The organism is Bradyrhizobium sp. Mp19, from assembly GCF_029952935.1.
Taxonomy (GTDB): Bacteria; Pseudomonadota; Alphaproteobacteria; order Rhizobiales; family Xanthobacteraceae; genus Bradyrhizobium; species Bradyrhizobium elkanii.
The window spans coordinates 1-55,924 of record NZ_JASAUT010000001.1; the positions used below are offsets into that span (position 1 = coordinate 1).

53 protein-coding genes (1 of these 53 cut by a window edge) are annotated in these 55,924 nt (G+C 65.6%); 21 read left to right on the forward strand and 32 right to left on the reverse strand.

Annotated features, from left to right (window positions below; all coding sequences use genetic code 11):
* Positions 1–744: 744 nt before the first annotated feature.
* The gene (locus QJT82_RS00005) at positions 745–1,032 is read right to left on the reverse strand and encodes a hypothetical protein (protein ID WP_028345379.1); all 288 of its coding nucleotides are present in this window, start codon (positions 1,030–1,032) and stop codon (positions 745–747) included.
* 122 nt (positions 1,033–1,154) lie between these two features.
* On the opposite strand from QJT82_RS00005, the gene QJT82_RS00010 reads away from it, so the two are divergent.
* The 3 genes from QJT82_RS00010 to QJT82_RS00020 all read left to right on the forward strand — a co-directional run bounded on the left by QJT82_RS00010 (position 1,155) and on the right by QJT82_RS00020 (position 7,204).
* Entirely contained in the window at positions 1,155–2,561 is a 1,407-nt protein-coding gene (locus tag QJT82_RS00010; protein ID WP_028345378.1) for a CoA transferase, read from the forward strand.
* Positions 2,562–2,712: 151 nt separating this feature from the next.
* Positions 2,713–3,960 (forward strand): efflux RND transporter periplasmic adaptor subunit, encoded by a 1,248-nt coding sequence (locus tag QJT82_RS00015; protein WP_028345377.1) that lies wholly within the window; start codon positions 2,713–2,715, stop codon positions 3,958–3,960.
* Between the two features lie 115 nt (positions 3,961–4,075).
* A complete protein-coding gene (locus tag QJT82_RS00020) occupies positions 4,076–7,204 on the forward strand; it encodes a CusA/CzcA family heavy metal efflux RND transporter (protein WP_264641917.1) in 3,129 nt (1,042 codons plus the stop codon).
* An 11-nt stretch (positions 7,205–7,215) separates the two neighbouring features.
* On the opposite strand, the gene QJT82_RS00025 is transcribed toward QJT82_RS00020, so the two are convergent.
* Together QJT82_RS00025 and QJT82_RS00030 are read right to left on the reverse strand one after the other, a co-directional pair.
* A complete protein-coding gene (locus QJT82_RS00025) occupies positions 7,216–8,184 on the reverse strand; it encodes an amidohydrolase family protein (protein WP_028345375.1) in 969 nt (322 codons plus the stop codon).
* A gap of 138 nt (positions 8,185–8,322) precedes the next feature.
* On the reverse strand, positions 8,323–9,735 hold the full coding sequence (locus QJT82_RS00030; protein WP_028345374.1) for a TolC family outer membrane protein: 1,413 nt from the start codon (positions 9,733–9,735) through the stop codon (positions 8,323–8,325).
* Positions 9,736–9,978: 243 nt separating this feature from the next.
* Here QJT82_RS00030 and QJT82_RS00035 point away from each other — a divergent pair, with 243 nt between their 5' ends.
* Positions 9,979–11,850 carry an acetyl-CoA hydrolase/transferase C-terminal domain-containing protein gene (locus tag QJT82_RS00035; protein WP_028345373.1) on the forward strand — a complete coding sequence of 624 codons (1,872 nt, stop codon included), beginning with the start codon at positions 9,979–9,981 and terminating at the stop codon, positions 11,848–11,850.
* Between the two features lie 75 nt (positions 11,851–11,925).
* On the opposite strand, the gene QJT82_RS00040 is transcribed toward QJT82_RS00035, so the two are convergent.
* The gene (locus QJT82_RS00040; RefSeq protein ID WP_016843234.1) at positions 11,926–12,705 is read right to left on the reverse strand and encodes an enoyl-CoA hydratase; all 780 of its coding nucleotides are present in this window, start codon (positions 12,703–12,705) and stop codon (positions 11,926–11,928) included.
* A gap of 124 nt (positions 12,706–12,829) precedes the next feature.
* The gene (locus tag QJT82_RS00045) at positions 12,830–13,498 is read right to left on the reverse strand and encodes a hypothetical protein (RefSeq protein ID WP_035634317.1); all 669 of its coding nucleotides are present in this window, start codon (positions 13,496–13,498) and stop codon (positions 12,830–12,832) included.
* Between the two features lie 324 nt (positions 13,499–13,822).
* On the opposite strand from QJT82_RS00045, the gene QJT82_RS00050 reads away from it, so the two are divergent.
* Together QJT82_RS00050 and QJT82_RS00055 are read left to right on the forward strand one after the other, a co-directional pair.
* Positions 13,823–14,368, forward strand: a complete 546-nt coding sequence (locus QJT82_RS00050; protein WP_264641916.1) for a sigma-70 family RNA polymerase sigma factor — start codon at positions 13,823–13,825, stop codon at positions 14,366–14,368.
* Positions 14,369–14,370: 2 nt separating this feature from the next.
* Positions 14,371–15,009 (forward strand): DUF1109 domain-containing protein, encoded by a 639-nt coding sequence (locus tag QJT82_RS00055; protein WP_028345370.1) that lies wholly within the window; start codon positions 14,371–14,373, stop codon positions 15,007–15,009.
* 107 nt (positions 15,010–15,116) lie between these two features.
* Here QJT82_RS00055 and QJT82_RS00060 read toward each other — a convergent pair whose 3' ends face one another.
* A complete protein-coding gene (locus tag QJT82_RS00060) occupies positions 15,117–16,223 on the reverse strand; it encodes a DUF2336 domain-containing protein (protein WP_028345369.1) in 1,107 nt (368 codons plus the stop codon).
* A 59-nt stretch (positions 16,224–16,282) separates the two neighbouring features.
* Positions 16,283–17,431, reverse strand: a complete 1,149-nt coding sequence (locus QJT82_RS00065; protein WP_028345368.1) for a GGDEF domain-containing protein — start codon at positions 17,429–17,431, stop codon at positions 16,283–16,285.
* Between the two features lie 417 nt (positions 17,432–17,848).
* Between QJT82_RS00065 and QJT82_RS00070 the strand changes: the two genes are divergently transcribed.
* The 4 genes from QJT82_RS00070 to QJT82_RS00085 all read left to right on the forward strand — a co-directional run bounded on the left by QJT82_RS00070 (position 17,849) and on the right by QJT82_RS00085 (position 21,904).
* Positions 17,849–18,418 carry a sigma-70 family RNA polymerase sigma factor gene (locus QJT82_RS00070; RefSeq protein WP_016843228.1) on the forward strand — a complete coding sequence of 190 codons (570 nt, stop codon included), beginning with the start codon at positions 17,849–17,851 and terminating at the stop codon, positions 18,416–18,418.
* On the forward strand, positions 18,415–19,143 hold the full coding sequence (locus tag QJT82_RS00075; protein WP_028345367.1) for a hypothetical protein: 729 nt from the start codon (positions 18,415–18,417) through the stop codon (positions 19,141–19,143). Before QJT82_RS00070 ends, QJT82_RS00075 begins: the two co-directional genes overlap by 4 nt.
* 37 nt (positions 19,144–19,180) lie before the next feature.
* Positions 19,181–20,854 carry a S8 family serine peptidase gene (locus QJT82_RS00080; protein WP_028345366.1) on the forward strand — a complete coding sequence of 558 codons (1,674 nt, stop codon included), beginning with the start codon at positions 19,181–19,183 and terminating at the stop codon, positions 20,852–20,854.
* A gap of 555 nt (positions 20,855–21,409) precedes the next feature.
* The gene (locus QJT82_RS00085) at positions 21,410–21,904 is read left to right on the forward strand and encodes a TIGR03809 family protein (protein ID WP_028345365.1); all 495 of its coding nucleotides are present in this window, start codon (positions 21,410–21,412) and stop codon (positions 21,902–21,904) included.
* A gap of 98 nt (positions 21,905–22,002) precedes the next feature.
* Here QJT82_RS00085 and QJT82_RS00090 read toward each other — a convergent pair whose 3' ends face one another.
* The 14 genes from QJT82_RS00090 to QJT82_RS00155 all read right to left on the reverse strand — a co-directional run bounded on the left by QJT82_RS00090 (position 22,003) and on the right by QJT82_RS00155 (position 34,334).
* Complete coding sequence (locus QJT82_RS00090; protein WP_028345364.1) at positions 22,003–23,376, reverse strand: TIGR03808 family TAT-translocated repetitive protein; 1,374 nt, start codon at positions 23,374–23,376, stop codon at positions 22,003–22,005.
* A gap of 521 nt (positions 23,377–23,897) precedes the next feature.
* Positions 23,898–24,545, reverse strand: coding sequence for a pyroglutamyl-peptidase I (locus QJT82_RS00095; protein ID WP_028345363.1), 648 nt, complete (start codon positions 24,543–24,545; stop codon positions 23,898–23,900).
* Positions 24,542–25,534, reverse strand: a complete 993-nt coding sequence (meaB, locus tag QJT82_RS00100; protein ID WP_028345362.1) for a methylmalonyl Co-A mutase-associated GTPase MeaB — start codon at positions 25,532–25,534, stop codon at positions 24,542–24,544. The genes QJT82_RS00095 and meaB overlap by 4 nt, the downstream gene beginning before the upstream one ends.
* Positions 25,535–25,611: 77 nt before the next feature.
* Positions 25,612–26,397 carry an RsiV family protein gene (locus tag QJT82_RS00105; RefSeq protein ID WP_245288971.1) on the reverse strand — a complete coding sequence of 262 codons (786 nt, stop codon included), beginning with the start codon at positions 26,395–26,397 and terminating at the stop codon, positions 25,612–25,614.
* A gap of 57 nt (positions 26,398–26,454) precedes the next feature.
* A complete protein-coding gene (locus QJT82_RS00110; protein ID WP_245288970.1) occupies positions 26,455–26,712 on the reverse strand; it encodes a HepT-like ribonuclease domain-containing protein in 258 nt (85 codons plus the stop codon).
* Between the two features lie 25 nt (positions 26,713–26,737).
* Positions 26,738–27,034 carry a nucleotidyltransferase domain-containing protein gene (locus QJT82_RS00115; RefSeq protein ID WP_028345360.1) on the reverse strand — a complete coding sequence of 99 codons (297 nt, stop codon included), beginning with the start codon at positions 27,032–27,034 and terminating at the stop codon, positions 26,738–26,740.
* A gap of 34 nt (positions 27,035–27,068) precedes the next feature.
* On the reverse strand, positions 27,069–29,225 hold the full coding sequence (scpA, locus tag QJT82_RS00120) for a methylmalonyl-CoA mutase (RefSeq protein WP_028345359.1): 2,157 nt from the start codon (positions 29,223–29,225) through the stop codon (positions 27,069–27,071).
* 12 nt (positions 29,226–29,237) lie between these two features.
* Positions 29,238–29,708, reverse strand: coding sequence for a GFA family protein (locus QJT82_RS00125; RefSeq protein WP_028345358.1), 471 nt, complete (start codon positions 29,706–29,708; stop codon positions 29,238–29,240).
* Positions 29,705–31,579: a methylmalonyl-CoA mutase family protein gene (locus tag QJT82_RS00130; protein WP_028345357.1), complete on the reverse strand. Its 1,875-nt coding sequence runs from the start codon at positions 31,577–31,579 to the stop codon at positions 29,705–29,707. Before QJT82_RS00130 ends, QJT82_RS00125 begins: the two co-directional genes overlap by 4 nt.
* A 105-nt stretch (positions 31,580–31,684) precedes the next feature.
* Complete coding sequence (gene folK / locus QJT82_RS00135; protein ID WP_028345356.1) at positions 31,685–32,176, reverse strand: 2-amino-4-hydroxy-6-hydroxymethyldihydropteridine diphosphokinase; 492 nt, start codon at positions 32,174–32,176, stop codon at positions 31,685–31,687.
* 6 nt (positions 32,177–32,182) lie between these two features.
* Entirely contained in the window at positions 32,183–32,563 is a 381-nt protein-coding gene (folB, locus tag QJT82_RS00140) for a dihydroneopterin aldolase (protein ID WP_016842351.1), read from the reverse strand.
* A complete protein-coding gene (gene folP / locus QJT82_RS00145; RefSeq protein ID WP_028345355.1) occupies positions 32,560–33,414 on the reverse strand; it encodes a dihydropteroate synthase in 855 nt (284 codons plus the stop codon). The genes folB and folP overlap by 4 nt, the downstream gene beginning before the upstream one ends.
* Positions 33,415–33,504: 90 nt before the next feature.
* Positions 33,505–33,912, reverse strand: coding sequence for a DUF4332 domain-containing protein (locus QJT82_RS00150; RefSeq protein ID WP_018270650.1), 408 nt, complete (start codon positions 33,910–33,912; stop codon positions 33,505–33,507).
* A 56-nt stretch (positions 33,913–33,968) separates the two neighbouring features.
* Positions 33,969–34,334 (reverse strand): hypothetical protein, encoded by a 366-nt coding sequence (locus tag QJT82_RS00155; RefSeq protein WP_016841849.1) that lies wholly within the window; start codon positions 34,332–34,334, stop codon positions 33,969–33,971.
* A 339-nt stretch (positions 34,335–34,673) separates the two neighbouring features.
* Here QJT82_RS00155 and QJT82_RS00160 point away from each other — a divergent pair, with 339 nt between their 5' ends.
* From QJT82_RS00160 to QJT82_RS00170, 3 genes are all read left to right on the forward strand, one after another.
* Positions 34,674–36,296 carry a helicase HerA-like domain-containing protein gene (locus QJT82_RS00160; protein ID WP_028345354.1) on the forward strand — a complete coding sequence of 541 codons (1,623 nt, stop codon included), beginning with the start codon at positions 34,674–34,676 and terminating at the stop codon, positions 36,294–36,296.
* Positions 36,297–36,391: 95 nt separating this feature from the next.
* On the forward strand, positions 36,392–37,792 hold the full coding sequence (locus QJT82_RS00165; protein ID WP_028345353.1) for a M20/M25/M40 family metallo-hydrolase: 1,401 nt from the start codon (positions 36,392–36,394) through the stop codon (positions 37,790–37,792).
* A 110-nt stretch (positions 37,793–37,902) separates the two neighbouring features.
* Positions 37,903–38,439 (forward strand): transposase, encoded by a 537-nt coding sequence (locus QJT82_RS00170; RefSeq protein ID WP_028345352.1) that lies wholly within the window; start codon positions 37,903–37,905, stop codon positions 38,437–38,439.
* 153 nt (positions 38,440–38,592) lie between these two features.
* On the opposite strand, the gene QJT82_RS00175 is transcribed toward QJT82_RS00170, so the two are convergent.
* Positions 38,593–39,372 carry a class II aldolase/adducin family protein gene (locus QJT82_RS00175; protein ID WP_028345351.1) on the reverse strand — a complete coding sequence of 260 codons (780 nt, stop codon included), beginning with the start codon at positions 39,370–39,372 and terminating at the stop codon, positions 38,593–38,595.
* 146 nt (positions 39,373–39,518) lie between these two features.
* Positions 39,519–41,168, reverse strand: coding sequence for a glycosyltransferase family 39 protein (locus tag QJT82_RS00180; protein ID WP_028345350.1), 1,650 nt, complete (start codon positions 41,166–41,168; stop codon positions 39,519–39,521).
* Positions 41,169–41,506: 338 nt separating this feature from the next.
* On the opposite strand from QJT82_RS00180, the gene QJT82_RS00185 reads away from it, so the two are divergent.
* Both QJT82_RS00185 and QJT82_RS00190 read left to right on the forward strand, forming a co-directional pair.
* Positions 41,507–42,391 carry a hypothetical protein gene (locus QJT82_RS00185; RefSeq protein ID WP_028345349.1) on the forward strand — a complete coding sequence of 295 codons (885 nt, stop codon included), beginning with the start codon at positions 41,507–41,509 and terminating at the stop codon, positions 42,389–42,391.
* Positions 42,392–42,568: 177 nt separating this feature from the next.
* Positions 42,569–42,982 carry a MucR family transcriptional regulator gene (locus QJT82_RS00190; RefSeq protein ID WP_028345348.1) on the forward strand — a complete coding sequence of 138 codons (414 nt, stop codon included), beginning with the start codon at positions 42,569–42,571 and terminating at the stop codon, positions 42,980–42,982.
* A 4-nt stretch (positions 42,983–42,986) separates the two neighbouring features.
* Here the strand turns inward: QJT82_RS00190 and QJT82_RS00195 are convergent, their stop codons facing one another.
* Positions 42,987–43,418, reverse strand: a complete 432-nt coding sequence (locus QJT82_RS00195) for a SufE family protein (RefSeq protein ID WP_028345347.1) — start codon at positions 43,416–43,418, stop codon at positions 42,987–42,989.
* A 143-nt stretch (positions 43,419–43,561) separates the two neighbouring features.
* Complete coding sequence (locus tag QJT82_RS00200; protein WP_028345346.1) at positions 43,562–43,942, reverse strand: DUF5330 domain-containing protein; 381 nt, start codon at positions 43,940–43,942, stop codon at positions 43,562–43,564.
* Between the two features lie 422 nt (positions 43,943–44,364).
* Here QJT82_RS00200 and QJT82_RS00205 point away from each other — a divergent pair, with 422 nt between their 5' ends.
* Positions 44,365–46,176 (forward strand): ATP-binding protein, encoded by a 1,812-nt coding sequence (locus tag QJT82_RS00205; protein WP_035634313.1) that lies wholly within the window; start codon positions 44,365–44,367, stop codon positions 46,174–46,176.
* Positions 46,169–46,909, forward strand: a complete 741-nt coding sequence (locus QJT82_RS00210) for a peptidoglycan-binding domain-containing protein (RefSeq protein ID WP_028345344.1) — start codon at positions 46,169–46,171, stop codon at positions 46,907–46,909. The genes QJT82_RS00205 and QJT82_RS00210 overlap by 8 nt, the downstream gene beginning before the upstream one ends.
* 119 nt (positions 46,910–47,028) lie before the next feature.
* Here QJT82_RS00210 and QJT82_RS00215 read toward each other — a convergent pair whose 3' ends face one another.
* Both QJT82_RS00215 and QJT82_RS00220 read right to left on the reverse strand, forming a co-directional pair.
* Positions 47,029–47,952: an ankyrin repeat domain-containing protein gene (locus tag QJT82_RS00215; protein WP_281446613.1), complete on the reverse strand. Its 924-nt coding sequence runs from the start codon at positions 47,950–47,952 to the stop codon at positions 47,029–47,031.
* 67 nt (positions 47,953–48,019) lie between these two features.
* Entirely contained in the window at positions 48,020–48,568 is a 549-nt protein-coding gene (locus QJT82_RS00220) for a hypothetical protein (protein ID WP_281446614.1), read from the reverse strand.
* Between the two features lie 225 nt (positions 48,569–48,793).
* On the opposite strand from QJT82_RS00220, the gene QJT82_RS00225 reads away from it, so the two are divergent.
* Positions 48,794–49,138 (forward strand): DUF1491 family protein, encoded by a 345-nt coding sequence (locus QJT82_RS00225; protein ID WP_028345342.1) that lies wholly within the window; start codon positions 48,794–48,796, stop codon positions 49,136–49,138.
* On the opposite strand, the gene QJT82_RS00230 is transcribed toward QJT82_RS00225, so the two are convergent.
* Positions 49,135–50,067 carry a DUF2336 domain-containing protein gene (locus QJT82_RS00230; RefSeq protein WP_155258889.1) on the reverse strand — a complete coding sequence of 311 codons (933 nt, stop codon included), beginning with the start codon at positions 50,065–50,067 and terminating at the stop codon, positions 49,135–49,137. The two genes, QJT82_RS00225 and QJT82_RS00230, sit on opposite strands and share 4 nt — an antisense overlap.
* 295 nt (positions 50,068–50,362) lie before the next feature.
* Here QJT82_RS00230 and QJT82_RS00235 point away from each other — a divergent pair, with 295 nt between their 5' ends.
* Both QJT82_RS00235 and QJT82_RS00240 read left to right on the forward strand, forming a co-directional pair.
* On the forward strand, positions 50,363–50,557 hold the full coding sequence (locus QJT82_RS00235) for a hypothetical protein (protein WP_026192521.1): 195 nt from the start codon (positions 50,363–50,365) through the stop codon (positions 50,555–50,557).
* Positions 50,558–50,573: 16 nt separating this feature from the next.
* Positions 50,574–51,341 carry a hypothetical protein gene (locus QJT82_RS00240; RefSeq protein ID WP_028345340.1) on the forward strand — a complete coding sequence of 256 codons (768 nt, stop codon included), beginning with the start codon at positions 50,574–50,576 and terminating at the stop codon, positions 51,339–51,341.
* On the opposite strand, the gene QJT82_RS00245 is transcribed toward QJT82_RS00240, so the two are convergent.
* A complete protein-coding gene (locus tag QJT82_RS00245) occupies positions 51,338–52,198 on the reverse strand; it encodes a LysR family transcriptional regulator (RefSeq protein ID WP_028345339.1) in 861 nt (286 codons plus the stop codon). The genes QJT82_RS00240 and QJT82_RS00245 overlap by 4 nt on opposite strands.
* A gap of 91 nt (positions 52,199–52,289) precedes the next feature.
* On the opposite strand from QJT82_RS00245, the gene QJT82_RS00250 reads away from it, so the two are divergent.
* Entirely contained in the window at positions 52,290–53,132 is an 843-nt protein-coding gene (locus tag QJT82_RS00250; protein ID WP_028345338.1) for an MBL fold metallo-hydrolase, read from the forward strand.
* Here the strand turns inward: QJT82_RS00250 and QJT82_RS00255 are convergent.
* The 3 genes in view from QJT82_RS00255 to QJT82_RS00265 are tightly spaced (at most 1 nt apart) and all read right to left on the reverse strand, a layout consistent with a single transcriptional unit that may run on beyond the window.
* The gene (locus QJT82_RS00255; protein WP_028345337.1) at positions 53,129–53,749 is read right to left on the reverse strand and encodes a DUF1254 domain-containing protein; all 621 of its coding nucleotides are present in this window, start codon (positions 53,747–53,749) and stop codon (positions 53,129–53,131) included. The two genes, QJT82_RS00250 and QJT82_RS00255, sit on opposite strands and share 4 nt — an antisense overlap.
* A complete protein-coding gene (locus tag QJT82_RS00260) occupies positions 53,746–54,324 on the reverse strand; it encodes a DUF1214 domain-containing protein (protein WP_028345336.1) in 579 nt (192 codons plus the stop codon). Before QJT82_RS00260 ends, QJT82_RS00255 begins: the two co-directional genes overlap by 4 nt.
* A gap of 1 nt (position 54,325) precedes the next feature.
* Positions 54,326–55,924 carry the 3' portion of a PBP1A family penicillin-binding protein gene (locus tag QJT82_RS00265; RefSeq protein ID WP_264641915.1) on the reverse strand. Its footprint extends 675 nt past the window's final position, so only the last 1,599 of its 2,274 coding nucleotides appear in the window; its start codon lies off the right edge, out of view; it ends in the stop codon at positions 54,326–54,328.

Sequence of the window (55,924 nt, forward strand, 5' to 3'; positions counted from 1 at the left end):
ACACCTGTGGTCCTACCCCCGTGCTTTCTACCTTTTGCACGGGGCCCATGGGTGCGATCGGCACCCGGCTTTCCCTGTGCCCTCTGCTAACGGAGAGGGCGAGACGAAGAGCAAGACTCGGGCAGATCATGTCGCGAGAATGCGGAAGTGTGTCACAGACGACGCCTCACATTCGGTGTCGTCCCTGCGAAAGCAGGGACCCATAACCACCGATGGTCATTGTTGAGCCGTGCTGCAACGACGAGTCCCCTCCACAACACCCGCTGCGGCGTATGGGTCCCTGCTCCCGTGCGCAATTGCGCACTAGGCAGGGACGACAGCGGAGGACGCGCCCTCTCGGCTCAAGCACGACCGTCTCTGGAATACTGGATCGCCCGCTTTCGCATTCGCATGTGATGACACCCGTGTGTTTGTCACCATGAATCGGGGACCATCCACCGCCGTCGTCCTGGCCCCTCCTGCGCAATTGCGCACTAGGCCAAGACGACGATTGAGGAGACCGTCAGCCCATGTCCGTCACCGTCATGCTGAGGAAGCCGCGCAGCGGCCGTCTCGAAGCAGCAAGCGGGATGTTGGATGCGGCGCGAACGCGCCATTGTCCATCCGCTCAGTTCATCGACTTATGTCGCGAGAATGCGAGCGTGCAGCCTACACGCGAATGCTGACACGCAGCTTACAACTGGCCGCTATCGGACGGGTCTCACCGTCGCATCGATGACGGATGACTTCCTCAGCCGCTGCATGCTACTCCACCGCGGCACCGACCGGCGGTCCGCCGGGCGGGCGGTGCAGGAAGGTGATCGATGCATAGGCGCCGACCCACGAGCCGAGGGCGGCGAAGGCGACGTAGAGCCAGTTTTCGGTGTAGCTGATCACCGCATAGGAGGAGAGCACATACCAGACGCTGCTCCAGGTCGCCGCCGGCACGCGCTTGCGTGCCACGACCGCCGAGGTGAACATGACATAGACCGCGTCGGTCGCTGCGGTCGCGAGGAAGACACCGCCGGCGGTGAGAGGATCGATGGCAGCCATTGCAACTCCTGTGTGGGTCGGGCAGAGCTAGATATAGGCAGGGCCGGAAATGACGGTTGGGATCGGGCACCGCCTTTTTGTCATCATGCTCGGGCATAGAATAATCGCAAACGGGTATGCGCATGCAGGACATTCGTGAAATCCTTTCCGATGTCTGGACCGGCGCCGGCGGCGCGCCGGCCGCGCTCGATGCGGTCGCGCTGACCGGCAGCGAGCCGCAGCTGCCGTCGTCGTTTCGGGTCGCAGCGGCAGCGCAGGCGCCGATCGCAGCAGCCGGCCTCGCGGCGGCCGAGATCTGGAAGGCCCGCAGCGGCGAGCAGCAAGAGGTCGCGGTCGACATCCGCCATGCCGTCGTCGAATGCCGCAGCGAGCGCTATTTGCGCGTCGACGACAAGCCGCCGCCGCCGGCCTGGGACAAGATCGCCGGCGTCTATCGTGTCAAAGACAATCGCTTCGTCCGCCTGCACACCAATTTCCCGCATCATCGCGATGCCGTCTGCAAGGTGCTGGGCTGCAACGCCGAACGTGACGAGGTTCAGGCCGCACTGCTGCAATGGGACGGCGAGGCGTTCGAGACCGCGGCCTACGCCGCCGGCGGCGTCGTCGCCTTGATGCGCTCGCAGGACGAGTGGTCGGCGACGCCGCATGCCAAAGAACTGGCAAAGCTGCCGCTGATCTCGATCGAGAAGATCGGCGAGGCTGCGCCGAAGCCGTGGCCCGCCGGCAATCGGCCGCTGGCCGGCATCCGTGTGCTCGATCTGTCGCGCGTGATCGCCGGTCCCGTCGCCGGCCGCACGCTCGCGGCGCATGGCGCCGACGTGCTGCTGATCTCCGGTCCCGATCTGCCGGCGATCCCCTGGCTCACCATCGACACCGGCCGCGGCAAGCTCACGAGCTTCCTTGAGCTGCGGAGCGAGCAGGGGCGGGGCGTGATGCAGGGTCTGGTGGCGCAGGCCGATATTCTCTCGCAGGGCTATCGTCCGCAGGCGATTGCACGGCTCGGCTTCTCGCCGGAGGAAGCGGCGCGGATCAATCCCGGGATCGTCTATGTGACGCTGTCGGCCTACGGCCATGCCGGACCATGGGCCGGGCGCCGCGGCTTCGACTCGCTGGTGCAGACCACGACCGGCTTCAATCATGCCGAAGGACAGGCGGCGGGCACCGATGGGCCGAAGGAATTGCCGGCCCAGATGCTCGACCACGCGACCGGATATTTCATGGCGTTCGGTGCCATGATGGCGAAGGCCCGCCAGGCCCGCGAGGGCGGCAGCTGGCACGTCCGGGTATCGCTGGCGCAGACCGGGCGCTGGCTGTGGAATCTCGGCCGCCTCGAGGGAGGTCTTGCGACCGAGGACCTGAAGGCGGATGCGGTGCAGCCCTTCATCGAACGGGTGCCGTCCGGTTTCGGCACGCTGAGCTCGGTCCGCCATGCGGCGGTGCTGTCGCGGACCCCGGCGCATTGGTCCCGTCCGGCCATGCCGCTCGGCAGCCATCCTCCGGAGTTTCCTCCCCCGGAGTTTCCCGGATGAGACATTCAGCTGCCGTTCAGGCTATGCAAACTTTAACGACTGGCATCGCCGAAGGGCGATTTTTAGGTTGTTTGAAACGCCAATTCAGCACTATTAGCGCACCGCTGGGGCTGTCCCGCCGGACGCTGCAACGATCGACCCCGCGGACCGCATGGTGAAAGAGTTTACCAAGAGAATGCAGAGCTTTAGCCGCCCGCGCCTGGTCGTGGCCGCGGTGCTGCTGGCGGTTGCCTGCGCGGGTGCCTATGGCTACACGCGTTTCGGCACGGAAAAGCAGACATCTTCGGAAGTCTCCAGCCAGTCCCGCAAGGGCGGCGCGCGTTATGCGCCGTCGGCGGCCGAGTGGGCCAGCCTGACCTTCCAGACAGTGAGCGAGCGAACCTTCCGCTCCGAGCTGGTGACCGAGGGCAAGATCGGCATCGATGAGGACCGCTCCACCCCGGTCTATTCGCCCTACACCGGGCGCGTCACCCGCCTCATGGTGCGGCCGGGCGATGCCGTGGTGAAGGGCCAGCCGCTGTTCGTGATCGAGGCGGCCGACACCGTGCAGGCGCAGAACGATTACGTCGCAGCGATGACCGGCCTCAACAAGGCGCAGTCGGCGCTCGACCTAGCGCAGATCCAGGAGAAGCGCGCCAAGGATCTGTCCGAGGGCAAGGCGATCCCGCTGAAGGATTATCAGCAGGCGCAGGCGGCGCTGGTGCAAGCGCAGAACGATGCGCGCTCGGCGCAGACGCTTCTGGAAGCGGCGCAGAACAAGCTGCGCATCCTCGGCTTCAGCGACGACGACATCACGACGCTGCGGCAGAAGGGCCGCCTCAATCCGGAGACGACGGTGTTCGCGCCGATCGGCGGCACCGTGGTCCAGCGCAAGGCCGGTCCGGGCCAGTATGTCTCGACCGGCGCCAGTGACCCGGTCTACGTGATCGGCGATCTGTCGACGGTCTGGCTGATCGCCTTTGTCCGCGAATCCGACGCCGACAGCGTCGCGGTCGGGCAGGACCTCACCTTCAGCGTGATGGCGCTGCCGGGCAAGGTGCTGAACGCCCGGGTCAACTATGTCGCCGCGGCGATCGACGCGACCTCGCGCCGCCTCCTGGTCCGCGCCACCATCGACAACGCCGACAAGCGGCTGAAGCCCGAGATGTTCGCCAATGTGACGCTGTATTCGAAGGGCGATCATCCGGCGGTCGGCGTGCCGAAGCAGGCGCTGATCTACGAGGGTGACCAGGTTCGGGTCTGGGTCGCGAGGCCCGACGACAAGACCATCGAACTGCGCCAGATCAAGCCCGGCCTCATCAATGGCGACCTCGTCGAGGTCGCCGGCAACCTCAAGCCGGGCGAGCAGATCGTGACGAAGGGAAGCCTCTTCATCGACCGCGCCGCATCAGGCACCTAAGCGCATGATCCGGAAACGTGGGAACCGGTTTTCCCTCGCGACAAACGCGCAACGCGTTTGCGCGGAGATCACGCTCAATAAGAAAAGTCCCTTCCAGTTGAAAGCGCCGATCTGAATGGATCGCCTCGTCGCCCTTGCCGTCAATCGCCGCTACTTGATGGTGGCCATGTTCGTGGCCGTCTTCATCGGCGGCCTGATCGCGTTCAGGCAGCTCAACATCGAGGCCTATCCCGATCCGACCCCGCCGATGGTCGACATCGTGACGCAGAGCCCGGGCCTCTCGGCCGAGGAGATCGAGCGCTACATCACAATCCCGATCGAGACCCAGGTCGCCGGCATCAAGAACCTCAAGACCATCCGTACCATCTCGCTGTACGGCCTCTCCGACGTCAAGCTGCAGTTCTCCTTCGACTACACCTATGACGAGGCGCTGCAGCAGGTGCTCAACCGCCTGTCGCAGCTCGCGCCGCTGCCGGGCAACGTGCTGCCCGGCATCTCGCCGCTGAGCCCGATCGGCGAAATCTTCCGCTACCGCCTGAAGGGACCGCCGAACTACAGCGTGCTCGACCTCAAGACGCTGCAGGACTGGGTGCTGCAGCGCCGCTTCCGTGCGGTGCCCGGCGTGATCGACGTCACCGGCTGGGGCGGCAAGACCAAGACCTATGAGATCCAGGTCGACTTCAACAAGCTGGTCGCCAACGGCCTGACGCTGCCGCAGGTGTTGCAGGTGGTTTCCAACGCCAACATCAATGTCGGCGGCAACACCGTGAACATCGGCTCGCAATCGGCCGTGGTGCGCGGCGTCGGCCTGATCCGCTCGATCGACGACCTCGCCAACACCATGGTCTCGCAGTCCGGCGGCAATCCGGTGCTGGTGCGCGACATCGCCCATGTCACGATCGGCGAGAAGCCGCGGCTCGGCATCGCCGGCCTCGACAATGACGACGACATCGTGCAGGGCATCGTGCTGATGCGCCGCGGCGAGCAGAGCTCGCCGACGATCTCCCGCGTCGAGCAGCTGGTCCACGACATCAACCATTCCTCGATCCTGCCGCCCGGCGTGAAGATCGAGCGCATCTACGACCGCAAGGACCTGATCGAGCTCACCACCCACACCGTGCTGCACAACATGGTGGTCGGCATCCTCCTGATCGTGCTGTTGCAGTGGATCTTCCTCGGCGACCTCCGCAGCGCGCTGATCGTCGGCGCGACGATCCCGTTCGCGCTGTTCTTCGCCGTGATCATCCTGGTGCTGCGCGGCGAATCCGCCAATCTGCTGTCGGTCGGCGCGATCGATTTCGGCCTGATCGTCGATGCCACCGTGATCATGGTGGAGGCGATCTTCCGCCGGCTGTCGCAGACCACCGCGCTGTCGGAAGACGAGCGAAGCCACATCTCCGAGGACACGGTGATGGGGATGAAGAGCCACGCCATCCTGTCGGCGGGGGCCGATGTGTCGCGTTCGATCTTCTTTGCCGCGGCGATTATCATCGCGGCGTTCCTGCCGCTGTTCACGCTATCCGGTGTCGAGGGCAACATCTTCGGCCCGATGGCGCGCACCTATGCCTATGCGCTTGCCGGCGGCCTGCTTGCGACCTTCACGGTGACGCCGGCGCTGAGCGCGATCATCCTGCCGGCGCACATCCACGAGACCGAGACCTGGATCGTCAAGAAGCTCGACGGGATCTACGTGCCGGTGCTGAACTGGGCGATCGCCAACCGCAGGATGGTGATGACCGGTGCGGCCGGCCTCGTGGTCATGACCATCATCTTCGCGCGCTTCCTCGGCCTCGAATTCCTGCCCAAGCTCGAGGAGGGCAATCTGTGGATCCGCGCCACGCTGCCGCCGACGATCTCGCTGCAGGAAGGCAATGCCTATGTCAACGAGATGCGCAAGCTGATCCGCAGCCGTCCCGAGGTGCTGTCGGTGGTGTCGCAGCATGGCCGTCCCGACGACGGCACCGACGCGGCCGGCCTGTTCAACGCCGAGTTCTTCGCGCCGCTGAAGCCGGCCAGCGAATGGCCCACCACCCACGACAAGGAAGTGCTTACCGCGCAATTGCTGGCGCAGTTGCAGGAGAGATTCCCGGGCGTCGAATTCAATTTCTCGCAATATCTGCAGGACAACGTGTCGGAAGCGGTGTCCGGCGTGAAGGGCGAGAACTCGATCAAGCTCTACGGCAATGATCTGCAGGCGCTGACCGACACCGCCAACAAGATCAAGTCGGTGTTGTCGACCGTGCAGGGCGTCACCGACCTTGCGGTGTTCACCTCGCTCGGCCAGCCGACCATCCAGATCGACGTCGATCGCGCCCGTGCCGCGCGTTATGGCCTGTCGCCGGGCGACATCAACGCCACGATCCGGGTTGCGGTCGGCGGCGACAGCGCCGGCGACCTCTATGAACCCGGCAGCGACCGGCACTTCCCGATCATCGTCCGCCTTGCGCCGGAATACCGCAAGAGCGCGGAGGCGATCCAGAACTTGCGGATCGGGGTGGCCAACGCCAATGGCGGCATCACGCAGATCCCGCTCTCTGAAGTGGCCTCGATCAACCTGATCTCCGGCGCGGCCTATATCTACCGCGAACAGCAGGAACGTTATTTGCCGATCAAGTTCTCGGTGCGCGAGCGCGACCTCGGCAGCGCGATCCGGGAGGCGCAGCAGAAGATCGACGAGCAGGTGCAGCTGCCGCCGGGATCGCGTGTCGAGTGGGTCGGCGAATTCGGCAATCTGCAGGATGCGATCCGGCGGCTGTCGATCGTGGTGCCGATCAGCCTCGCGCTGATCGCGGTGCTGCTGTTCTTCAATTTCGGCTCGATGGTCGACACCATGCTCGCGATGAGCGTGATCCCGATGGCGATCTTCGGCGGCGTGCTCGGGCTTCTGATCTCGGGGATTCCGTTCAGCGTCTCGGCGGCGATCGGCTTTATCGCGCTGTTCGGCATCGCCGTGATGGACGGCATCATCATCCTGTCGCAGTTCAACCAGCTGATCGACGAAGGCTATGACCGGATGCGCGCGGTGATCCGCACCGGCGAGCTGCAGCTTCGTCCGGTGCTGATGACCTGCGTGGTGGCGGGCGTCGGCCTGTTGCCGGCGGCGATTTCGGAAGGTATCGGCTCGCAGGTGCAGAAGCCGCTCGCCATCGTCGTCGTCACCGGCATGATGCTGGCGCCGCTGGTGATCCTGATCACGCTGCCGGTGTTGATCTTCTATTTCTCGCGCCGGCCGCGCGAGCGCTAGCTCAGAAGGAATCAGGTGAAGCCGTAGAGCCGCGCCGGGTTGTCGACCAGGATCGCCTTGCGGATCGCGGCATCCGGCGCCCAGACCGGAAGCTGGTTGAGGAGGCGGCCGTCGTCGATCTGAAACAGCGGCGTCACGTCGGTGACCTTCCTGCCTTGCGGCGTCACCGAATCCGGGTGCGGCCAGTCGGTGCCCCAGACGATGCGCTCGGCATTGGCCGCGATCAGCGCCTGCGCCAGCGGCGTGGCGTCGGCATAATCGGGTGCGAGCTTGGAGGCGCGGTAGGCGCCGGAAATCTTGACATAGGCCTTGCCGGATTTGACCAGCGCGAGCAGGTCGGCAAATCCCGGCTGGCCCGTGCCGAGTGCGGCCTCGGCGCCGCCGAAATGGTCGAACACGACCGGCACCGGCGCTGTGGCGACGAGGTCCTTGATCGCGGAGATCATGGCGAGGCTGGTGAACAGCTGCACATGCCAGCCGCGCGCCTTCATCCGCTCGATCGCGGCCGAGAAGCGCTGCCGGCCGACATTCGGATCGTTGACGCCGCCGGTCGCGAGGTTGAGGCGGATGCCGCGGAAGCCGGCCTTGTTCATGGCATCGAGATCGCTCTCGCTGGTCTTGTCGTCGATCACAGCGACGCCGCGCGCGGTCGGCCCGCGGGCCGTGATGCCGAACAGGGTCGACGAATTGTCGGGGCCGTAGACGCTCGGCGTCACGATCACCACGCGCTCGACATGGAGCGCCTTGTGCAGCGCGCTCATCTCCTCCGGCGAGGCCGGCTCCGGCGTGTAGACGCGGCCGGCGAAGAACGGGAATTTCTCGGGGTCGCCATGGATGTGGGTGTGGCAGTCGCACGCCCCGGCAGGCACGTCGAAGTTTACCGCGGTCGATGGTTGCGCTGCCTTGGAAAATGCGTTGCTGCTGGTCATGGTCACTCCGGCTGCGATCGAAGCCAGCATCATATCGCGTCGCGTCAGCATTGGACGTCTCCCTGCGTGCTCGGCTGTTATGCGCGTCATACGCGCGCCGGCATTATGGGTTGCCGGCGGGGGCGGAGGTTATCGGCGGAGAGAGCGGGCGGGAAGGGCCAGTTCGCGGTGCGAACGGTTCCGCAATGCCTATTGTCCCGACGGCGTGCGCAGGCCGTGCCAGGCGTCGCGCACCTGATGGTAATGCACCTCGGGCAGATAGTCCGGCGTCTTCAGGTTCAGCGTCTTGACGTCGAGCCGTCCGGTCGCGCTGAGCAGCGTGTAGGAGGCGATCACGCGGTCGCGCTGCGCACCGATCAGCCGTGCCCGCGCGGTGATCAGATCCTGCTGCGCGTTGAGCACGTCGACCGTGGTGCGCTGGCCGCCCGCGGCTTCCTTCTGCACGCCGGCGAGCGCAACTTCCGCGGCCTTCATCTCGGACTCCGAGGCCGACACCGCGATCTTGGCGCCTTCATTGGCAACCCACGCGCTGACCACGGCGGTCTTGGCCTGATTGCGAACCTTATCCAGCACCAGCCGGCTCTGCGCCGCGACTTCCTTGGCCTGCCGGGTCTGCGATGCGGCGGTGCCGCCGTCATAGATCGGCTGGGTGACCTGGCCGATCACCGAGGCTTGATCGGTGCCGAAGCTGCCGAGCGTGGTGTCGGTGTCGCGGCTGCGGCTGACGCTGCCCTGCACCGAGACATTCGGCATCAGGCTGCTCTCGGCGACGCGGATCGAGGTCGAGGCGACGTCGACGTCGAAGCCTGCCGCGGTGACGGCGGGATGCTCGCGGAGTGAGAGCGCGATCGCATCCTCGCGGCTGCGCGGCAACAGCCGGTCGACGGTCTCGGCCGGACGCAACTGGGATGGCGCAGTGCCGACCACCTGCGCATAGGTGGCCTGGCTGACCGCGAAATTGACCTCGGCGGCGTTGAGGTCGGCGAGGCCGCGGTTGAGCCGTGCCTCGGCCTGGGCGGTATCGGTCGGCGTCACGTCGCCGGCATTGAGGCGTCGTTCGGTGATTGCCCGGGTCTCCTTCAGGAAGGCGACGTTGGCGCGCTGCGCCTCGACCAGGGTCTGGTTGGCCAGCACATTGGTGTAGACGGTGACGGCGTCGAGCAGCAGGCCCTGGCCGACATTGCGCAGCGCCTCGCGGCCGGATTGCACCTGCAACTCGGCGACGCGGACGCTGTTGGCGGTCTTGAAGCCGTTGAACAGGGTCTGCGTCACCGTGACGCCGATCTGCCACGGCTTCAGCGTTGCGGTCTGGATCACATTGCCGGGCAGCTGGTCGCGCACCGCCTGCAGCCCGACCGACAGGCCGGCGATGATCTGGGGACGGTAGCCGGCCAGCGCCTGCGGCACGTTCTCGTCGGTCGCCCGCTGGCGAGCCCGCTCGGCATTGAGTTGCGGATTGGTCTGATACGCCTTGACCAGGGCTTCCGGCAGGCTCTCGGCGCGGGCCGCTGTCTCCGTCAGCAGCGCGCATGCCAGCACGCCAAGGCCCGACAAAAGCACGCGCCTCGCAACATCGCCGACCCTCGCGGCACGCTCAACCATGTGATCCCGCAAACCAAAAACCCCGGCAGTCCGCCCCCGCCGACGCCGTCGACACATCTACCTGTTTACGGGGCGGTGCCGCCACAGGCAAACCGCCGCGCGACATCTGCACATCATTTCAGTTCTTGTCTGTTGCCGGTTCGTCACAGGCGAACGTATCGGTCATATGAAGTATAAGTTTGAACCGCTGGCCGTCGATTCAACGACGCCGGTTATCCACTGTCTCCTCCGGGTCCATTGCTGATGCCGATATTCTTCTCCGACCCCGAGGCGATCGCGGAGCACATTATTCGTGACGTCGGAACCGAACTGGTGGTCGGGCTGCCGCTCGGCCTCGGCAAGGCCAACCACATCGTCAACGCGCTGCATGCGCGGGCAGTGGCCGACCGCTCCATCAATCTGACGCTGTTCTCCGCGCTGACGCTGGAAAAGCCGAAGCCGAAGAGCCTGCTCGAACGGCGCTTCATCGGACCGGTGATCGATCGCCTGTTCGGCGGCTATCCGGATCTCGCCTATGCGGATGCGCTGCATCACGGCGCGCTCCCGCCCAACATCAAGGTGATCGAGTTCTTCTTCCTCGCGGGGCAGTGGCTGCACCAGCCATTCGCACAACAGCACTACATTTCCGCCAACTACACCCATGCGGCGTCATACCTGTTGTCGCGCGGACTGAATGTCGTGCCTCAGCTCGTTGCCAAGCGCGTGGTCGACGGCGCGCCGCGTTACAGCCTGAGCTGCAACACCGACACCACGCTCGACGTGCTGCGCGCCCGTGCGCAGGGGCGGGCGTCGTTCAAGCTGATCGGCCAGGTCAATTCCGAGCTGCCGTTCATGCCCGGCGCCGGCGAGCTGCCGGCGGACGAATTCGCCGCGGTGCTCGACAGTCCCGAGACCGATTTCCCGCTGTTCGCGCCGCCGTCCGAGCCGATCAGCGACACCAAATATGCGATCGGCTTGCACGCCGCTGGTCTGGTGCGCGACGGCGGCACGCTGCAGATCGGCATCGGGCAGGTCGGCGACGCGCTGGCGCAGGGGCTCGTGGTCCGCCATCGCGACAACGCCCAATTCCGCGGCATCATGCAGCGCCTTGCGCCCGGTACCGGGCAACTCGCCGCGGCCGAGACCGGGTCGTTCGAAAAGGGTCTCTACGGCGTCAGCGAGATGCTGTTCGAGGCGTTCCTCGGGCTGATCGATGCCGGCATCCTCAAGCGCGACGTTGGCGGCGTGATCCTGCACGGCGCATTCTTCCTGGGTCCGCCATCATTCTACCGGGCAATGCGCGAGATGGCACCGGAGCAGCTGGCGCGAATCCAGATGATGACGGTTTCCTTCACCAACGAGATCTTCGGCGACGAAGACGGCAAGCGTCGCGCCCGGGTCGATGCGCGCTTCGTCAACAATGCGATGATGGCGACGCTGCTCGGCGCTGCGATCTCGGACGGTCTCGAGAACGGCCAGGTCGTGAGCGGGGTCGGCGGCCAGTATAATTTTGTGGCGCAGGCATTCGCGCTCGAGGGCGCACGTTCGGTGCTGGCGCTGGAGGCGACCCGTCAGTCCGGCAGGAAGGCGCAGTCGAACATCCGCTGGTCCTATGGACATGAGACCATCCCGCGGCATCTGCGCGATGTCTTTGTCACAGAATATGGCGTCGCCGACGTCAGGGGGAAATCCGATGCCGACGTGATCGCCGCGATGCTGCAGGTGTCGGACTCCCGCTTCCAGGGCGAATTGATGCGGCAGGCCAAGGATGCCGGCAAGCTGCCGCGCAGCCACGAGATTCCCGCGGCGTATCGCGAAAATTATCCCGAGCGCATCGGTGCTGCGCTGAAGCCCGCGCGCGACGCCGGGCTGCTGCCGTCATTCCCGTTCGGCAGCGACTTCACCGATGTCGAGCAGCGCCTGATTCCGGCCTTGCAGATCTTGCAGCAGGCGCAGCACACGCCGCTGCAACTCGCCGGCCTGCTGTGGCAGGGCATGCGGCATCCGCCCGAGGCCGCCGACCGCGAATGCCTGGCACGGCTCGGTCTCGACAAGCCGACGCATTTCGCCGAGCGCGCCTATCGCGCGCTCGTCACCGCGGCCTTGCAACGGAGCCGAAGGGCTAAAGCGCGATGAGATCATCGCGCTTTAGCCTGTTGTCTGCGCATGATCTTGTCCGGAAAACCGCTTCGCACTTTTCCGGATCATGCTTTAGCGGTTCTTGTTGACCGGCTTGCGCTTCTCGATGAACGCCGCCATGCCCTCGGAGCGATCCTCGAGCGCGAAGGTCGAGTGGAACAGGTTGCGCTCGACATTCATGCCTTCCGCGAGCGGCGTTTCGAACGCGCGGTTGACGGCTTCCTTGGCCATCGCGACCGCCGGGCGCGACATCGAGGCGATCTTCTCGGCCGCCGCGAGCGCCTCCTCGAGCAGCTTGTCGGCCGGCACGATCCGCGACACGAGGCCCGAGCGTTCCGCTTCCGCCGCATCCATCATCCGCCCGGTCAGGCAGAGATCCATCGCCTTCGACTTGCCGATCGCGCGGGTCAGGCGCTGCGTGCCGCCGATGCCGGGAATGGTGCCGAGGGTGATTTCCGGCTGGCCGAACTTGGCGGTGTCGGCGGCGATGATGATGTCGCACATCATCGCGAGCTCGCAGCCGCCGCCGAGCGCATAGCCCGCGACCGCGGCAATGGTCGGCTTGCGGCAACGGGCGACGCGGTCGCCGCCGATCGCGGTGAAGTCGCTGTTGAACATGTCGATGAAGCCCTTCGGCTGCATCTCCTTGATGTCGGCGCCGGCCGCGAAGGCCTTCTCGCTGCCGGTGATCAGGATACAGCCGATCTTGTCGTCGGCCTCGAGATCGTCGACCGCCGCGGCGATCTCGCGGAACACGCCGAACGAGAGCGCATTCAGCATTTTCGGCCGATTCAGCGTGATGACGCCGACCGGTCCCTTGCTTTCGACGATGATGAATTCGAACGTAGCCATGGACGCAAACCCCGTGCCTGATTTGCCGGGCAATGTGCCCGCTGACGGGATGCGCTTCAAGTGGCTGAAGCGAGGCTTTGGACTGCGGTGCGGCGCCCCCCGCGCCGCACCGCAGGTGCCTCCGCTAGGCCATGAACATGCGCGCGGCGGAGGCCACCGTGAGCAGGGCGCCGAAGCCGATGAAGATCTTCCCGATCAGCGAGGTCTGGTCCCAGCTCGCGCTGTCGCTGCTCGCCAGAACCGGGGCCGGCTTGGGTGCCGCCACGGCGACCGGCTGTTGCGCAGGCGGTGCCTCCTGCTGGACGGTCTGCGGCTGGGCCGGCTGCGGCTGTTCCGCCGGCTGCTCCTGCTGCAGGGCGCGGTCGACGTCGTTGAGCTGGTCAGATGCGACCACATTACCGTCGGACTGGTCCGCGGGCTTGTCGGCCGCGGCAATCAACGCATTGGCTCTCACCGGCGTCGCCGCCGCATTGTCGTCGCCGGAGGTCAGCTCTGCATTGGCGTTGGCGACCGTGGCGGGAATGCCTGCCGAGGTGACGCTGCCGGCGTCGCTGCTGGTGGCCTTCTTGCTCTCGGATTTATCGGCCGTTTTGGAGGACTGGCGGCGCGCATGGCGCCGGCCATGCCGGGGGCTCTGTTGCGCGGACTTGTCGGCCGTTGCGCTGTCGGATTTCGATGCTGATGTGTCCGAACCCGCCGCACGTGCCGGCAGCGGACCGGCGAGACCCACGAAAAGCCCTGTCAGTCCTGTCGCAACCATCAATGCCAAGCGCCCGCTGGCTTTGATCTTCATTTTGATGATCTCCCCATGTCGCCCGCCCAAGGGCGAAAAGAGACCCCGCTGCGTGTCCACACCGGGGCAGAAAAAGGGAATCTTCGGGCATCCGGGGGCAAAAGCTGGGCAATTTCGTCCTAGTGGTCGATCGGGCGAGAAGCAGCACCGATGCTTGTCGGACCGATCGGTGTTATGAGCCGTGACGTCTGGAAACCCGCCGGAGCGATTCTTTGAGGCCGATCCTCGGCGCGCGGTCGGAGGATAGAAATCACGAATTCGTGATCGTCTGGCGTGCCGCGTAACGAACTGAAAGATCGGCCGAATTGCAATTCAGGAGCCTGCGTGCGCGAACGTGAGGATGAATGGACCGGCCTGATGCGGTCGGCCATTTCAGGCGATGACGCGGCGTATCATCGCCTGCTCAAGGCCATCACGCCGGTACTCCGTGCCGCGGCGCGCCGCGGCCTGGCGCGCGCGGGACAGCCGGTCGATCAGTCCGAGGACATCGTGCAGGACATCTTGTTGGCGGTGCATTTGAAGCGACAGACCTGGGATACGAGCGCGGCGTTCGCGCCGTGGCTGTTCGCGATCGCACGCAACAAGCTGATCGACGCGCTGCGCCGCCGCGGCAAGCGGATCTTCGTCAACATCGATGATTTCGCCGAGACGCTGCCCGGGGAAACACCGGAACCGACGGCCTCGCCGGGCGAGGTGAGCGCCCAGCTGCAGGCGTTGCCCGCGCGGCAGCGCGAGGTGCTGCAATCGATCGCGGTCGACAGCGCCTCGATCAAGGACACCGCGGCGAAATTCTCGATGAGCGAGAGCGCGGTGCGGGTCGCGCTGCATCGCGGGCTTGCGAGCCTCACTGCGAAATTACGGGATCGATGAGCATGGACACCGATCAACTCATTCGAACCCTGGCCGCCGACAATGCCTATCGCACGCGTCCGATCGGTCTTGCGCTGATGCTGGCACTGCTGGCGGCGGCGCCGGTCTCGCTCCTGATCTTCTTCGCCGAACTCGGCGTGCGGCCCGACGTGATGAGCGCGATGCGCAATCCGTTCTTCGATCTGAAATTCGCGGTGACGCTGGCGCTAGCCGCCTCGGCGATCGCGGTCAGTCTGCATCTGTCGCGCCCGGAGGCCTCGCTGCGCGGCTTCGGCTGGTGGCTGCTGATTCCCGCCGGCATCCTCGTCGCCGCGATCAGTGGCGAGATGATGATGCCGCAGCGTACGCCGATGATGACGCGGCTGATCGGCAAGAATTCGATGGCCTGCATGACCGCGATCCCCGCGATGTCGCTGCCGCTGCTGGTCGGCGCGCTCTACGGGCTGCGGCAGGGCGCGCCGGCGCGGCCGGCGGTCGCAGGCGCAATAGCCGGCCTGCTCTCGGCAGGGCTCGCGGCGACCGTCTATGCGTCGCACTGCACCGATGACTCGCCGCTGTTCGTCGCCACCTGGTACACGCTGGCGACCGCGATCGTCGCGAGCGTCGGCGCGCTGATGGGAAACCGGGCGTTGCGATATTGAGCAATCGTAGCCCGGATGGAGCGAAGCGAAATCCGGGATTCTCGCCGCGGATGGACGTCCCGGATTGCGCTCCGCTCCATCCGGGCTACGGAGATTAGGCTGAGAGTTCAGGCCGCGGGCGCGGACTGCTGCATGCGATGGAAGCGCAGCACCTGCTGCGCGGTCGACGGCCGCAGCCGTTCATAGGTGTCCTTGCAGGCCTGCAAATCGGTCGGCTCGCCGCCCGAGATGTCGTCGCGCAGGTTGATGATCGCCCGCACCGTCGACCATGACAGGCCCGAGACCTTGGCCAGGATCATGACGCCCTCGGCGCGGGTTTCGATCATCATGTTCTCGGCGACGCTGACCGAGACGTTGGCGAGCGCGGCCAGCGAGGCATTGGTCTCGTCGAACTTGCCGGCCTCGGCGAAGGCTGCGAGCTGGAATTCGTCGAGCCGGCCGTCCTGGTAGAGCGACTTGACCAGGGCATGCGCGATCGCGGTGTCCGGCGTCACGGCGGCCGGTGCCGAGCGCGCGCGTCGCGTCGCTTCCTTCACCGCGATCGGAATCTCCTTGGACTGCTGCGGATTGGCGGCTTCGAGCCGCTGCCTGACCGCGTCCGAGGCCTTGGCGACCAGCTTGAGATAGAGATGCCGCGGGATGTTCGGGCGCAGGCCGACGCAGGTCGACAGATTGTCGTCGCCCTCGGCGCGGCTGACCAGGCGGGTGAACCCGCGCTCGGTGAACTCCGCGCCGGGATTGTTGACCGCGCTCTGGATCACCTCGTCATTGCCGCGCAGCACCAGCACGTCGGTGACGGCACCGCTCAGCGTCTTGCGGTTCGAGATCGCGAGCAGATGCGCCTGGCTCTTGCTGCGCGCCGTTTCGATCAGGGTGTCGTCGTCGAGCCGCGGCGACAGCGTCAGCACGGGGCCCGCGACCTCGATCAGGTCGTCGAAGGCAAGGGTGCGGATGGTCTGCGGCGGCGCGGTGTCGATCGGGGCGAGGCGGTTGGCGAGCAGCGCCTTGGCCGAGTTTTCGATGTGCTCGAGCAGGCATTGGAAAACGTCGTCGAACAGCACGATCTGTTCGTTGGAATAGTTCACCGAGCCGTTGATGAAGAGGTCGGTCACGCGGCGCAGCGTCTCGACGCGGCGTGCGACGGTGCCGTGCGCGAGCGTCGTCTGCAGCTCGTCGAGCAGACTTTCGGGGGCGGTCTCGGGCTTCAAACTCATGACTCTGTCCTGGAGCAGTGGCGACGGCTTCTCCGGCGCCGAAGAGGGAATGAAGGATCTCAGGCGCTGGCGATGCGGTTGCGTCCTCTCGCCTTGGCTGCGTAAAGCGCGCCGTCGGCGCGGGCGAGCAACGTATCGGAGTTTTCGCGCGGCTTGAGGGTCGTGACGCCTGCGGAGATCGTCACCCGCATGCCGGGCGAGAATGCGCTCCAGTCGAGATCGGCGATGATCGCGCGCAGCCGCTCGAGCGCGCGCATCGCCTGATCCTGCGACAGGTCGGGCAGCACCAGCAGAAATTCCTCGCCGCCGTAACGGCCGAAGCGATCGACGCTGCGGAGGTTGGCGAACATGCCGATGGCGAAGGTGCGCAGCGCCTCGTCGCCGATCGGATGGCCGTAGACGTCGTTGATGCGCTTGAAATGGTCGAGGTCGATTAGCGCGACCGCGCAGGAGCTGCCGTTGCGGGCGCAGCGCGCGATCTCCTCGTCGAGCGTGCGCATGATGCTGCGGCGATTGGAGGCGCCGGTCAATTCATCGAGCTCGGCGAGCTCCTCGATGCGCCGGTAGGCCTCCTTCAGCTTCAGGCCGCTCTGATACAGCGATTGCTGCATCGAGCTGGAGAAGATGCCGAGACACATGCAGCGCCCGATCGTCAGCGCGAACACCAGCATGGTGGCGAGGCGATCGATCCGCGTCGCGGTCGGCATCCCGATCGCCTTGTCGGTGCCGAGGAACAGTGCGGCGAGGCCCAGCACCATGACGGTCCAGACGATCGCGGTCTGCCGCGCCGAGGTGCGCAGCGCGCCGAAGCCGAACACCACGAACAGATTGCAGAGGAACAGCACGCCGACTTCCGGCGCGATGTAGGTGAACACCAGCAGGTTCACCATGTTGATCGCCGATTGCGGCGCGACCAGATAATGGTCGCGGAAGCGTTCGTGAAAGCCGCGCTCGGAAAGCATCACATAGACAACGACCAAACAGAGGCCGTTCAGCGCGTAGGCCGCCGCCACCCAAACGGACGTGGTGCCGGCATGCGCGTAGATCAGCAGCACGACGGCGTCGAGCACGAAGCAGGCTGCGATCATCGACTGGATCTGGCGGCGCTGCCTGGCCCGGCGCGCCAGGCGCTCGGCCGTGAGCCTGGGACGGCCGCTTTCCGATGCGCCCGCAATCGGGCCGGGAAGTGACGACGCAGCGCTGCCCATGGTCCCGCCATTGATGAAATTCGGCGAAAATCTACGTGGGAAAGCCTTTAGGTTTGGTATCTTTTGGAACCGAATCTACCCCGGTGTACCCCGGTCATCGCCCTTGTTTCGTAAGGGGAATCCGTTTGCCGAAGCGGGTCGGGAGCGATGTGCCGGGAGCCTGCGCCGTGGTGGACTTCGTGACGGTGCTGGCTTGCCGATAAAGCATTGGTATGGTCGCGCCGGATGGTGCCTGTCCGCGAGAGTTCTAACTACTATGATACCGTTTATCGAGTCTCGGCCGATTTTTCCTCATTTGAATCGCCGACTGTGGCATAGATCACACATGCAGTGCGGACATTGCCGTAATGTGAAGAATCTTGGCTCTCGCGTCGAACCACGCACCGCCCCCTTCAGACCAACTTTGCGAGACGGCCATTGAGCGCGACACAGGCGGCTTCAGACGACGTTCTGATCGCTCGGATCGCTCAAGGCGACCGGCTTGCCATGCAGGTGCTGTACGGGCGGCACCATGTCAGGGTGTACCGCTTCGGGCTTCGGCTCGTGCGGGACGAACAGGTGGCGGAAGATCTCATCAGCGAGGTCTTTCTGGACGTGTGGCGTCAGGCGGGCAAGTTTGAGGGACGATCCGCCGTTTCGACCTGGCTTCTGGCGATTACCCGGTTCAAGGCGTTGTCTTCGCTGCGGCGAAGGAAGGACGCCGAATTGGACGATGAGGCCGCGAACGCGATCGAGGACACGTCCGACGATCCGGAAACGGTAGTGCAGAAGAAGGACACCGGTGACACGCTGCGTAGGTGCCTGACGGGACTATCGGCGGAACATCGGGAAATTGTCGATCTTGTCTACTATCACGAGAAATCCGTGGAAGATGTCGCTGAGATCGTGGGGATTCCGGAGAATACCGTGAAGACGCGCCTGTTCTATGCGCGCAAGAAACTTGCCGAGTTGCTGAAGGCAGCCGGTGTCGAGCGAGGTTGGCCATGATGGCTGCGAGAAAAAAGGTGCAAGAGCCTGACGATATCGAGATGCTGCTGCCCTGGCACGCGGCCGGCACGCTGAACGCGCGTGACACGCGCCGCGTCGAGGACGCGCTCGCGAGCGATCCGGAGCTCGCCCGGCAATATGCCGTCATTCGCGAGGAATATGCCGAAACCATCGGCCTCAACGAGAGCCTCGGTGCGCCCTCGGCGCGCGCCATGCATAAGCTGTTCGCCGCGATCGATGCCGAGCCGGAGCACAAGCCGTCGATGGGGGCACGCATGTCGGCCTCCGTCTCGGAGTTCTTTTCGAAATTATCGCCGCGGACGCTGGCCTGGTCGTCCGGCCTCGGCGCGGTCGTGGTGTTGCTACAGGCGGGCGTGATCGGCACGGTGCTGATGCGCAGCCAGCCGGCTTTGTTCGAGACCGCCTCGCTTGATGCGGTCGAACAACGCAGCGCGCCGAGCGCCGTTGCACCCAGTGCGCCGATCACCCGCGACCTCGGTGCCAGCGTGGCGGCGACGCCGACCCGGCTGTTGGTGCGCTTCACGCCCGATGCCAGGATCGCCGACATCACGTCGCTGCTCGACAATTACCAGGCCTCGATCCTCGACGGGAAGGGCGGGATGTTCCGGTTGCAGTTCCGCGCAATGGACAAGAGCAGCGTTGCTGCGCTGATTGCGCGTTTGCAGAAGGAGAAGATCGTCAGCCTCGCGGTGGAAACGCCGTAATCGGTGGCTGACGGTTCTGCGCCGAGTTGAGGTCACCATGGCCGCCAACGGCCGGACCAGATCGACGAGCCACGCGATCGCCGCGGCCGCAGCATTGTTGCTGGTTAGTGTTGCGGGCTCGGCCTCCGCCCAGAATTTCATGCGATCGCCGACCGGTGGCGCGCCACAGGTCTCGCTTGGGCAGCGGGCCAATCCCGGTATGGGCCGTGTTGGTGGCAATCCCGTCGGCGGGTTCGGCGGCACGGTTGGCCGCATGCCGCCGTCGGTGGACCGCGGCCCGGCCACGTCGTGGACCGACGATGGGCCACGATCGCGCGTGTCGCCGCCCCCTGTGCGCCCCGCGCCGCGTCTCTCCGCCAATTGCGATGACGGCGATCGCGGCCAATGCTCCGACCGCACGGCCGCCGGCAAGGGCGCAGCGCGGAAGGGCAGGGCCGGCGGTGGCGGCCGTTTGCGTACGCAGGATGCGGCCGACACGCGAACCGTGCCGAATGAGCTCGTGGCCGAAATCGACGGCGCCTTGACGGAGGCGGAGGCCGATGCGCTCGCGCGCCGCCATGGGTTGAGGCGGATCGCCTCGCAGAATGTCGCGCTGCTGAGTGCGACGATCGGCCTGTTCCGCATCTTGGGCAATCGTTCGGCCGAAACGGCGAGCCGCGAGCTCGCAGGCGATGCCGGCGTCCGCTCCGTGCAGCCGAACTACCGTTACGCGCTGCAGGACCAGAAGGCGTCGGGCGGCAGCGATCCGGCGCAATATGCCCAGACACAGCTCCATCTGCCCGCGGCCCATAAACTGGCGCGCGGAATGAATGTCACCATTGCCGTCATCGACTCCGGTGTCGATGCCTCCCATCCGGAGCTGGCGAACACGGTCGCGGATACGTTCGATGCGCTCGGCAGCAAGGATGGCCCGCAAGCCCACGGCACCGCCATTGCCGGCGCGATTGCGGCGCGCGTCAGGCTGACGGGGAGCGCGCCGGAAGTGCGGATCCTGGCGATCCGCGCCTTCGGTGCGGTCGCGGGCGGCGCCGGGAGCACCTCCTATGTGATCCTCAGGAGCCTCGACCACGCGGTGGCGCACGGCGCGCAGATCGTGAATATGAGCTTTGCCGGACCGCAGGATGCACTTGTCGGGCGCGCCGTGGCCGCCGCCGCGGCGAGGGACGTCGTGCTGGTCGCCGCGGCCGGCAATGCCGGCGCGACATCGCCGCCGCTGTACCCGGCCGCCAATCCCGGTGTGATCGCGGTGAGTGGCACCGATGCCGGCGACCGGCTGATGGCGGCCTCGAACCGCGGCAGCCATATCGCGTTGGCGGCCCCGGGCGCCGACCTCCTCGTGCCGGTGCCTGATAGCAAGTACCAGCTGATGTCGGGCACCTCGTTTTCGGCCGCGTTCGTCAGCGGCATCGCGGCCTTGGTGCTGGAACGCAATCCGGCATTGAAGCCCGCCGAGGTGCGACGGATCCTGATCAGCACGGCGCGTGATCTCGGGACGCCTGGACGTGACGATCTGTTCGGCGCCGGCGAGGCGGATGCGCTTGCCGCGGTGATGGCGGCGACCAGTGCTCCCGTCGCTTCCGCCGCGGACAAACCGTCGCAGCCGGCAAAGCAGGCCGACGGCAATAACACTTCCGTGAGCCGCACGTCGAATGAACCTGCGCCGTCGATCGCATCGGAGGATTCCGCAGCAAATCGCCGTGCTGCGCAGTGATTTTCGACGCTGAACGCCGGCAACGGTGCGATGGAACCGCGGTGCGAGAAGGTTAAAAAAATCGCCGGCGATTTGAACGTCCGCGTTCCTCTCACGACTTATGTGTGTGGGAGCGGTTTATCCCTCCCCGGCTATATCAGGCGCGAGCGCCCATCCACCCCAAGCGCCCATATGGCTTTGACCCGTCCGGTTGTCCCCCCGGACGGGTCTTTCATTTTGGGGGCACCCTTGCATGACGGGCTTGACCGTGCGCGGCGGCGATGCCGCCGACCGATCGCGGCGGGATGGCCATACGCGCGACGGCTTCGACGGTTTGCTGTGGATCATTCCGTTGTGCGTTGCTCGGGAGCGGTGCGCATCGCCACCATGGCAGTCGATGACTTGACGGCAGTTCGAGCGAGAAACTCCGTAGTCGAGCGGACTTCTTCGATCGCCGGTTTGCGATTAAGAATTTAGTTAGACTTTATTTACCTTTTCCACAGAATATCGGCGTCACGTCCAGTTGATTCGGTTCGGTTGCGTCTGCGTCCGTTTCTTTTCCTGCGGGCAACTTGAATGACACATCGGACCGACGTGGCCAGAGGCCAGGAGATCGTTGCACGCTGGTGCAACCTCGCCGAGCAAAGGCTGGAGCACCTTACCGAACTGTTCGACACCGGGCGCTGGCGCCGCTATCACAGCGAGCAGGCCTTTCTCGAGAACATCAGGGAAGCCCGCGCCGCGGTCGACATCTGGCGCGAATTGCTGTCGCGCGAAGCCTCGCTCGACAATTCGCCGATCGATCTGTCCTGGCTCGGCCGCGGCAGGTCGAAACTGCCGCCGCGCGATATCTCGCCAGTGCCGGAGCGGCGGTCGGAGGCCGCGACATTGGCGGAGGCCGCCATGACCGCGGTCGCGGCCGCGCTGGAGACGGCAACGGAAGTGCTGGAGCAGCCGCTCACCGTGGCCGACGCGCCGCCGCTGGAGATGCCCCCTCCGGCGGTGCGGCCGCCGGTGCTCGATCTCGACACCATCCAGCGGCGCTATCCGCTGCTGCGCAACGCGCTGTAGGCGACCGCTCTCGCTTATTTTTTGAGCATGATCTCCGTGCAAACGCGTTCCGCGTTTGTCGCGAGGGAAAACCGCTTCGCGCTTGTCCGGATCACGCGCTAGCGCCGCACCGCGTTCGCGCCGACCACAAGCTGCGCATATTGCTGGGCGCCGCCGGCCGACAGATCCGGCGTGATCGGGCGGGCGTGGTCGAGCCCGACTACGGCGCCGCCGGGAGTTTCCGAGATCATGTTGTTGTTGATCAGCGCGGTGCCGGCGCCCGGCACCACCGAGACGCCGATGCCGACGAAGGCATTGCGGACCACGTTGCCCGATATCGCGACGTCGCGCAGGTACTTGCCCCAGCCGGCGACGATGCCGAAGGTCGGCGCGTTCTCGATCACATTGCCGGTCACGGTGCTGTCGGCCTCGACATAGATGCCGATGCCGGCGCCGTCGTTCGGGTCGGTGCCTGCAGGGCGCTTCGGCAGCAGGTTGCGGATGATGTTGCCCTGGACCACCGCGATGCGGCCGCCCTCGTTGAAATTGCACACGGAGACGCCGATCGCGGCGCCGTCGACGGTGTTGTTGGCGATCACCGCGGCCTCGAACGAGAATTCCGAGTAGAGCGCAACCTCGCGGACGTTGCTGACGCTGTTGTCGGTGATGTGGATGTTGGAGGCCGAATTGCCGCGCACCGCCGAGAAGTCGCAGTTCTTGATGCGGTTGCCGCGCACGATCACGTTGCCGGCGCGGAAGGCGTTGATGGCGTTGCCGTACTGCCCGGAGCCGCCGGGGCCGGCCTTGATGTCCTCGATGCGGTTGTCGGCAACGATCGAGCCGTCGTCGCCGATCGCGGTGCGCAGGATCTCGATGCCGTTGTCGTTGGTGCCCTTGATGGTGTTGCGCGACACCATCAGGCCGATCGCGTCGAACGAAACCAGCGCCGTGGTCGCGATGTCGGTGAATACATTGTTGCTGACGTCGCCTGACATCTGCTCGAACCAGATGCCGTTGCCGCCGCTGCCGGTGAAGCGGCAATCGGTGATGCGGATGTCGCGGCCGGACAGGCAATGCACGAGGCCGCGCCGGTTCGGCAGCGGGACGTTGCCGCCGTCGAAGGTGAGGCCCATCAGGACGACGCCGCCGGCGCCTTCGCCTTCCAGCAGCGAGGCGCCGCCGTTGAACAGCAGACGGCTGGCGCCGCGGACGCCGATCAGCTGGCTGCCGGGCGCAAGCCGCAACAGGCCGGTGCGGTAGAGGCCGGGCGGGAACGCCAGCGGCACCTGCGCCCGTGCGGCGTCGTCGATCGCGCGCTGCAAATTGCGGGTCTGGTCGTCGGGGCTGCCGGGGCGCACGCCGTATTGCGTGACGTCGCGGCCGAGCGAGCCGGTCGATGGAGCGGCGGCACGCGCAGCGTCAGGCGACATCGCAAGCGCGCCGGCTGCGCCGGCGGCGGTTGCTCCGATCAGATGGCGGCGGTTGACGTCCATGGGCAAGGCCCTCGCAATATTCGCGAGCGGTGACGTTCGCGGGTCGAGTGGTAGCGCGAAACGCGGCGCCGCATGGTGAACACGCCGACGCAGCGGGGCGATTGTTGGCGGTAGGGTTAATCGCGGGTGCAACCGATTCACGTCGTCAAACAGTCGTTCCTCGATGTCATCACCAGCGCATGCGGGTGATCCAGTATTCCAGAAACGCCGGTGCTTGAGCCGAGAGGCCGCGGCGTCCTGGATGACCGCATGCGCGGGGCCTGATACCGGGAGATTGAGGGCTCACGGCTCCTTCCCAAGCGCCGTCCCGTCAATTTCATCGGGACGACCTGGACGGGTAGTCTGACCGTCGGGCTGGCGGGCATCGCGCTACCTCCTCCGACGATTGGGTTCGAGCCTTACAGATTCCGCAAGATCGATCCTGCGGAGCCTGAATTTATTGAAATGATCCGCAGCTTGCGTACGCGTGAGTTGGAGGATGCCAACTAGGGGCGTGTACCTGCACCGCCCAATCCGCGCGCTCACGCGCGCGAGGCCTGCCGGGTCAGTTTCACCAGCTCCATCAGCATCGCTTCGCCGGCATCGACGAGCGCTTCCAGCGTGATGTGTGATTTGCCAGGCGCGGCCGTTCCGTCATGGGCGAGCGGCGGAACGTGGACGAATTGCGCGAGGCGGAGATCATTGTCGCGGTTCACGGCCTCGATCGCCCGCCAGCTTAGATAGTTGCAGAGATAGCTGCCGGCATCGCGCGAGGCTCGCGCGTCGATCCCGGTCGCCAGCGCGGCGCGCAGTAATTTTTCAGTATGAGGCCCGAACATGCGCGCATCGGCGCCGCCCTCGATCGATCCCTTGCGCGCATGCTGGCGGCCGGCGTCGGGGAAGCGCGTGGTCACCGCATTGCGGGCGCGGCTTTCGATCCGCAGATAGTCGGTGCGGCCGGCGAGGCCGAACATCAAGAGCGCCTGTGGGCGCCGTTGTGCGATCAGCTCCGGAAATTCGCGATCGACGGCCGCGTAGGTGACATCGAAGATGTGGCTCGACAGCGCGACATTGTCGAGCGCCGGCCGGCGCAGGGCGGTCAGCCGCTTCACCAATGGCATGGTTGGGTTGAACGGCGCACCCGGAAACGGCCCGAAGCCGGTGACAAGGATGCGCAGCCTGCCGCTCAATGCAGCATCTCCGCGATCTGTTCGGCGGCGACCGCGGGCGAGATGCGGCCGCCGGCGACCTCGACCTCCATCTTCTTCACCTTGGCGCGGATCGCGGCATCCGAGCGCAGCCGCGCCATCATCCGGCTCTCCAGCATCGACCACATCCACTTCACCTGCTGTTCCCTGCGGCGGCCGGCGAACTCGCCCGAGGCATTCATCGCGGTGCGGTGGTCGAGGATCTTCTGCCAGAGCCGGTCGAGCCCGGCGCCGGTCAGCGCCGAATAGGTCTCCACCGGCGGATGCCAGTGCTCGGAGCGCGGCGCGAGGATGTGCAGCGCGCTGCGATAGTCGGCGGCGGCGAGGTTGGCGCGCTTGAGGTTGTCGCCGTCGGCCTTGTTGATCGCGATCATGTCGGCGAGCTCGACAAGGCCCTTCTTGATGCCCTGCAATTCATCTCCGGCACCCGGCAGCATCAGCGCCAGGAAGAAGTCGGTCATGTCGCAGACCGCGGTCTCGGACTGGCCGATGCCGACGGTCTCGACCAGCACCACATCGAAGCCGGCGGCCTCGCAGAGCAGCATCGCCTCGCGGGTCTTCGCCGCGACGCCGCCGAGCGTGCCCGAGGAGGGCGAGGGGCGAATGAAGGCCTGGTCGGAGACGGCGAGCCGCGCCATCCGCGTCTTGTCGCCGAGGATCGAGCCGCCGGTGCGCGCCGAGGAGGGATCGACCGCCAGCACCGCGACCTTGTGGCCGCTCTCGATCAGGAACATGCCGAGCGCATCGATGGTGGTCGATTTGCCGACGCCGGGCGAGCCGGTGATGCCGACCCGCACCGCCTTGCCGGTGTCGGGCAATAGCGCCTGCACCAGCTCGCGCGCTTCGGCCTGGTGATCGCCGCGCCGGCTCTCGACCAGCGTGATCGCCCGCGCCAGCGCGGCGCGGTGGCCGGCGCGGAGGTCCTTGGCGAGGGCGCTTATGTCGGGAGCAGCAGGCTTCGATGCGGTCATGGTCTTGCTTTACAACGGCTGGCCATGGCAGGCGAGGGGAACGCGGATCGGCACTGTCGCGGCTTGTTGATGACGCCCTATTGCTTATCGTCCGCGTCGCCCTTCGGCCGCGCACCGGCGAAGATTTTTGCGCCTTCCGGCGTCAGATATGGCTTCAGCGTCTCCCACGGAACGAAGATGACATACTGGCCTTCGGCGTAGGGGCCGACAGCATAGGGCGGGTAGTGGAAGGTGAGGCCGGAGCTCTTGCCTGACACGGTCGACGGCGCCAAGCTCACGGCGCCGATCTTGAGCAGGGTCGGCTTCAACTCCTTGTACCATTCGGCGGTCGCGGTCTCGCCGGCGCCGCGCCGCTTCTTCTCGGCGTTCAGCGCGGCGATGACGGCCTTGCGCATCGCTGTCAGGGTCGGGCCGTTGTCCGCTGTCTCGGTGAAGAAGGGGCGGATGCTGATGCGCTTCTTCGCCGTCGCGTCCCACAGGATCGTGTTGACGTCGGAGTTCGGATGCGCGCCGTGGGTGTCGATGTAGTCATCGCGCAGCACGCTCACATAGCGGTCGTCGACGACGGAACGCTCGGAGTATTTGCGTTCGAACGAGTAGCCGCCGCGGTCCCTGAAGAGCTCAGACTCATCCTTCCGGGCGGACGCCGCCTCGGCGGCATTCTTGTCGATCCATTTCCGGCCCTCGCCGAGGCAATCGGCCGCCAGCGCGCTATCTGCCTTGATCTTGTCGTCGAGATAGACGTTGGCCTCGATGCTTGCGTTCTTGATCGTGGCGTCGGGCTTCGGGTCGACGGCGATGGCGGGGGAAATGAAGAGGAAGCCCGATGTCAGGGCAACGGCCCACTTCACGATGATAGTCAATGTTTCAATTCCCTGGCGAGTTGATCGACGAACGCCTTCAATGGCAACAGATCATCCTCAACTGATCCACAACAAGCCAGCGTCGGTCCGATGATAGGCATGGCGCAACCAGTTTCCGAGATCGGCCAATCGCCTCCAGTTGATGCCGGTTTCCTTGGCGTTCAAATCGGTTGGAATGTGCCTTGATGCTTCGCTGATCATCTCAAGCAGCCGCTCCACAGCCGGCCGCATCACCAGATTGTTGGCGAAGCTCTCGTGGGTTTGCCCGGCCGTTATGTCCCGAATGCTATCGATCGCTGCGGCAATGTGGCCCATGCGGTCTGCAACGGTTGGCTGCACGTCAGAATACTTCGAGAATGTCGTCGGCGATTCGTTGTGCCAGCCGAGGAGGAAGGGATCGCTTCATGGTTGCTTGCGCCTGCAAGCCCGTCGCGTCTTCAATGATATGCTCGACGCCGATCAGGTTGAGTAGCGAAAACGAGGCGTCCGGCTCGACTTCAACCAGCACATCGACGTCACTGTCGGGCCGATAGTCGCCGCGCACGCGCGATCCAAAGATCGCGAGCTTCGACACGCCTTCCGCCTTGATGGCATCGGCATTCTCTCGTATCGCTGCCACGATCTCTTCGCGTGTCATGGTTTGAGACCTTGCAATCCCACTAATCTATCATCTACTCCGCCGCCGCGCTATGGCCGAGCCGGGCGTTGAGCTTGTGGATCAGCTCCTCGGCGGCATCCGAGATCACGGTGCCCGGCGGGAAGATCGCCTCGGCGCCGGCCGCATACAGCGCGTCGTAATCCTGCGGCGGCACCACGCCGCCGATGATGATCATGATGTCGTCGCGGCCGTGCTTCTTCAGCGCCGCCTTCAATTCCGGCACCGCAGTGAGATGCGCCGCGGCAAGCGAGGAGACGCCGAGAATGTGGACGTCGTTCTCGACCGCCTGGCGGGCGGCTTCGTCGGCGGTCGCGAACAGCGGTCCGATATCGACGTCGAAGCCGACATCGGCGAACGCGGATGCGATCACCTTCTGGCCGCGGTCATGGCCGTCCTGGCCGATTTTTGCCACCAGGATGCGCGGGCGGCGGCCTTCGGCCTCCTCGAACGCATCGATCAGCGCCTGCACCTTTTCGACCTTGTTGGACATCGCCGCTGCCTCTCGCTTGTAGACGCCGGTGATGGACTTGATCTCGGCACGGTGGCGACCGAACACCTTTTCCATCGCGTCTGAAATCTCGCCGACGGTGGCCTTGGCGCGCGCGGCGTCGATGGCGAGCGCCAGCAGATTGCCGTTGCCTTCGCCCGCCGAGCGCGTGAGCGCGGCGAGCGCCGCATCGACGTCCTTCTGGTTGCGCTCCTTCTTGAGCCGCGCCAGCTTATCGATCTGCAGCCGCCGCACGGTGGAGTTCTCCACCTTCAACACGTCGATCGCCTTCTCGTTGTCCGGCTTGAACTTGTTGACGCCGATCACCGCCTGGCGGCCGGCATCGATCCGAGCCTGGGTCTTGGCGGAGGCTTCCTCGATTCTGAGCTTCGGCACGCCGGCCTCGATCGCCTTGGCCATGCCGCCGAGCGCCTCGACCTCCTGGATGTGACCCCAGGCCTTCTGCGCGAGATCGCGGGTCAGCCGCTCGACATAATAGGAGCCGCCCCAGGGATCGATGATGCGGTTGGTGCCGCTCTCCTGCTGCAGGAACAGCTGGGTGTTGCGGGCGATGCGCGCGGAGAAGTCGGTCGGCAGCGCCAGGGCCTCGTCGAGCGCGTTGGTGTGCAGCGACTGGGTGTGGCCTTGCGTTGCCGCCATCGCCTCGATCGTGGTGCGCATCACGTTGTTGAACACGTCCTGCGCGGTCAGCGACCAGCCCGAGGTCTGGCAATGCGTGCGCAGCGACAGCGAGCGCGGATCCTTCGGGTTGAACTGCTTGAGCAGCTTGGCCCACAGCAGCCGCGCAGCGCGCATCTTGGCGACTTCCATGAAGAAGTTCATGCCGATCGCCCAGAAGAAAGAAAGGCGGGGGGCAAAACGATCGACGTTGAGGCCCGCGGCAAGTCCGGCGCGCAGATACTCGACGCCGTCGGCCAGCGTATAGGCGAGCTCGAGGTCCTGCGTCGCGCCGGCTTCCTGCATGTGGTAGCCGGAGATGGAAATGGAGTTGTATTTCGGCATCCGCTGCGAGGTGTAGGCGAAGATGTCGGAGATGATCCGCATCGAGGGCGCCGGCGGATAGATATAGGTGTTGCGCACCATGAACTCTTTCAGAATGTCGTTCTGAATGGTGCCCGACAGTTTCTCCGGCGGCACGCCCTGTTCCTCGGCGGCCGCAACGAACAGCGCGAGGATCGGCAGCACCGCGCCGTTCATGGTCATCGACACGCTCATCTGGTCGAGCGGGATGCCGGCGAACAGCGTGCGCATGTCGTAGATGGAATCGATCGCGACGCCGGCCATGCCGACGTCGCCGGAGACGCGCGGATGATCCGAGTCGTAGCCGCGGTGGGTGGCGAGGTCGAACGCGACCGAGAGGCCCTTCTGCCCCGCGGCGAGGTTACGGCGATAGAATGCGTTGGAATCCTCCGCCGTGGAGAAGCCGGCATATTGCCGGATTGTCCAGGGCTGGTTGACATACATGGTCGGGTAGGGGCCGCGCAGATAGGGGGCGATGCCCGGCCAGGTCTCGAGGAAGTCGATGCCTTCGAGATCGGCCTCGCCGTAGACGGATTTGACCGGGATGCCCTCGGGCGTCAGCCACGGCTCGGCGCTCGCAGCCGGGGCCGTGGTGGCAACGGGCTGGAAGGCGACATCGGCGAAATTGGGAATGCGGGTCATTCCTGGGCTTCCTTAGTCATGATCCGGATGCTGATGACTGACGATCGTCGCCATCTTGTCCGGTCCGTAATTCTGCATCGTGGTCTGGCTCGGCAGGTTGGCAATGCCGACCACCCAGCCGTGGCGGGACTCGGTCCCGAATTGCTGCGTCGGTATCACCCGGTCGGGCCGGTCGAATGAGCCCGTCATGATCTCGATCCGCGGCCCGTCGATACGGCGGAAGCTCAGGGGCGTTCCGCAGGCCCCGCAGAAGTCGCGCTCGGCGATCGAGGAGGACCTGAACGCGGCGGGCTTGCCGCGGGTCCATTTGAAGTCGTTGCGATCGATGTCGGCGAAGGAGGCAAATGGCGCGCCGGACGCCTTCTGGCACATCCGGCAGTGGCAGATGCTGATCCGGGTCGGTGCCGCCGAGACGGCAAATCGGACGGCGCCGCACTGGCAGCCGCCGGTCAGAACGGGTGTCGATGGTGCCTCTGCGCTCATGTCTGCTCCATCCGCCGATAGGCCTCGCGCAATGTCGCCAGCGCATCACCGCCGGCGAAGACGAACTCGCCGATGCCGGCCGCCCGCAGCGCCGCTTCCTGGTCGGCCGGCCGCCCTGCCAGATAGATATGCCTTGCTCCGGCGCCTTGAAGGGTCCTGGCGGCCTCGGCGGCGCTGACGGCATAGACCTTATCCGAGGAACAAATGCACGCCATCGTGGCGCCCGAGGCCTTGAAGGCTGCAGCCAGCGCCGCCGCGTCGGCAAAGCCTTCGCTGTCGATGGCCTCGATCCCGCCGGTTTCGAAGAAGCTCTTGGCAAAGGTCGCGCGAGCCGTGAAGTCCGCGGCGGTGCCGAGATTGGCCAGGAAGATCTTCGGCCGTGCGCCATGCGCCCTGAGCGCGGCATCCGACTTGTCGCGCAGCGCCTCGAACGGCTCGGCGAGCCGCATCGGTGCGAGGGCATCGAACTTCACCTTGGCGTCGGCGGGGGACGCCGGCGCTGATGGTTTCACATCCAGCACCGCGGGGGCGGCCTCGCGCAGATCCGGGAATTCGCTGGCGCCGGTCAGCACGTCGCGGCGCTTCGCCACATTGGTCTCGCGCAGCAATCGCGTCGCCGCAACCTTGTTTTGCAGCAGGCCTTGCTCGAGTGCGGCGAAGACGCCGCCGGCCTTCTCGATCTCCTGGAACAGCGTCCACGCCGCTTCGCAGAGTTGCGAGGTCAGCGTCTCGATGCCGCCGGCGCCGGCCGCGGGATCGGAGACCTTTGCCAGGTTGGACTCATCGAGCAGCACGAGTTGGGTGTTGCGCGCCACGCGCCGGGCGAAGTCGTCAGGCAGGCCGAGCGCCAGCGTGTGCGGCAGCACCGTGATCGCGTTCGCGCCGCCGAGCCCGGCCGCAAAGGTTGCGATCGTCGCGCGCAGCATGTTCACATTGGGATCGCGCTGGGTCAGCATGCGCCAGGCGGTCTGCGCGTTGACGAAGATCGGCTTCGGCGCGAGGCCGCAGGCCTGCTCGACCCGTGCCCAGAGCAGCCGCAACGCGCGGAATTTCGCCATGGTCAGGAACTGGTCGGCATCGGCGCTGAGGCGGAACGAGATGCCCGCACGCGCCGCATCGAGATCGATGCCGGCGCCTTCCAGCATGCGCAGATAGGCGAGGCCCAGCGCGAGCGTGAAACCGAGTTCCTGCACCTCGGAGCCGCCGGCATCATGGACCGGCCGGCCGTCGGCCAGCACGAACGGCCCCTTGAAGCCGCGCTTGATCAGGCCATTGACGACCTGGCCGAACGACTTTTCGTAGTTGGGCCAGGCGATGGCCGCAGCACCGCGCACGGCCATGGTGCTGAGCGCCTGGTAATTGAAATGCAGGTCGAGCTTGGCCGGGTCGAGCTTGCGGGCCTCGACCATGTCGGCAAAGGTCTCGCCGGCGTTCTCGCGTCCGATCACCGGGTTGAGCGCGATCATGATGCCGGCATCGAGATGGACGCCGCCGCAGGCGCGCGCCAGCGTCTTCTTGCTGGCATCGGCAAGGCCGAAGCCGCGCGCACCGGGACCGCCGGCGAACTCGAATTCGAGGCCGGTCGCGCCGTTCTCGAGATCCTGCAGCGCTTGCGCATTGGCCTGTGCGGCATCGGGGTGATCGACCCGCTGCAGGATCTGCCAGGGCGCAGCCGCGGCGCGGCCGGCAAGCGGGCTTGAGTTGGTGGCGCGGCGGTAGATCGGATCGATCTTCAGGCCGTCATAGGTCTTGCCGACCAGCTTCTCGAACGGGGCGCCTTTCAGCACGCCGTCGACCAGCTTGCGCCAGTCGTCATAGGTCGCAGGTCGAAAATCCGAAGCCAGAGCCAAATCGTCAGTCGAGGTCGTCATCCGCCCAAATCGTCCTTCACCGGCCCCGCGAGGAGCCCCTTGATTTGGCCGGAAATTGCCACGGGCGGGCGGCCAAGCCAAACGGTTGTTTGCGGTGGTTTGGCTTTAATCGAGGTCCGCTAGACGGAAAATACCGTCGGCGGAGACCTTGGCTAGCGCATCGGCGACGCGGCGCCCGGCGATGACGCGGTCGGGAACGATCTCGGCGAGCGGCACCAGCACGAAGGCGCGTTCGAACAGGCGCGGGTGCGGCAGCGTCAGTTCCGGCTTGTTCAGTGTGACGTCGCCATAGGCGATCAGGTCGAGGTCGAGCGTGCGCGGCCCCCAGCGCCGCTCATTGGCGCGGTCGCGGCCGAATTTGGCTTCGATCTTGTGCAGCGTGAACAGCAGCGCATGCGGATCGAGACTGGTCTCGATCTCGATGCAGGCGTTGATGAAGCTGTCCTGCTGCTGCTCGCCCCAGGGCGGCGTCGAATAATCCGACGAGCGCGCGACGAGCGCGGCCTGGGTCATGCCGCAGATATTGGCGATCGCCTTGCGAAACGTGATGCGGACGTCGCCGACATTGCCGCCAAGGGCGATCAGGACGTCAGCCATCTGCGTTCAACCCTGGGGCGGTTGATGGCGCGAGCGGGTCAGCACCACGCCGACATCGTCGAAGATCGCGGCGATCGGCGCGTGCGGCTTGTGCACCGTGACCTTGACCGCCCGGATGCGCGGAAAACTCGCCAGGATGTCCTCGGCCACCGCACCCGCGGCGCGCTCCAGGAGCTTGTAGTTGGTGTTCTTGAATGCCGATGTCGCGGTCGCCACCACGTTGGAATAGGAGACGGTGTCGGAGAGGCGATCGGTGCGCGAGGATTCCGAGAGGTCGGTATAGAGCTCGAGATCGATGACGAAGCGCTGCCCGACTTCGGTCTCATGTTCCATCACGCCATGACGGGCATGGATGACGATCCCGGTGATGAAGATCGTATCGGTCATTGCTGTCCCTCGATTGCTGCGGCCACGCGCAGCGCCTGAACGGTTTCGGCGACGTCATGCGCGCGAATGATGTGGGCGCCGTTCTGCGCGGCGATCAGATGCGCCGCGATCGAGCCGCCGATCCGCTGTTGCGGCTCCGACGGCACGACCGTGCTGATGAAGCGCTTGCGCGAGGCGCCGACCAGCAGCGGCAGTCGGAACGCGTCGAGCTCGGAGAGCCGCGCCAGCGCGATCATGCTCTGCTCCGGGGTCTTGCCGAAGCCGATGCCGGGATCGAGCACGATCCGGTCGGGCGAAATGCCGGCGCTTGCGGCGATCGCGAGTGAGCGCTCGAAGAAGGCGGCGATGTCCTGCATAATGTCGATCGCCGGATCGGCCTGCTCGCGATTGTGCATGATGATCACGGGCACGCCGCGTGCGGCGACGAGCGGCGCCATGCCGGCATCGCGCTGCAGGCCCCAGACGTCGTTGGCGATGACAGCGCCCTGGTCGAGCGCCCAGGCCACGACCTCCGATTTCATGCTGTCGATCGAGACCGGCACGCCAAGCGCGATCACGTCGGCGAGCACCGGCTTCAGCCGCGCCATTTCGGCCTCGGCGGTGACCGGATGTGAGCCGTAGGGGCGGGTGGATTCCGCGCCGATGTCGATGATATCGGCGCCCTCGGCGACCAGCTTGCGGGCCTGTGCCAGCGCTTCTTCGGGGGCGGCGAACTGGCCGCCGTCGGAGAACGAGTCCGGCGTCACGTTCAGGATGCCCATCACCGCCGGATAAGGCCGCGACAACAGCGCCGGTAGCACCGCCGATACGGCCGGGTCGGTCACCGCCGATGCTATGGGCTTGCTCGCCATCATGCGGTGGCTTTGCGCTGACCGCAGCAGCAAGTCAAGGTGTGGCGATGACGGGTGACGCGGCCGGCGGCCGAATGCCGTTAAGACAGGCTAATAGGTGATTTTAGGAGGCAGCTTGCGTGCCTCTTCGATCAGCAGCTCGACCGATTTCTCCGACGGCATCACGCGGACGAGCTTACGCCGCACATTGGCGTCCTTCATGCTCTGTGCGAGCCGCGACGGGTTGCGGTGCGCGAGCTCGCGCACGGTGGTGACGCCGGCGGCGCGGACCAGGCCGACCTTCGCCTTGCCCATGCCGGGAATCCGCATGTAGTCGGAGATGTTGGCCCATTCGAGCAATTGTTGTTCGCTGATCCCGGTCTTGGCGGCGAGCGCCTTGCGTCCCTTGACGGTGCGGGCGGCTTCAAGCAGTGCGTCGGTCGTGCGGATACCCTGCGATTTCAGTTTGGTGGCGCAATAGGCGGACAGGCCTTCGATCTCGGAGAGGGGGTATGTCATGATACTCGTATGCAGGTAGAAGGGAGCGCACGTGCAATGGCGTTTGGGAAAATGCTTCAGGCAAACTGGCTGAGGCCCGGCGTCCCCGAGATGATCTCGCCCATTTGATCCGCTCCGATTTTGTCGCGGCCGAACCTGAAAAGTTCACGCGCGACGTTCTGAATCTCACTCATGCTCAATCCAAGCGCCATCAGCCGGGTGCCGACAGCCATCAGACCGCCACCCATCAACCGCGATAGACCACCGCTGTTGTTGGAGGCGGCGATTGCCGCTTCGGCGCCGGGGATTTGGTCGATCAGAGCCTGGACTTTGTCGGAAGGTCCCTCGTTACGGAGGAAACCCAGAACGATGCCGATGGTTTTTTCAGCGACAGCACCGTCGATGCCGGCCTTCGCGGCCAGCTGCCCAACCAATTCGTCCATATTGCCCCGCCTCAACCGGTTTTTGCCGGATCATTCTTGAAGATTTATCTTGAGCGCCTGTGTCACGAAATACAAGCGATCCGCGCATTTCAGTTCGTTTTCTTTTTCGATCGCGTCGGAAGTGTTGCACCTCTGCAAGAGTGAGCGGCGGATTCACACCATCTTGTCGCAATGCGCAATGCCTTTCGTCACTTGGCCGGGAATAAAGTATGAGGAACTGGTGGAGCGACAATATACATCAGTGCGCGCCGATGGTTTCAATCGACCTGCAAGATGCAATATGATGTCATCGGTTCGAATGGATCGAGCCGATTTAAAATCGCGTTAAGAGGCGAAGCGATGGCGACGTCCGACACCAAGTTGGCCGACACCGATGAGAAAATCTTTATCGGCAAGGGCGAGGAAACAGCCTGGCTGATGCTTGCGCTGGCCAACCGCCACGGCCTTGTGACCGGTGCGACGGGAACCGGCAAGACCGTCACGCTACAGGTCATGGCCGAAGGATTTGCGCGCGCCGGCGTTCCGGTTTTCGCAGCCGACATCAAGGGCGATCTTTCCGGTATCTCCGAAGTCGGCGAGGCCAAGGACTTTATCCTGAAGCGCGCCAAGGAGATGGGCCTGACCTTCCAGCCGGATCAGTTCTCAACCGTATTCTGGGACGTGTTCGGCGAGCAAGGCCATCCGGTGCGCGCCACCGTCACCGAGATGGGACCGCTGTTGCTCTCGCGGATGCTCGATCTGAACGACGTGCAGGAGGGCGTGCTCAATGTTGCCTTCCGTGTCGCCGACGAGAACGGCCTCACGCTGATCGACATGAAGGATCTGCGGGCGCTGCTGGATGCGATCGCCCCCGACGGCAGCAAGAAGGCTGCCGGCGACGAGGAGGATCCGCTGGCACCGATCCGCAAAGCGGCGCAGAGCTACGGCAATGTGTCCAAGGCGACGGTCGGAACGATCCAGCGTCAGCTCCTGGTGCTCGAGAACCAGGGCGGCGCCAAGTTCTTCGGCGAGCCGGCGCTGACGCTGAAGGATTTCATGCGCACCGACCGCGACGGCCGCGGCATGGTCAATATCCTGGTTGCCGACAAGCTGATGCAGAGCCCGCGGCTTTACGCCACCTTCCTGCTCTGGATGCTTTCGGAATTGTTCGAGGAATTGCCGGAGGCCGGCGACCTGCCGAAGCCGAAGCTGGTGTTCTTCTTCGACGAGGCGCATCTCTTGTTCACCGACGCGCCGAAGGCGCTGATGGACAAGATCGAGCAGGTGGTGCGGCTGATCCGCTCCAAGGGCGTCGGCGTCTATTTCGTCACGCAAAATCCGATCGACGTGCCGGACAAGGTGCTGGCGCAGCTCGGCAACCGCGTGCAGCACGCGCTGCGCGCCTTCACGCCGCGCGACCAGAAGGCGGTTGCCGCGGCCGCGCAGACCTTCCGGCCCAATCCGAAGCTCGACACCGCGCGGGTGATCATGGAGCTCGGCAAGGGCGAGGCGCTGGTGTCGTTCCTCGAGGGCGGCGGCACGCCGTCGATGGTCGAGCGCGTCATGGTGCGCCCGCCGTCGGCGCGGATCGGGCCGATCACGCCGGAGGAGCGCAAGGCGATCATGGATGCGAGCCCGGTGAAGGGCAAATACGACACCGCGGTCGATGCCGAATCCGCCTACGAGATCATCCAGAAGCGGCTCGCCGGGACGGCGGCGCCGGCGGACGGCAGCGCCGGCGGCGAGGGTGGCGGCATCCTCGGCCAGATCGGTTCGATCGCGTCCACGATCTTCGGCACCAACGTCAAACGCGGCCGCATGTCGACCGGACAGGTGATTGCGCGCAGCGTCACGCGCTCGGTGACCGACAAGGTGATCGGTGGCGTGGTCGCCGATCTCGGCAAATCGGTCGGCGGTTCGGTTGGCGGCTCGATCGGCCGGGCGCTGGTGCGCGGCGCTCTCGGTGGATTGCTGCGCAGATAGCATTGCGCCGGCCGGTTGAAGCGGGAGACCGGCTTTGCCTCCCGCGGCCGGCGCGCTACAACCTGGCGCAACGTTCAACAAAAGGGATATCCGCGATGTCCAACGCCAAGCTGCAGCCCGTCCTCGACCGCATCGACGCCGATTTCGACAACAGTCTCGAGCGGCTGTTCACGCTGCTGCGGATCAAATCGATCTCGGCCGATCCGGCCTTCGCTGATGACTGCAAGGCGGCTGCCGATCATCTCGCCAAGGATATCGCAACCCTCGGCTTCAAGACCGAAGTGCGGCCGACCGCCGGCCATCCGGCCGTGGTCGGCAAGCTGAACGGTTCGACCGACGGACGCCCGCATGTGCTGTTCTACGGTCACTACGACGTGCAGCCGGTCGATCCCTTGAATCTCTGGCACCGACCGCCGTTCGAGCCTGTCGTGACCGACCATGCCGATGGGCGCAAGATCATCGTCGCGCGCGGCGCCGAGGACGACAAGGGACAGTTGATGACCTTCGTCGAGGCGTGCCGTGCCTGGAAGACGGTGACGGGATCGCTGCCGGTCGACATCACCATCGTCATCGAGGGTGAGGAGGAGATCGGCTCGAAGAATTTCGTGCCGTTCCTCGAGGCGAACAAGGCCGAGCTCAAGGCCGACTTCGCGCTGGTCTGCGACACCGGCATGTGGGACCCGAATACGCCGGCGATCACCACCTCCTTGCGCGGCCTCGTCTATGACGAGGTCAAGATCAAGGCCGCCAATCGCGACCTGCATTCCGGCGTGTTCGGCGGCGGCGCGCAGAACCCGATCCGCGTGCTGACGCGGATCCTCGGCGGCCTGCATGACGAGAACGGCCACATCACCATCCCCGGTTTCTATGACGGCGTGAAGGATTTGCCGCCGGATATTCTGGCCCAATGGAAGCAACTCAATCTGACGCCGGAGAGCTTCCTCAAGCCGATCGGCCTCTCGGTGCCCGCCGGCGAAAAGGACCGGCTCTTGATCGAGCAGGTCTCCTCGCGCCCGACCTGCGACATCAACGGCATTGTCGGCGGCTATACCGGCGAGGGCTCCAAGACGGTGATCGCGGCCGAGGCGTCAGCGAAGGTCTCGTTCCGCCTGGTCGAGGGACAGGATCCCGAGAAGATCCGAAGGGCGTTCCGCGACTATGTGAAGGCGCGCCTGCCGGCCGACTGCAAGGCCGAGTTCACCGACCATTCCAGCGCGCCGGCGATCGCGCTCGACTGGAACATGAAGCCGCTGGCAGCCGCGCGCCGCGCGCTGACCGACGAATGGGGCAAGGAGGCGCTCTTGATCGGCTCCGGCGCCTCGATCCCGATCGTCGCCGATTTCAAGCACACGCTCGGCCTCGACAGTGTGCTGATCGGCTTCGGGCTCGACGACGACAACATCCATTCGCCGAACGAGAAGTACGACCTCAAGAGCTACCACAAGGGCATCCGCTCCTGGGCGCGGATCCTGGCGGCATTCGCCGACGCCAAATAGCGCAAGGCGCCTGCACGTAAAAACGCCGCCCGGAATTGGGCGGCGTTTTGATTCGGATGTCGGATGGGTAGAGCGAAGCGAAACCCATCGCTTCTTCATTGCGATCAGTCATGGTCACCTATCGCCGCAATTTCATTGCTGGAGGCAGTTTCTTCTTCACGGTCAATCTAGAGGACCGGCGTCTGCGATTGCTGACAGACCACATCGATCAACTGCGCGCCGCTTTCCGTGAAACGCGCGATCGGCATCCTTTCACGACCGAGGCGATTGTCATTCTGCCCGATCACCTCCATGCAGTTTGGAGCTTGCCGGAAGGTGATGCTGACTTTGCGACGCGCCGGCGGCAGATCAAGTCGGCATTTTCACGAAGCCTCCCGGCCGGCGAACTCATTTCGGGTAGCCGAGCGGCCAGATCGGAACGCGGCATCTGGCAGCGACGATACTGGGAGCACACGATCCGGCATGAAGATGACCTCTCTCGTCACATCGACTACGTGCACATCAATCCGCTCAAGCACGGCCTCGTGAAGCGGGTGAAGGACTGGCCGTATTCGTCGTTTCATCGCATGGTCAAGCTCGGAGTCTACCCAGAGGATTGGGCTGGCGATGGGGAGAGAGCGGATGGGGCGTTCGGTGAGCGGTCTTGATGCTGAGGCGTGATGGGTTTCGCTGCGCTCTACCCATCCTACGGGTCTCCGCCACGCCCCCGAACGTAGAAACGCCGCCCGGAATTGGGCGGCGTTTTGATTCCGATAGTGCAGAGGGTGTTGGCCGTTAGCCTAGCCGAAGATTGTGAAATTTCAATCACGATAGCCGGGATTGACCCGGTCGAGCTTGCGCAGCAGCGGCGGCCAGACCAGCTGGGTCGAGCGCAGCTCGGCGCGATCCGGGTTGGAGAGCAGCTCGGTGTTCTTGTCGATCGCGTGCGGGTCGACCGGATAGGCGATCGGTCCGAGCGCGCGGGTCGCCACCTGCATCGAGCAGGCGCGCTCCAGATGGTACATCCGCTCGAACGCGGACGCGACCGAGCGGCCGACCGTCAGGGTGCCGTGATTGCGCAGCAGCATATGGTTCTTGCTGCCGAGATCGCGCTGCAGGCGCGGGCGCTCATCATGATCAAGCGCGATGCCCTCATAGTCGTGGTAGGCGAGGTCGTGGGTGACGAGCTGCGCGGTCTGGTTCAGCGGCAGCAGGCCCTCGGGGCCGCTCGACACCGCGGTGCCGTCGACGGTGTGCAGATGGAGCACGCAGCCGGCGTCCTCGCGCACCTCGTGGATCGCCGAATGAATGGTGAAGCCGGCCGGGTTGATGCTGTAGTCGCTCTTCGAGAGCTGGTTGCCGTCGAGGTCGACCTTGACGAGGCTCGATGCGGTGATCTCGTCGAACATCAGCCCGTAGGGGTTGATCAGGAAGTGGTGCTCGGGTCCGGGGACGCGGGCGGAAATGTGGGTATCGACCAGATCGTCCCAGCCATAGAGCGCGACCAGCCGGTAGCAGGCGGCGAGATTGATCCGCTGCTCCCATTCCGCCGCACTCATATCCGACGGCACTTCCTTCAGGCGCGCTTCCGCTGGCGACATGGCCGATTGCTCCGTTGATGGCGTTATTGCTTGGTCCAAGCGTAGCGCCGCCGCCGGACCGCAGCAAGGCGGGGGAACGGCGTGACAGTCATGTCGGCATGCGGCCCACGATCCGAACGGCGATCGTCAGTGGGCAGCGTGATGCGTTACGGCGCCGGGATCGCCAGCAGGCTCGATATGCTGCGGCCGCGGATGTCGTAGACGCGGGCGAACACGACGTCGTCGCGCTTGATCTCGACCATCACAGGCGCGGCCAGGCCCTTGCAGTAGAATTCGCCGAGCGTCATCGCGAAATCGGCAGCATTGCTGTCCCAGCCGATCGTGAAGTCGGGGCCGAGCGCGACCTGCGCGGGGCGCTGCGGTCCGCACACCGCGACCTTCCACTTGCGGTTCTGCGGCGGCACTTCCTGCCGCTCCGCCAGTTGCTCGCGCAGCCCGTCGGATGCCTGCTTCAGCGCCAGGCCCCAATAGTCCAGCATGAAGAAGTTGTCCGCGGTCCGCACCGTGCCGGCGATGTGGTTGAAGTGCGTGTACTGATACGGATGCAGGCGGATCATTTCGCTGAGCGGCAGCAAGAGGCCGAACGCGAACACGGCGAGCGCCGCGGGCTGCCAGGCGCGGCGGTTCTCGCCGAGCCAGTCCATGCCGCGCGCGAACGCGACGCCGGCCAGCACCGTCATCGGCGGAATCACGAAGATGAAGTGACGGATGCCGTTATAGAGCGCCGGCCGCTTCACCATCGCGATGACCAGCGGCAGCGTCGCCGCCAGCGTCAGCATCAGCATGATCGACTTGCGCTTTGCGGTGACGTCGTAGCGCGACAGCGACATCAAGGTGATGACGACGGCGGCGGCCAGCAGCACCAGCAGCACTTCGGGAAGCTGCAGCGCGAACAGAGTGGGTAGGTAGGACCACGGCATGTCCGGCACCGACACCAGCGCGCCGTCGAACATCTCCTTCCACGGTTTCTCGAAGAAGTGCGAGAAATAGGTCACCGCCTCGAGCGGATGTCCGGGCTCCATGATCGACCACGGCCAGATCAGGCCCATCACGAGATAGCCCAGCACAAGTCCCGGCAGCAGCACATAGACGACATGGGCAAAGCGGTGGGTCGCCTCACGCGGGCCCTGCTTGCGGAACTCCTCGATCAGGAGCGGGATGAAGCCGACCACGGCGTAGATCAAGGCGAGCCCGCCAAGCACGCGGCAGCCGATCGACAGGCCGGCCCCCAGGCCGACGATCAGGATGGTGCGCGGCGAGGGCGCCGGATATTCCTCGATCAGGCGGACCAGGCCCATGATCAGGACCACCATCGCCACGGCGAACGGCGCATCCTTCGGATTCATGAACATGTGGCCGTAGAAGGTCGGGCACAGCGCCAGCAGCAGCAGCGCCGCCAGTCCCGCCAGCGGACCGCCGACGCGGCGCGCCAGGCGCCAGGTTACCGCAAGGCCGATAACGCCGACGATCGCGCCGAGCAGGCGGCGCGTCTCGAACAGTTCGAGCGGAATGATCTTGTGCAACAAGGCCGCGGCCATGTCGAAGCCGCCGCCGTACATATACAGATTGGCAAACGACAGCGCGCCGGTGTCCTTGAACCCGGACCCGTACATGCGCAGCAGGAGGTCGGCATATTCAGCGTGGGTGTAATCGTCCCAGCCCAGACCGTAATCGCGGAACGTCAAGCCGGCGACCACGGCGACCACGCCGAGGACGAGGACAGCGAGATCGTCGCAGGTCTTCTCCACCGAGCGCCGCGCAGGCGCCTCGAGGGCAGACGTCGTAATCGATGACATAGCTAGTGATACCGGCGTGCCTGTGGCCCAGATTGGCGCTTTAGGGCCTCATTCCCCGGCATCCATAGCGCAGTTCCGTTTCCGAGTAATTGGTAATTGTGGCGTAATTTCCCAGATGCGTTGCAATAAATTGGCAGCAATTCGTAGCCAGTAGATCTACGGGAGCTGGCTGCCCGACAGCCGCTGCGGCCGCGATGAAGCAGCGCATCGCGCCCGGTTAAGCGGGATTTTAGGGAACTCTGTCTACAATTGGCGGTTGGCGGTGTGAGCAATATGACGGTATCGTGGCGTTGGTGGCCCGCGCCGATTTTCGGTCGGGTCTCCCGGGGGTTAGTTCGATGAAGGTTGGTCTGTTGGTCGTCGGCGCGGGCCTGGTCGTGGCGGGCTTGGCGGCGATCGGCCTCGGAATTCCAAACAAGGAATTCAGCGTCGGCGGCACGTTGATCGCAACAGGCGTGACCGGCGCATGTACCGGCGTGATTGTTGTGGCCCTTGCCGCCATCCTTCGCGAACTCCAAGCCATGGGCGACCGGCTCGATGCCGTCGTTGCCGTGGGTCTGCGGTCCGGGTCGCCGTCTGCAACTTCCCCGCGCGGCACTCCCGACGATCCGGTGTTCCCGCCGCCTGAGCCGAAGGTCTCGGCGCCTCCGCCGCTGGCTCCAACGTCCCCGCCCTCCGCGCCGCCGCCCTGGCACGATGAAATCGCCTCGCGCGGCGCATCAGGCGAGGTGCCGCCGTCCGCACCGGCGGCCGCACCCGCGGATGGCGCGGCACCGCCCAAGCGGCGCAATCTGCTGTTCTCCTCCTCGCGCAAGGAGCGCGAACGAAGCCAGGGGCGTGCCGCCGAGGCACTGACCCCGGATCTGCTATCGCCGGAACTGCGCTCGAATCCGGGCGGTTCGGCCGACCCGGCGCCGGCAACCTTCGACGATGCCTGGCCGAAGGCCGACCGGCCACGGTCGGTCGACGTCGCCCCCCGGCGCGGCCCCCGCACGCCATCGACCTTCGGCGAGGCCCAGTCGGCCGCCGCCGCCTCGCCGGCATCGGGCCATCCGCCGCCGCCCCAGGAGCAGCCGCCGGTGACCGTGCTCAAATCCGGCGTCGTCGACGGCATGGCCTATTCGCTCTATTCGGACGGATCGATCGAGGCGCAGATGCCGGAGGGCATGATGCGATTTGCCTCGATCGACGAGCTCAGGTCGCATCTGGAGCAGCGGCCTTAAGATCCGGGCCAATACTTGCGCGCGGCCGGCCCGAAGCCGGAAACGCGGCCGTTGTTGTCAGATTTGCTGTAATTCGTGCATATTCGCAAAGTAGTACGCGATTCCATTAATGTATTGCTGCGCATGGATACTGTCCGGTGGGCGCCGGGCTGTCGATAGCACGGGGAAGATTGAGCCATGTCCGATACGTCAGGCAAAACGCCGGTCGAACTGACCGCCAACATCGTTTCGGCCTATCTCAGCAACAATCCGACGCCGGCCTCGGACATTCCGAACCTGATCAGCCAGGTCCACTCCGCCTTGCTGCGGGTGTCGAGCGGACGCAGCGACACGCCGAGCGAGCCGGCCAAGGCTGCGGTGTCGATGAAGAAGTCGATCACGCCCGAATATCTGGTGTGCCTCGAGGACGGCAAGCGCTTCAAGTCGCTGAAGCGCCATCTGCGCACCCAGTACAACATGACCCCGGAACAGTATCGCGACAAATGGGGCCTGCCGGCCGACTATCCGATGGTGGCGCCGAACTATGCGGTGGCGCGCTCGCAGCTCGCCAAGAAGATGGGCCTCGGCCAGCAGGCGCGGAAGCGGAAATAGGAGATTACGCGGCGGACGCCAGCGCCTCGCGCGCATCGTTGCGGATGCGGTCGACCATCGAGCGCAGGCCGTTGGAGCGCTGCGGCGTCAGATGGTCGCGGAAGCCGAATTCATCGAACAGTGCGAGCGCGTCGGTGCCGAGGATGTCCTTGGGCGTGTGCCCGGAAAACAGCGTCAGCACGATCGCGACCAGGCCGCGCACGATGTGGGCGTCGCTATCGCCGATATAGATCAGGCGCGGTTCGCCGTTGGCACCGCGCTCGATCCGCTTCGACAGCCAGACCTGGCTGACGCAGCCCTGCACCTTGTTCTCGGCCGAGTGCTCCGCCTCCGACAACGGTTCGAGCGTGCGGCCGAGCTCGATAACATAGCGGTAACGGTCGTCCCACTCGTCCAGCAGCGCAAAATTGTCCCTGATTTCGTCGATCGTCGTCATCGTGGCCCGCGTCCTGTCCTTGACGGCTTATATAGGAAGGCGGGCCGCGAAAGCGATGAAAATGGAACCGGTTCCCGGTTGTTTTGACGGGTTTTCTTCACGCGACCGGGATCCGCTTCGCGCGACAGCGCTTTGGTTTCCCCTCACGGCGTCGGCGGCAGGCGGAATTCGATCGACTGATCGTCCGCGGTCAGCGTGTCGCGGAACGCGGTGGCTGAATCGGTATCGTCCTTGCCGATCGAGCCGGTGTGGTCCGGCGGCTTCTTGTCGGTGATGATCTGGTAGAGCTTGCGCGCCCCGTCGGTCGCGCGCTGGCCGATCGCGGTCGCGGCCTGGCCGCCGACCTCGCAGGCGGACGGCTGGCGCTTGCAGAACTGACCCATGTCGTTGATCGTCGCGGTCGCGGCCGACACCGCATCCGACGCGCTGATCGGCGGCGTCTTGTCCGCTTCGGGTGTTTTGTCTCTCGGCAGCAGCACGAGCACAAGCCCGAGCCAGAATGCCAAACGGAGCAGGAAGAACATGGCGCGATCCCGGTCGTCTGTCTTGTCTTGCTTCTTGCGCGGTCGATGCCGCTATTGGCCTTGAGGGTTAGCATCGGTCGATAAATCGGAAGTATCTGCATTGAAGTAAATCCGCCGAAAAATCGCGGAAATTTCGCCTGAATTGATTCGCCGTAAATTTTCGATTGATGGCGCCGGATGCGCAGGATCCGCCGCGTCCACCATTTCGAAACCATAGAATGTCGCATCCGGAAACCAGCCGTTCACCATCCCCGACAAATGGCCGGTGAATAGCGGGTCAAACCCACTCCAATGCACGGTGTTTGGCGGCAGGCCGCCCAGCCTTAGCGTTCGCTTAAGTTCGCTCTGACACGTTGACCTGCAATCACGAAGGAGGCGTTCCGGCGCGTCTGTGTTGACGATTGAGCCGAAGCGCGAGTGCTGTGAGTAGTTTGAGTCTGATCCGCGATTGCCTGGATGCGCTGCTGCATCCGTCGGCGCAATATGATGCGCTGACGCGTGCGCGTCATCGTGCCTTCATGGCGCCGCGGCTGCTCGGCAGCCTGGCGGCGCTTGCCTCGTTCCCTGCCTTTCTTGCGATGCGCGGTGCGCCGACGGCGATCGAGGTCGCGGCATTCGCCTGGCTGATCGCGCCGATCCTGCTGTCGTGGTTCCTGTCGCGCACCGGCCGCTATGAAGGCGCGCATGTGCTGTCGTCGCTGGCGCTCGCCGGTCTCGTGATGATGATCGCGGCGACGACCGGCGGCATCGCCTCGTTCGCCGCCGTGTGGCTCGTCGTGATTCCGATCGAGGCGGCGCTGTCGGCCTCGCGGCGCGTGGTGGCGTTTGCATTCGCGCTGGCGATGATCTGCGCGGCGTTGCTGAGCGTTCTTGGCCATTACCATGTGCTGCCGGTCGTCGATCCGGCGGTTGCCTCGAACAGCACGCTGGTCGGCTTCGGCGTCGTGTCGGGGATCTTTTACGCCGCCGGGCTCGCTTTCGGCGCGGAGTCGCTGGCGCGTACCAGCGTGGCGCTGCTCTATGTCGAGGAGGAGCGCTACCGCCTGCTCGCGCATAACATGAGCGACGTGCTGTCGCGGCACAGCCGCAACGGCGCGGTGCGCTTCATTTCCCCCGCGGCCGAGAACATGCTCGGCATGCCGGCATCGCGGCTGTTGGGCCACGGCCTGTTCGACCGCGTTCATGTCGCCGATCGCCCGGCCTATCTCACGGCGCTGTCGGATGCCGCGCGCGGTGACTCGCGCAGCGTCGAGTTCCGCGTGCGCCGTGACGGTGCGCGGGGCGAAGCCGTCGCCGAATTCATCTGGGCCGAGATGCGCTGCCGCCCGCTCGATCAAGCCGCCGCCGATGCCGAGGTCGTCGCCGTGATCCGCGACGTGACCGATCGCAAGGTGCAGGAGCAGGCGCTCGAACAGGCGCGCGACGTGGCCGAGCAGGCCGATGCGTCGAAGACGCGCTTCCTGGCCACCATGAGCCACGAACTGCGCACCCCGCTCAACGCCATCATCGGCTTCTCCGAGATGATCGCGCAGGAAGACGTGCTCGGCCTCGACGTGGCCCGCCGCAAGGAATACGCGCAGCTGATCAACGATTCCGGCCAGCACTTGTTGTCGGTCGTCAACGGCATCCTCGACATGTCGAAGATGGAGTCGGGGAATTTCGAGATTTCGCCGGAGCCGTTTGCGCCGCGGCCGGCGCTGCTCAATTGCTGCAATCTGGTGGCGTTGAAGGCGCGCGAGAGCGGCGTCGACCTCGTCACGCGCGTGCCCGACGATCTGCCGATCGTGAACGGCGATCCGCGCGCATTCAAGCAGATCGTGCTCAATCTGGTCTCCAACGCCATCAAGTTCACCGAGCGCGGCGGCAAGGTGACGGTGTCGGCCGGCGTCGAGGGATCGCGGCTGGTGCTGCGTGTCTCGGACACCGGCGTCGGTATCGCCGCCGATGATCTCAAGCGCATCGGCGATCCGTTCTTCCAGGCCGGCAAGACCTATCAGCGCCGCCACGAGGGCACCGGTCTTGGTCTTTCCATCGTGAAGGGACTGGTCGGCCTGCACCACGGCGAAATCAATGTGGAGAGCAAGGTGGGCGAGGGCACCACGGTGTCGGTCGCGCTGCCGCTAGCGTTCACCCCGCCCGCCGCCGTCGAGCCGTCCAGCAATGTCTCGACCCTGAAGCCCGCGCTGCGTTCCGGACTACAAGAGCAAACCCATCAGGTGAAGAAGAGTGCCTAGACAGACTTTGGATGACGATGAAACGCCGCGCCGTCGCCGCGGCGCCAAGGCAGTAGCCATCGCGGCCGAGGAGGAACGTGGCCTCGTCCTGCGCCTGCTGCTGCACAGTCCGAAGGATCTGGTTGCCGGCGTGCTGGCGACGTCTGCCATTGTTGCGATCCTGATCAATGCGCTGTTCCTGCAGGCCGGCCGTCATCCGTCGCCGATGTTCGGCGGTTCGGTGGTGACGCTGCCGCCGCCGGCCCCGGTTGCCGCGGCCACCAGCCCGATACCGCGCCCGCGTCCGGCCGAGGCGGCTGCCCGATCGGCCGAGCCCGTCGACGTGAAGCCGGTGGAGACCAAGCCGGCCGAGACCAGGTCCATCGAAGCCAAGCCGGCAGAACCCAAGGCCGAGGCCAAGCCGGTCGATCCGATGGCCAATCTGGTGCTGAAATCGACCACTGCGCCGCCGGCCGCAGCACCGTCCCCGGCCGCCGCGCCGTCCAGCGTCATTCGTCCGCCGGCGTCGATTCCGACACAGCATCTGAGCCCGGCCGGCAAACGCATCGCCGCGGTCCAGCGTACGCTGACGGAGTATGGCTACGGCCAGCTCAAGCCGACCGGCACGATCGGCGCCGATACCCAGCACGCGATTGCGAAGTTCGAGCGCGCCCGCAAGCTGCCGGTGACCGGCCAGATGTCCGATCGCCTGGTGCGCGAGCTCGGCACGATGATCGGGCATTCAATCGAGTAGCCTCTCTACGACGGCATTGAATGTGTATTCGTCATGCCCGGGCTTGTCCCGGGCATCCACGTCTCTGAGACTGTTGAAGCTAACACGTGGATGGCCGGGACAAGCCCGGCCATGATGAGTTAGGTCGTCTCGCCCAGCAGCACGTCCCTGACCTCGTCGGAGAACAGCTTCCTGCGGCCGGCCAGCAGCACCCATTCCGGATCGTCGCGATCCGGAATGGCGCGCGGCATCCCGTGATCGAGCAGGGCCTGCGCGCAGCCCACCCAGTCGCCGCCGCTGACCGGCTCGTTGCAGGAGGCCCACGACAAGGAGCCGGACGCATTGTCGCCGAAGCCGTGCTGCTCGGTCCACTCCGCGCCGTGCTCGAGCAGGAAACGCGTCAGTCCGGCATTGCCGCGGAACACCGCGTGATTGAGCGCCGACGCATCCCAATCGCCGCCACGCACCGTGATCGGCCAGCCGAGTTCGACCATCAGCCGCACCGCATCGTCGCCGCCTGCCGCGGCGAGCTCAGGAAGCAACCGCAATTGCTGCGGTGAAAGTGAACCCGGAAGATCGGGCCGACCGGCCTGGATTCGCCGCGCCTCGCTCCCGTCACCGCTGCTGCACGCCGCGACGAACCGCTCATCATCGGCAAGCGTCTCGTCGCCGGTGCGCTCGCGCAGCAGCTCGGCGACCTCGGTCAGTCCGAATTGCAATGCGTAGCGGTAGGCGCTGAGACCATCCGGCGTCGTGACGTGCGGATCTGCGCCGGCGTCGAGCAGCGTCGCGATGCAGGTCCGCGACCGCCGCCGGCGGATCGCCCACATCAGCGGCGAGCCGCAATCGGTCAGCGGCGCGTTGCCGGCGGGTTCGTTTGGATTGCCGCCGTGCCGCAGCAGCAAGTCGAGTGCCGCCACGTTCTCGTCATCGAGCACCTTGTACATCGCGTTGGTGCCGGCGATCCGCGCGCCACGCTCGAGCAGCAGGCCTGTCGTCACCGAGCCTTCGAGCGAGTGGTAGAGCGATTCATTGTCGTTCGGATTGGCGCCCGCTTCGAGCAACAGTCTGGTCAGTTCGAGATCGTGGTTGCGGCCGGCGGCGCCGTACAGCGCTGACAGCGGATTGCTGTCATCGGGTGCGTCGAGCGTTCCGGGCGGCCAGCGGCTGCTGATCCAGCGGCGGCAGTTTGAACGGACCGCCGGGACGATTGACCCATGCTGGATCGTCGTTGGCGGTGCGTTGCACCGTCGCCTCGTCGCCGATGGCGCAGCCGAGATAGGGATCATCGGCGATGAGGCCGGGATCCTCGGTGAGCATCCGCGCCGCAACGCGCGGATTGGCGCGGTCGGTGGTGCCGGCGACGTCTGCGGCATAGACCAACTGCAGCCATCGCCGCACGCGATCGGCCTTGCTCTTACCGGGCGGCAATTGTGCGTCGACATAGCGCCGCAGGTCCGGCCAGGAGGCGAAGCCGAGATCGCGCGCCACGCAGGACTGCGCATCGTGCAGCCGCAGATTGAGCGCAGCGATCTCAGTATCGCTGCGCCCGGCCGCAGCCGGAAGCGCATGCCGGAAACGCGCGTAAGCCTCCGGCGCTTGCCGCCGGTAAAGGCGAATGAGCTCCTTGGCCTGCTTCTTCAGATGTTCGAGATTCAATCGCGCGGGCGATCGGTCCATGGAAACCTCCGTGCATCATCGCCGATGGTCCACAAAACCGGCTGCACAAAGGCTTGGTTGGCCGCTCAATTGGTGCAAGTGGGTTCAACCCTTCCCGTGGACCCGGGCGCGGCTTGCACCGCGGATGCAAGGATATGGGTGACGATTGGTTCGGTCAACCCGCCGCGGCGTGACGACATCTGTGACAATTGGACGTGACCGCGCCGCTGGCCTATAGGACGGCGGATGCGATTGAAAACCAGCATATGGGTCGCGGCGTATCTGCGCCGCTGCCAGACCGAGGGCGTGTTCGGCGCAGTCCGCAAGAAGGGCGCCGAGGAAGCCGGTGCCGTATTTGTCAAGGTGGCGCTGATGGACGGCAACGCGATGCTGTATGCGCCCGCGCCGCAGACGGTCTATGACGACAGCCGTCCGGTCGAGCGGCTGTTCGTGCCGACCGCACCACAGCCGGTGGCCGAGCCCTCTGTCGAGGAGCGCTTGACCAAGGAGCTCCGCTTCGATCCCGACGCCTGGATTGTCGAGACCGAGGACCGTGCCGGGCGGCACTTTCTTGATCTCGCGAAGGGCTAACTTCCAGACTTCTGATTTCGGACTGCGGGCGCGCTGCCGGGCTGCAACGCGGGGCGCGTCTGCGACGATGCAGCGCGCACGCGATGGCGCTCATCGTCATAGAGCGACGAGCGATACCTGGCGCGCGCGACTGCCATGGTCGAGCCGCGCCACGCCGCCAGCATCACCAGTGCCGAGCGCTCGCTCAGGCGATCGTAGAGCCGCGACAGCCGATAGACATAATTGACCGAGGAGCCGGCTTCCGGATTGAGGAACATCAGGATCCGCTGGAATGCGGCGCTCGACACGTCAAGCGATCGCATCGCGCAGGCGAGCGGCTCGCCGCCGGGATCGTTGACCACGTCGGCGGCGATCCGCCACGGCAGGATCAGCGCCTCGCCGAGCTCAAGCGTGAAGTTATCGAGGTCCTCGGCAAACGCCGCCATCTCCAGGATATGGATCGCGCGCGCGGCGCGCGCGGCGGGGATCCGCGCGGCGGCCTTCAGCGGCGTCTCCTGCAGATTGTGCAGGATCTGCGCGCGCTCCTTCGTGCTGGCGGCAAAGAACATGTCGGAGATTTCGGCGGCATCGTTCGGCCGCATGGCGAGGCTCGCGGCCATCCGCAGTTCGGCTTCGGTCGGGATCTTGGCCGGCAGCGCGGAGGGGGCGGGCGCGGGAATCGGCGCGGCCGCCGGCATCGGCTGGTCGGGACCGACGCGGCACAGCCCGAGCTTGTCCATGATCCTTGCGGGCGTCGCCGGATAGATCGCAAGCCGCGCGCGGACGGCGGCGCGGGTTGCGTCGTCGACCTCGTCGATCAGGCGCGTCGTCAGCTCGACGAACTGGCGCTCTTCATCGGCGGAGTGTGCGCTTGCCTGCACATAGAGGTCGGTCAGGACGCGCAGCAGCGTCGGGCGGATGTCGACGCCCTCGCGACGGGAGAGCGTCATCAGCCCATCGAAACCAGGAAATAGCGGAGCTGCGCTCATCTCGGGCGTACGCGACTTGCCAGTGAACTTCGGTTTGAAAACCTTGTGGCAGCGAGCCTACGCAGGCTGTTTTAAGAGGCAGTTAAGGAAAACAAGCCGTGAAGGTGAATACTCGAATTTGCGCGTGTCTATTAAGGCACAGCGCCATATCCGTAACCGTCCGTACCGGCGGCTTAAGATGTCATTAACCATGCGCGTTCTTAACTCGGCGTGCGCGGGGCAAATCATGTCCGTGCGGGGCCAGAGAGAACGGAACATGGGCACCATCGTTGAGTTTCCGGCGGATGCGGCTGCACGGCGGCCGGGCATGGCCGGTGCTGCCGGCGAAGGCATGGGGACCGTACTGATCCTTCCCGTCGTCCGGATCGAGCGAACGACGGAGGAGACCGGCGGTGGTCGCGGACCGGAGCAGGGCACTGCGCAGGGCCGCCGTCGCCGACGCCGCTCCTGATCGCGGACATCGGGCAATGCCGCGGCTTGTGCAGCGGACCGTCGCGCGGCGGTCACTCCCGGCGCTGATCCTGCTGCTGGCGGGCTCGGCGCTCGCGGGCTGCAGCGGCGGCGATTTCGGACGCACCCGCGCCGATTTCCGCAACGACGACATGCATCGCTGGATCGGCGCCGAGGCGACCGGCAGCATCGGCAAGAACGCCTCGCAATTCCAGCTCACCGAACACGAACGTCAGCTGCGCGACCTCGCCTATCAGTTCATCGAGCCGCCGCTGTCGCGTCCGGCGTGGAAGAGCGTGTTCGGCGACTACCAGCCGTTGCCTTCGCCGTGGCGGCAGAGGGTCGTGTTCGATCGCACCGCCTATGGCCGCAATCTGATCGACGAGCCGCATCGCTCGTTCGCCTCGCGCTATTCGCTGCTGATCGACGAGGTGCGCGACGACATCACCCGCTTCGAGCCGTTCTTCGCCACCGCGATCCAGGTGATCGAGCTCGATCGCAAGCGCAATGCCAGCCTCCACATGATCGCCGATGTGTCGCCGCGCGAGCGCGCTGATGCGGTCGCGCGGATGGAAGAGAACACGCTGATCGTGCAATGGGTCCAGCAGGCCCTGGAGCGGCGGATCTCGTCCTATCGCTGGGCGCTGGAGCGGCTGGTGATCCAGGCGCCCGACGGCATGGCCGCCGATGCCGAACGCCAGATCAACGAGCTCGCCCGGCTCACCGCCAACGCACCGCTCATCTCTGCGCCGGTCGCGGGCCAAGCCGTGGTGACGAAGGGCTAGGCGCGCTTCGTTTTCTTCGCCGTCGATTTGACCCGGCGACTGTTGGCTTGCCGCGGCAGGCTCGCAATGAATGCCTTCAGCGCATCGGAGGGCGGCTGGGCCGAGGGGTAGGCGACGCCGACCTGGCGCGTCACGTCGATATCGATCGCGCGCACCGCGACATCAGGATTGCCGCGCGCCACGCCCTCGGGGACGATCGCGACGCCAACCCCGGCCGCCACCAGCGCCATCGCCCACTCCTCGGATTCCGCGATCGCCACCGGCTTGCGCGGCGGTGAGGCACGCTTGAAGAATTCCTGCTGTTCGCAATGGCAACGATCGATCATCGGAACGCCGGCGAAGTCGGTGGTCCGGAGCGTCTCCTTCAGCGTCAGGGGATGCGAGGGCGGCAGTGCCGCGACATAACGCTCGCTCCACAGCGGGATGAAGTGCTCGCCGGCGCCGACCATGGACTTGGCGACGATCCGCGCGTCGGCCTTCTCGCTGGCGCCGACCAGCCGGAGCGCAAGATCGGTATTGCCGGTCAGCGGCTTCAGCAGCGCGATGGTCCGGGCCTGATCGAGCGTCCGCAGCAGGCCGAGCGTCAGCGCCTGCCGCGTCGCGGGCTTGCGGAAGAGATTTCGCGCCGCGTCCGCCTCGTCGATGATCCTGCGGGCGATGCCGTGAAACTGCGCGGCTGAGGCCGTCGGGGCCATGCCCTTCTTGTGCCGAATGAACAGCGTGGTGCCGAGTTCGGCCTCGAGATTGGTGATCGCCGCCGAGATCGACGGCTGCGAGATGAAGCAGCGCTTCGCCGCGGCGGTCAGATTGCGCTCGCGGTAGACCGCGGCGAAGTAGCGGAGTTCACGGATATCCATAGGCGTATCCTATCACATGGATAGAAAGACAATATTTTACCTATGGAAACGCCAGTGGCAAGTCTGCGCCTGTTACAGCGGAGGACCTGTCATGCGCATCCACCATCTCAACACCGGCACGATGTGCCCGATCGGAAAGCGGCTCGTGAACGGCAGCGGCAGCATCTTCCAGCGGGCGCGGATGGTCTGTCATTGCCTGCTGGTCGAGAGCAATGACGGACTCGTACTGGTCGACACCGGGATCGGGCTCGACGACATCGGCGACCCGCCGCGGCTCGGACGCAAATGGGTGCGGCAGACGACGCCGCGGCTCGATCCGGCCGAGACGGCGGTGCGGCAGGTCAAGGCGCTCGGCTTTTCAGCTGATGATGTGCGCCATGTGCTGCTGACGCATCTCGATCGCGATCACGCCGGCGGCGTGCCGGACTTTCCGAAGGCCAGGGTGCACGTCCATCGCAAGGAGTACGATATGGCGGTGACGCATCAGGTCACGCCACCGCAGGGGCGCTACATCACGGCGCAGTGGCAGCACGGGCCGGACTGGGCGTTCTATGGTGCCGGCGGCGAGGACTGGTTCGGCTTCAAGGGCGTGCGCACGCTCGGCGACCGCGAGCCGGACATCCTGATAATCCCGTTGCCGGGCCACACGCTCGGCCATTGCGGGATCGCGGTGCGCGACAAGAGCAAATGGCTGCTGCACGCCGGCGACGCCTATTTCCACCACGTGCAGCTCGATGCCAGGCCGCGGATCCCCCTGGTGCTCGGCATGTTCCAGCGCCGCGCGGACATGGATCGCGCGACGCGCATCCAGAACCAGGAACGGCTGCGCCAATTGAAGGCGGCGCATGGCGCTGATGTGACGATCGTCAACAGCCACGATCCCGTCGACTACGAGACCTGCCGCTGCGGCCGGCATGCACTGGATGTGAGCTAACGCTTGCGCGCCGCGGGCGGCGGGGCCGGCGCGGGGAGCGGCGGCGGCGCCTCCTGCTTGGCCGCGACCGGCTCGGTCTGCACCTTGCACGAGGAGGCGGCGAGCGAGGCCTGCGCCTGCGGCATCAGGCCGGGCTCCGGCGCCAGCGCCTTCAGCAGGATCAGGCCGGTTGATGTCGGCGAGTCGATGATCAGCCGGTCGGCAGCGGTGATTTCCTCGTCCTCCGGCAGCTCGTTGTGCTGCGCCTCCGTCATCAGGTCGAGCTCGATCACCTTCTTGCCGGCGGAGCGGTCGTTGATCGCGTAATAGGCGACCTCGTTGCGGGTATAGAACGACACCGACGTATAGGCCTGGCTGACCGGCACGGTGAGCTTGAGCGGTCCGGTCGAGAGATCGTAGCGGCAGATCGCCACCGCGAAGGCCGGATCCATCAGCGGCATCGGCGAATGGCTCGGGTCGGCCAGCGGCAGCTGCGTCACCTCGTTGAGCTTGGTCATCGGCGTCAGCCGCGAATAGGCGTCCTGCGAGGCGATGCGCGGCAGCGCCAGTACGCTGACGAGGTGCACCACGCCGCCGAGCAGCACGCCTGCGAGGATGGTGAGCAGCACGCGGATCATGGGCAACCCGTCGTTGCGATCGAGGGCATCGGCGCGTCGCGCTGCGTGCGGGTCGCGACCCCGACCGGCGTATCGTAGAGGCGCAGCATCAGCGCGTAGCGCTCGATGCCGCCGGTCGGCAGCCAGTTGCCGGCGCGCGAGCGCGAGGCAATGTGGATCTCGAACGTGCCGTCGGAGGCGCGCATGATCTCCTGGCTGGTGAAGCCGTAGCGCTGCAGCGTGTTCGCGACCAGATGGCCCTTGCGGTCGAACAGCGTCAGCGTCCAGAACCGCGCCGCCGGCGTCACGCCGCTGACCACGATGTCGCAGCGCCCGTCGAGCGGCTTGTTCTTGTCGTCTGATGTCGCCGAGAACGCGATGCCGTCGCCGGTGCCGATCGGCAGCTCGCCGCTGCGCGCGATGGTGGCGCGCGAGTAGGGGTCGACATCGGAGGTGCCGCTCTTCGGACGCGCGGTCCAGGCGCCGATCTTCAGCGTGCCGAGATCGGTGCCGCGGGTCGCCGTCGCATAGGTCAGGCCGAGGCCAACGGCCGTGGCGATCACGAGTGCCAGCAAAGTGGTGAGGAGGAGCCGCACGTCAGTTCTTGCGTGGCACGGCCGGTGTCGCGCCGTCCGGCCCGGCCGCGGCAACGTAGTTTTCGGGGAACGCCAGCGCGCTCGAGGACTCGGCCTTGCCGGTCTTCGAAGGCTCGTTCAGCGTGGTCTTGCCGGCGGTCTTGGCGGCGTCGTCGAGCAGCTTCTCGACCCGCACCAGGATATCCGCGCCGCGCTTGGTCAAAACCGGCGGCGGGCCCGGCTTGGTTTCCAATACGCGCGGCGCCGCGTTGGCCTGGGCATTGGCCTGCGCCGGCTGCGGCGGCAGCTTCTGGCCCATGCCGACGCCGACGAGCTCCTTCACCTCCACGCCCTGATGCGCGGCGACCATGATGTCGTGCCAGGTCTGCGCCGGCAGCGAACCGCCGGTCATGCGGTTGGTCGGCGAATAGTCGTCATTGCCGTACCAGACCGCGCAGGTGAAGTTGCCGGTGTAGCCGACGAACCAGGCGTCGCGATAGGCGTTGGTGGTGCCGGTCTTGCCCGCGGTCGGAATGCCGTCGAGCGCGGCGCGGCGCGCGGTGCCTTCGCTGACCACGTGGCTCATCATGCCGGCCATGTCGGCGGCGATGTTCGGCGGAATCGCCTGCCGCGGCTTCGGACCGTCCCGGTCCCAGCGCCACACCAGGTCGCCGGTGCCGGTGCGCACCTCGAGCACCGAATGCGGCGTCACCGCCTTGCCGCGGTTCGGGAAGGTCGCATAGGCGACCGCGTGCTCCAGCACCGTGACTTCGTCGGAGCCGATCGGCAGCGACGGCGTATCGGGCAGCGGCGCCTTGAGGCCGAAGCGGCGCGCGACCTCGACGATCTTGGCGCGGCCCGCCTTCGGCCCTTCCTTGCCGCCCATCATGATCGAGAGCTTGACCGGTACCACGTTGATCGAGCGGGTGATCGCCTGTGTCAGCGTCACCTGACCCGAATAGGAATGGCCATAGTTCTGCGGGCACCAGTTGCCGATGCAGACCGGGCCGTCGACGATCTTCGAGTTCGGCGTGAAGCCGTTCAGCAGCGCCGTGGTGTAGACATAGGGCTTGAACGACGAGCCCGGCTGGCGATAGGCGTCGGTGGCGCGGTTGAACTGGCTCGCACCGTAGTCGCGTCCGCCGACCATGGCGCGGATGCCGCCATCGAGATCGGACACCACGGTCGCGGCCTGCGTCGCGTGATAGTCGCGCCCGAACTGCCGCAGCTGGTTCTCGATCGCTTCCTCGGCCGCCTTCTGCACGTTCATGTCGATCGCGGTGCGGACCACGAAGACGCGCTCGGTGTAGGATTTCGGGAAGGTGTCGACCAGCTTGCGCATCTCGTCGAAGGCGTAGTCGAGATAGTAGTTCGGCGAGTTCTCGTCGCGCCGGTCGACTGCGACCGCGGGATTGCGGCGGGCGCCGAACACCTGGCCCTCGGTCATGAAGCCGGCATCGACGAGGTTGTCGAGCACGACATTGGCGCGGGCGCGCGCCGCGGGCAGGTTGATGTGCGGGGCGTATTTGGTCGGCGCCTTGAACAGGCCGGCGAGCATCGCGGCCTCCGCGAGATTCACGTCGCGCACCGACTTGTTGAAGTAGAAGTGCGCCGCGCCGTC

Excerpts from the sequence above, each read along its gene's own strand:
- QJT82_RS00185 (WP_028345349.1), top strand. The coding sequence starts at position 41,507 with ATGAAGGTTGGTCTGTTGGTCGTCGGCGCGGGCCTGGTCGTGGCGGGC.
- QJT82_RS00240 (WP_028345340.1), top strand. The coding sequence starts at position 50,574 with ATGCCGCGGCTTGTGCAGCGGACCGTCGCGCGGCGGTCACTCCCGGCG.
- QJT82_RS00025 (WP_028345375.1), bottom strand. The coding sequence starts at position 8,184 with ATGCTGACGCGACGCGATATGATGCTGGCTTCGATCGCAGCCGGAGTG.
- QJT82_RS00080 (WP_028345366.1), top strand. The coding sequence starts at position 19,181 with ATGGCCGCCAACGGCCGGACCAGATCGACGAGCCACGCGATCGCCGCG.
- QJT82_RS00230 (WP_155258889.1), bottom strand. The coding sequence starts at position 50,067 with ATGACGCTCTCCCGTCGCGAGGGCGTCGACATCCGCCCGACGCTGCTG.
- QJT82_RS00220 (WP_281446614.1), bottom strand. The coding sequence starts at position 48,568 with ATGGACCGATCGCCCGCGCGATTGAATCTCGAACATCTGAAGAAGCAG.
- meaB (WP_028345362.1), bottom strand. The coding sequence starts at position 25,534 with ATGACCGCATCGAAGCCTGCTGCTCCCGACATAAGCGCCCTCGCCAAG.
- QJT82_RS00165 (WP_028345353.1), top strand. The coding sequence starts at position 36,392 with ATGTCCAACGCCAAGCTGCAGCCCGTCCTCGACCGCATCGACGCCGAT.
- QJT82_RS00175 (WP_028345351.1), bottom strand. The coding sequence starts at position 39,372 with ATGTCGCCAGCGGAAGCGCGCCTGAAGGAAGTGCCGTCGGATATGAGT.
- QJT82_RS00130 (WP_028345357.1), bottom strand. The coding sequence starts at position 31,579 with ATGACGACCTCGACTGACGATTTGGCTCTGGCTTCGGATTTTCGACCT.
- QJT82_RS00030 (WP_028345374.1), bottom strand. The coding sequence starts at position 9,735 with ATGGTTGAGCGTGCCGCGAGGGTCGGCGATGTTGCGAGGCGCGTGCTT.
- QJT82_RS00255 (WP_028345337.1), bottom strand. The coding sequence starts at position 53,749 with ATGATCCGCGTGCTGCTCACCATCCTCGCAGGCGTGCTGCTCGGCGGC.
- QJT82_RS00090 (WP_028345364.1), bottom strand. The coding sequence starts at position 23,376 with ATGGACGTCAACCGCCGCCATCTGATCGGAGCAACCGCCGCCGGCGCA.
- folK (WP_028345356.1), bottom strand. The coding sequence starts at position 32,176 with ATGGCTGACGTCCTGATCGCCCTTGGCGGCAATGTCGGCGACGTCCGC.
- QJT82_RS00060 (WP_028345369.1), bottom strand. The coding sequence starts at position 16,223 with ATGAGTTTGAAGCCCGAGACCGCCCCCGAAAGTCTGCTCGACGAGCTG.
- QJT82_RS00075 (WP_028345367.1), top strand. The coding sequence starts at position 18,415 with ATGATGGCTGCGAGAAAAAAGGTGCAAGAGCCTGACGATATCGAGATG.
- folB (WP_016842351.1), bottom strand. The coding sequence starts at position 32,563 with ATGACCGATACGATCTTCATCACCGGGATCGTCATCCATGCCCGTCAT.
- QJT82_RS00010 (WP_028345378.1), top strand. The coding sequence starts at position 1,155 with ATGCAGGACATTCGTGAAATCCTTTCCGATGTCTGGACCGGCGCCGGC.
- QJT82_RS00085 (WP_028345365.1), top strand. The coding sequence starts at position 21,410 with ATGACACATCGGACCGACGTGGCCAGAGGCCAGGAGATCGTTGCACGC.
- QJT82_RS00235 (WP_026192521.1), top strand. The coding sequence starts at position 50,363 with ATGGGCACCATCGTTGAGTTTCCGGCGGATGCGGCTGCACGGCGGCCG.
- QJT82_RS00250 (WP_028345338.1), top strand. The coding sequence starts at position 52,290 with ATGCGCATCCACCATCTCAACACCGGCACGATGTGCCCGATCGGAAAG.
- QJT82_RS00190 (WP_028345348.1), top strand. The coding sequence starts at position 42,569 with ATGTCCGATACGTCAGGCAAAACGCCGGTCGAACTGACCGCCAACATC.
- QJT82_RS00115 (WP_028345360.1), bottom strand. The coding sequence starts at position 27,034 with ATGACACGCGAAGAGATCGTGGCAGCGATACGAGAGAATGCCGATGCC.
- QJT82_RS00180 (WP_028345350.1), bottom strand. The coding sequence starts at position 41,168 with ATGTCATCGATTACGACGTCTGCCCTCGAGGCGCCTGCGCGGCGCTCG.
- QJT82_RS00015 (WP_028345377.1), top strand. The coding sequence starts at position 2,713 with ATGGTGAAAGAGTTTACCAAGAGAATGCAGAGCTTTAGCCGCCCGCGC.
- QJT82_RS00200 (WP_028345346.1), bottom strand. The coding sequence starts at position 43,942 with ATGTTCTTCCTGCTCCGTTTGGCATTCTGGCTCGGGCTTGTGCTCGTG.
- QJT82_RS00045 (WP_035634317.1), bottom strand. The coding sequence starts at position 13,498 with ATGAAGATCAAAGCCAGCGGGCGCTTGGCATTGATGGTTGCGACAGGA.
- QJT82_RS00150 (WP_018270650.1), bottom strand. The coding sequence starts at position 33,912 with ATGACATACCCCCTCTCCGAGATCGAAGGCCTGTCCGCCTATTGCGCC.
- QJT82_RS00160 (WP_028345354.1), top strand. The coding sequence starts at position 34,674 with ATGGCGACGTCCGACACCAAGTTGGCCGACACCGATGAGAAAATCTTT.
- scpA (WP_028345359.1), bottom strand. The coding sequence starts at position 29,225 with ATGACCCGCATTCCCAATTTCGCCGATGTCGCCTTCCAGCCCGTTGCC.
- QJT82_RS00110 (WP_245288970.1), bottom strand. The coding sequence starts at position 26,712 with ATGGGCCACATTGCCGCAGCGATCGATAGCATTCGGGACATAACGGCC.
- QJT82_RS00195 (WP_028345347.1), bottom strand. The coding sequence starts at position 43,418 with ATGACGACGATCGACGAAATCAGGGACAATTTTGCGCTGCTGGACGAG.
- folP (WP_028345355.1), bottom strand. The coding sequence starts at position 33,414 with ATGGCGAGCAAGCCCATAGCATCGGCGGTGACCGACCCGGCCGTATCG.
- QJT82_RS00035 (WP_028345373.1), top strand. The coding sequence starts at position 9,979 with ATGCCGATATTCTTCTCCGACCCCGAGGCGATCGCGGAGCACATTATT.
- QJT82_RS00020 (WP_264641917.1), top strand. The coding sequence starts at position 4,076 with ATGGATCGCCTCGTCGCCCTTGCCGTCAATCGCCGCTACTTGATGGTG.
- QJT82_RS00245 (WP_028345339.1), bottom strand. The coding sequence starts at position 52,198 with ATGGATATCCGTGAACTCCGCTACTTCGCCGCGGTCTACCGCGAGCGC.
- QJT82_RS00055 (WP_028345370.1), top strand. The coding sequence starts at position 14,371 with ATGGACACCGATCAACTCATTCGAACCCTGGCCGCCGACAATGCCTAT.
- QJT82_RS00065 (WP_028345368.1), bottom strand. The coding sequence starts at position 17,431 with ATGGGCAGCGCTGCGTCGTCACTTCCCGGCCCGATTGCGGGCGCATCG.
- QJT82_RS00225 (WP_028345342.1), top strand. The coding sequence starts at position 48,794 with ATGCGATTGAAAACCAGCATATGGGTCGCGGCGTATCTGCGCCGCTGC.
- QJT82_RS00125 (WP_028345358.1), bottom strand. The coding sequence starts at position 29,708 with ATGAGCGCAGAGGCACCATCGACACCCGTTCTGACCGGCGGCTGCCAG.
- QJT82_RS00040 (WP_016843234.1), bottom strand. The coding sequence starts at position 12,705 with ATGGCTACGTTCGAATTCATCATCGTCGAAAGCAAGGGACCGGTCGGC.
- QJT82_RS00170 (WP_028345352.1), top strand. The coding sequence starts at position 37,903 with ATGGTCACCTATCGCCGCAATTTCATTGCTGGAGGCAGTTTCTTCTTC.
- QJT82_RS00005 (WP_028345379.1), bottom strand. The coding sequence starts at position 1,032 with ATGGCTGCCATCGATCCTCTCACCGCCGGCGGTGTCTTCCTCGCGACC.
- QJT82_RS00155 (WP_016841849.1), bottom strand. The coding sequence starts at position 34,334 with ATGGACGAATTGGTTGGGCAGCTGGCCGCGAAGGCCGGCATCGACGGT.